At 33.9% G+C, this 57,671-nt stretch carries 53 protein-coding genes and 3 pseudogenes (2 of these 56 cut by a window edge); 24 read left to right on the top strand and 32 right to left on the bottom strand.

The genetic code is table 11. From position 1 onward, the window contains the following. The 4 genes from J2W48_RS07805 to gdhA form a co-directional block, all read right to left on the bottom strand. Positions 1 to 981 carry the 5' portion of an outer membrane protein assembly factor BamB family protein gene (locus tag J2W48_RS07805; protein ID WP_310280076.1) on the bottom strand. It extends 912 nt beyond the left edge of the window, so only the first 981 of its 1,893 coding nucleotides appear in the window; the start codon lies at positions 979 to 981; its stop codon lies beyond the left edge, outside the window. Between the two features lie 127 nt (positions 982 to 1,108). Continuing rightward, positions 1,109 to 1,822 carry a DNA repair protein RecO gene (gene recO, locus J2W48_RS07800; RefSeq protein WP_310280074.1) on the bottom strand — a complete coding sequence of 238 codons (714 nt, stop codon included), beginning with the start codon at positions 1,820 to 1,822 and terminating at the stop codon, positions 1,109 to 1,111. A gap of 78 nt (positions 1,823 to 1,900) precedes the next feature. After that, positions 1,901 to 4,180 carry a type IX secretion system anionic LPS delivery protein PorZ gene (gene porZ / locus J2W48_RS07795; RefSeq protein WP_310280072.1) on the bottom strand — a complete coding sequence of 760 codons (2,280 nt, stop codon included), beginning with the start codon at positions 4,178 to 4,180 and terminating at the stop codon, positions 1,901 to 1,903. Between the two features lie 128 nt (positions 4,181 to 4,308). Further along, positions 4,309 to 5,652, bottom strand: a complete 1,344-nt coding sequence (gene gdhA / locus J2W48_RS07790; RefSeq protein WP_310280069.1) for an NADP-specific glutamate dehydrogenase — start codon at positions 5,650 to 5,652, stop codon at positions 4,309 to 4,311. 324 nt (positions 5,653 to 5,976) lie between these two features. On the opposite strand from gdhA, the gene J2W48_RS07785 reads away from it, so the two are divergent. Further along, positions 5,977 to 6,771 carry a THC0290_0291 family protein gene (locus tag J2W48_RS07785; RefSeq protein WP_409025170.1) on the top strand — a complete coding sequence of 265 codons (795 nt, stop codon included), beginning with the start codon at positions 5,977 to 5,979 and terminating at the stop codon, positions 6,769 to 6,771. Positions 6,772 to 6,826: 55 nt separating this feature from the next. Here J2W48_RS07785 and J2W48_RS07780 read toward each other — a convergent pair whose 3' ends face one another. Next, the gene (locus tag J2W48_RS07780; protein WP_310280065.1) at positions 6,827 to 7,969 is read right to left on the bottom strand and encodes a cystathionine gamma-synthase; all 1,143 of its coding nucleotides are present in this window, start codon (positions 7,967 to 7,969) and stop codon (positions 6,827 to 6,829) included. A 191-nt stretch (positions 7,970 to 8,160) separates the two neighbouring features. Between J2W48_RS07780 and J2W48_RS07775 the strand changes: the two genes are divergently transcribed. Continuing rightward, the gene (locus J2W48_RS07775; RefSeq protein WP_310280063.1) at positions 8,161 to 8,904 is read left to right on the top strand and encodes a DUF3298 and DUF4163 domain-containing protein; all 744 of its coding nucleotides are present in this window, start codon (positions 8,161 to 8,163) and stop codon (positions 8,902 to 8,904) included. 58 nt (positions 8,905 to 8,962) lie between these two features. Here the strand turns inward: J2W48_RS07775 and J2W48_RS07770 are convergent, their stop codons facing one another. From J2W48_RS07770 to J2W48_RS07755, 4 genes are all read right to left on the bottom strand, one after another. After that, entirely contained in the window at positions 8,963 to 10,102 is a 1,140-nt protein-coding gene (locus J2W48_RS07770) for an ATP-binding protein (protein WP_310280061.1), read from the bottom strand. A 76-nt stretch (positions 10,103 to 10,178) separates the two neighbouring features. Further along, positions 10,179 to 10,568, bottom strand: a complete 390-nt coding sequence (locus tag J2W48_RS07765) for a four helix bundle protein (RefSeq protein WP_310280059.1) — start codon at positions 10,566 to 10,568, stop codon at positions 10,179 to 10,181. A 32-nt stretch (positions 10,569 to 10,600) separates the two neighbouring features. Continuing rightward, on the bottom strand, positions 10,601 to 11,353 hold the full coding sequence (locus J2W48_RS07760; RefSeq protein ID WP_310280057.1) for an SDR family NAD(P)-dependent oxidoreductase: 753 nt from the start codon (positions 11,351 to 11,353) through the stop codon (positions 10,601 to 10,603). Between the two features lie 43 nt (positions 11,354 to 11,396). Further along, the gene (locus J2W48_RS07755; protein ID WP_310280055.1) at positions 11,397 to 12,269 is read right to left on the bottom strand and encodes an aldo/keto reductase; all 873 of its coding nucleotides are present in this window, start codon (positions 12,267 to 12,269) and stop codon (positions 11,397 to 11,399) included. A gap of 212 nt (positions 12,270 to 12,481) precedes the next feature. Here J2W48_RS07755 and J2W48_RS07750 point away from each other — a divergent pair, with 212 nt between their 5' ends. The 9 genes and pseudogenes from J2W48_RS07750 (at position 12,482) to J2W48_RS07710 (ending at position 22,188) form a co-directional block, all read left to right on the top strand. Continuing rightward, complete coding sequence (locus J2W48_RS07750; protein ID WP_310280053.1) at positions 12,482 to 13,486, top strand: AAA family ATPase; 1,005 nt, start codon at positions 12,482 to 12,484, stop codon at positions 13,484 to 13,486. Positions 13,487 to 13,565: 79 nt separating this feature from the next. Then, a complete protein-coding gene (locus tag J2W48_RS07745) occupies positions 13,566 to 14,429 on the top strand; it encodes a DUF58 domain-containing protein (protein WP_310280051.1) in 864 nt (287 codons plus the stop codon). Between the two features lie 198 nt (positions 14,430 to 14,627). After that, positions 14,628 to 14,852 (top strand): annotated as a pseudogene (locus tag J2W48_RS07740) (four helix bundle protein); the annotation flags it as partial. Positions 14,853 to 14,967: 115 nt separating this feature from the next. Further along, a complete protein-coding gene (locus J2W48_RS07735; protein ID WP_310280048.1) occupies positions 14,968 to 16,602 on the top strand; it encodes a hypothetical protein in 1,635 nt (544 codons plus the stop codon). Further along, entirely contained in the window at positions 16,602 to 17,603 is a 1,002-nt protein-coding gene (locus J2W48_RS07730; protein ID WP_310280045.1) for a vWA domain-containing protein, read from the top strand. The genes J2W48_RS07735 and J2W48_RS07730 overlap by 1 nt, the downstream gene beginning before the upstream one ends. Before the next feature lie 73 nt (positions 17,604 to 17,676). Beyond that, positions 17,677 to 18,711, top strand: coding sequence for a vWA domain-containing protein (locus J2W48_RS07725; protein ID WP_310280043.1), 1,035 nt, complete (start codon positions 17,677 to 17,679; stop codon positions 18,709 to 18,711). A 38-nt stretch (positions 18,712 to 18,749) separates the two neighbouring features. After that, positions 18,750 to 19,532, top strand: a complete 783-nt coding sequence (locus J2W48_RS07720) for a tetratricopeptide repeat protein (RefSeq protein ID WP_310280042.1) — start codon at positions 18,750 to 18,752, stop codon at positions 19,530 to 19,532. 109 nt (positions 19,533 to 19,641) lie between these two features. Beyond that, positions 19,642 to 21,384, top strand: coding sequence for a BatD family protein (locus J2W48_RS07715; protein ID WP_310280040.1), 1,743 nt, complete (start codon positions 19,642 to 19,644; stop codon positions 21,382 to 21,384). A gap of 54 nt (positions 21,385 to 21,438) precedes the next feature. After that, on the top strand, positions 21,439 to 22,188 hold the full coding sequence (locus J2W48_RS07710; RefSeq protein WP_310280038.1) for a tetratricopeptide repeat protein: 750 nt from the start codon (positions 21,439 to 21,441) through the stop codon (positions 22,186 to 22,188). A 611-nt stretch (positions 22,189 to 22,799) separates the two neighbouring features. Here the strand turns inward: J2W48_RS07710 and J2W48_RS07705 are convergent. The 13 genes and pseudogenes from J2W48_RS07705 to J2W48_RS07645 all read right to left on the bottom strand — a co-directional run bounded on the left by J2W48_RS07705 (position 22,800) and on the right by J2W48_RS07645 (position 38,318). Further along, positions 22,800 to 23,207 (bottom strand): hypothetical protein, encoded by a 408-nt coding sequence (locus tag J2W48_RS07705; RefSeq protein ID WP_310280036.1) that lies wholly within the window; start codon positions 23,205 to 23,207, stop codon positions 22,800 to 22,802. Between the two features lie 4 nt (positions 23,208 to 23,211). Beyond that, positions 23,212 to 23,403 (bottom strand): hypothetical protein, encoded by a 192-nt coding sequence (locus J2W48_RS07700; RefSeq protein WP_310280034.1) that lies wholly within the window; start codon positions 23,401 to 23,403, stop codon positions 23,212 to 23,214. A 51-nt stretch (positions 23,404 to 23,454) separates the two neighbouring features. Further along, positions 23,455 to 24,189 (bottom strand): RHS repeat-associated core domain-containing protein, encoded by a 735-nt coding sequence (locus J2W48_RS07695; protein WP_310280033.1) that lies wholly within the window; start codon positions 24,187 to 24,189, stop codon positions 23,455 to 23,457. Between the two features lie 249 nt (positions 24,190 to 24,438). Then, entirely contained in the window at positions 24,439 to 24,858 is a 420-nt protein-coding gene (locus J2W48_RS07690; protein ID WP_310280031.1) for a hypothetical protein, read from the bottom strand. Next, positions 24,845 to 25,237 (bottom strand): hypothetical protein, encoded by a 393-nt coding sequence (locus J2W48_RS07685; protein WP_310280029.1) that lies wholly within the window; start codon positions 25,235 to 25,237, stop codon positions 24,845 to 24,847. Before J2W48_RS07685 ends, J2W48_RS07690 begins: the two co-directional genes overlap by 14 nt. Continuing rightward, the gene (locus tag J2W48_RS07680) at positions 25,218 to 25,871 is read right to left on the bottom strand and encodes a hypothetical protein (RefSeq protein ID WP_310280027.1); all 654 of its coding nucleotides are present in this window, start codon (positions 25,869 to 25,871) and stop codon (positions 25,218 to 25,220) included. The genes J2W48_RS07685 and J2W48_RS07680 overlap by 20 nt, the downstream gene beginning before the upstream one ends. A gap of 192 nt (positions 25,872 to 26,063) precedes the next feature. Next, positions 26,064 to 26,144: pseudogene (locus J2W48_RS07675) on the bottom strand (hypothetical protein); the annotation flags it as partial. A 404-nt stretch (positions 26,145 to 26,548) separates the two neighbouring features. Further along, the gene (locus J2W48_RS07670) at positions 26,549 to 27,538 is read right to left on the bottom strand and encodes a hypothetical protein (RefSeq protein WP_310280025.1); all 990 of its coding nucleotides are present in this window, start codon (positions 27,536 to 27,538) and stop codon (positions 26,549 to 26,551) included. Positions 27,539 to 27,545: 7 nt separating this feature from the next. After that, positions 27,546 to 33,839 (bottom strand): FG-GAP-like repeat-containing protein, encoded by a 6,294-nt coding sequence (locus tag J2W48_RS07665; RefSeq protein WP_310280023.1) that lies wholly within the window; start codon positions 33,837 to 33,839, stop codon positions 27,546 to 27,548. A 3-nt stretch (positions 33,840 to 33,842) separates the two neighbouring features. Next, positions 33,843 to 34,289, bottom strand: coding sequence for a T9SS type A sorting domain-containing protein (locus J2W48_RS07660; protein WP_310280022.1), 447 nt, complete (start codon positions 34,287 to 34,289; stop codon positions 33,843 to 33,845). 723 nt (positions 34,290 to 35,012) lie between these two features. Beyond that, entirely contained in the window at positions 35,013 to 36,008 is a 996-nt protein-coding gene (locus tag J2W48_RS07655; protein WP_310280021.1) for an NAD(P)H-dependent glycerol-3-phosphate dehydrogenase, read from the bottom strand. A 283-nt stretch (positions 36,009 to 36,291) separates the two neighbouring features. After that, positions 36,292 to 37,449 carry an iron-containing alcohol dehydrogenase gene (locus tag J2W48_RS07650; protein ID WP_310280020.1) on the bottom strand — a complete coding sequence of 386 codons (1,158 nt, stop codon included), beginning with the start codon at positions 37,447 to 37,449 and terminating at the stop codon, positions 36,292 to 36,294. Positions 37,450 to 37,553: 104 nt separating this feature from the next. Continuing rightward, complete coding sequence (locus J2W48_RS07645) at positions 37,554 to 38,318, bottom strand: type 1 glutamine amidotransferase domain-containing protein (protein ID WP_310280018.1); 765 nt, start codon at positions 38,316 to 38,318, stop codon at positions 37,554 to 37,556. A gap of 86 nt (positions 38,319 to 38,404) precedes the next feature. Here J2W48_RS07645 and J2W48_RS07640 point away from each other — a divergent pair, with 86 nt between their 5' ends. The 12 genes and pseudogenes from J2W48_RS07640 (at position 38,405) to J2W48_RS07585 (ending at position 48,112) form a co-directional block, all read left to right on the top strand. Further along, positions 38,405 to 39,304 carry a LysR family transcriptional regulator gene (locus J2W48_RS07640; protein ID WP_310280016.1) on the top strand — a complete coding sequence of 300 codons (900 nt, stop codon included), beginning with the start codon at positions 38,405 to 38,407 and terminating at the stop codon, positions 39,302 to 39,304. A 178-nt stretch (positions 39,305 to 39,482) separates the two neighbouring features. Next, positions 39,483 to 40,175 carry an NUDIX hydrolase gene (locus J2W48_RS07635; protein ID WP_310280014.1) on the top strand — a complete coding sequence of 231 codons (693 nt, stop codon included), beginning with the start codon at positions 39,483 to 39,485 and terminating at the stop codon, positions 40,173 to 40,175. A gap of 72 nt (positions 40,176 to 40,247) precedes the next feature. After that, on the top strand, positions 40,248 to 41,081 hold the full coding sequence (gene prs / locus J2W48_RS07630; RefSeq protein ID WP_310280011.1) for a ribose-phosphate diphosphokinase: 834 nt from the start codon (positions 40,248 to 40,250) through the stop codon (positions 41,079 to 41,081). 136 nt (positions 41,082 to 41,217) lie between these two features. Then, complete coding sequence (locus tag J2W48_RS07625) at positions 41,218 to 41,550, top strand: hypothetical protein (RefSeq protein ID WP_310280009.1); 333 nt, start codon at positions 41,218 to 41,220, stop codon at positions 41,548 to 41,550. 2 nt (positions 41,551 to 41,552) lie between these two features. Continuing rightward, positions 41,553 to 42,413: a hypothetical protein gene (locus tag J2W48_RS07620; RefSeq protein WP_310280007.1), complete on the top strand. Its 861-nt coding sequence runs from the start codon at positions 41,553 to 41,555 to the stop codon at positions 42,411 to 42,413. 5 nt (positions 42,414 to 42,418) lie between these two features. After that, positions 42,419 to 43,501 (top strand): adenylosuccinate synthetase, encoded by a 1,083-nt coding sequence (locus tag J2W48_RS07615; RefSeq protein WP_310280005.1) that lies wholly within the window; start codon positions 42,419 to 42,421, stop codon positions 43,499 to 43,501. Positions 43,502 to 43,508: 7 nt separating this feature from the next. Further along, positions 43,509 to 44,030, top strand: a pseudogene (locus tag J2W48_RS07610) (NADAR family protein); the annotation flags it as partial. Continuing rightward, positions 44,010 to 44,558, top strand: a complete 549-nt coding sequence (locus J2W48_RS07605; RefSeq protein WP_310280377.1) for an O-acetyl-ADP-ribose deacetylase — start codon at positions 44,010 to 44,012, stop codon at positions 44,556 to 44,558. The pseudogene J2W48_RS07610 and the gene J2W48_RS07605, both read left to right, overlap by 21 nt. A 3-nt stretch (positions 44,559 to 44,561) precedes the next feature. Then, on the top strand, positions 44,562 to 45,110 hold the full coding sequence (locus J2W48_RS07600) for an RNA 2'-phosphotransferase (RefSeq protein WP_310280003.1): 549 nt from the start codon (positions 44,562 to 44,564) through the stop codon (positions 45,108 to 45,110). Then, positions 45,107 to 45,838: a metallophosphoesterase family protein gene (locus J2W48_RS07595; protein WP_310280001.1), complete on the top strand. Its 732-nt coding sequence runs from the start codon at positions 45,107 to 45,109 to the stop codon at positions 45,836 to 45,838. The genes J2W48_RS07600 and J2W48_RS07595 overlap by 4 nt, the downstream gene beginning before the upstream one ends. Positions 45,839 to 45,999: 161 nt before the next feature. After that, a complete protein-coding gene (locus tag J2W48_RS07590) occupies positions 46,000 to 47,469 on the top strand; it encodes a nicotinate phosphoribosyltransferase (RefSeq protein ID WP_310279999.1) in 1,470 nt (489 codons plus the stop codon). A 49-nt stretch (positions 47,470 to 47,518) separates the two neighbouring features. Next, positions 47,519 to 48,112, top strand: coding sequence for a rhodanese-like domain-containing protein (locus J2W48_RS07585; protein WP_310279997.1), 594 nt, complete (start codon positions 47,519 to 47,521; stop codon positions 48,110 to 48,112). Positions 48,113 to 48,163: 51 nt separating this feature from the next. Here the strand turns inward: J2W48_RS07585 and nadD are convergent, their stop codons facing one another. The 6 genes from nadD to J2W48_RS07555 form a co-directional block, all read right to left on the bottom strand. After that, positions 48,164 to 48,745: a nicotinate (nicotinamide) nucleotide adenylyltransferase gene (gene nadD / locus J2W48_RS07580; protein ID WP_310279995.1), complete on the bottom strand. Its 582-nt coding sequence runs from the start codon at positions 48,743 to 48,745 to the stop codon at positions 48,164 to 48,166. A gap of 75 nt (positions 48,746 to 48,820) precedes the next feature. Further along, complete coding sequence (locus J2W48_RS07575; protein WP_310279993.1) at positions 48,821 to 49,186, bottom strand: four helix bundle protein; 366 nt, start codon at positions 49,184 to 49,186, stop codon at positions 48,821 to 48,823. Between the two features lie 45 nt (positions 49,187 to 49,231). Next, positions 49,232 to 49,804 (bottom strand): guanylate kinase, encoded by a 573-nt coding sequence (gene gmk / locus J2W48_RS07570; RefSeq protein ID WP_310279991.1) that lies wholly within the window; start codon positions 49,802 to 49,804, stop codon positions 49,232 to 49,234. A gap of 17 nt (positions 49,805 to 49,821) precedes the next feature. Then, entirely contained in the window at positions 49,822 to 50,433 is a 612-nt protein-coding gene (locus tag J2W48_RS07565) for a hypothetical protein (RefSeq protein ID WP_310279989.1), read from the bottom strand. Between the two features lie 5 nt (positions 50,434 to 50,438). Further along, on the bottom strand, positions 50,439 to 51,299 hold the full coding sequence (locus J2W48_RS07560) for a YicC/YloC family endoribonuclease (protein ID WP_310279987.1): 861 nt from the start codon (positions 51,297 to 51,299) through the stop codon (positions 50,439 to 50,441). Positions 51,300 to 51,380: 81 nt separating this feature from the next. Next, positions 51,381 to 51,731, bottom strand: coding sequence for an arsenate reductase family protein (locus tag J2W48_RS07555; protein WP_310279985.1), 351 nt, complete (start codon positions 51,729 to 51,731; stop codon positions 51,381 to 51,383). Between the two features lie 74 nt (positions 51,732 to 51,805). On the opposite strand from J2W48_RS07555, the gene J2W48_RS07550 reads away from it, so the two are divergent. Then, positions 51,806 to 52,261: a DinB family protein gene (locus tag J2W48_RS07550; RefSeq protein ID WP_310279983.1), complete on the top strand. Its 456-nt coding sequence runs from the start codon at positions 51,806 to 51,808 to the stop codon at positions 52,259 to 52,261. Positions 52,262 to 52,276: 15 nt separating this feature from the next. Here J2W48_RS07550 and J2W48_RS07545 read toward each other — a convergent pair whose 3' ends face one another. From J2W48_RS07545 to pgi, 4 genes are all read right to left on the bottom strand, one after another. Continuing rightward, on the bottom strand, positions 52,277 to 52,765 hold the full coding sequence (locus tag J2W48_RS07545; protein ID WP_310279981.1) for a septal ring lytic transglycosylase RlpA family protein: 489 nt from the start codon (positions 52,763 to 52,765) through the stop codon (positions 52,277 to 52,279). A gap of 83 nt (positions 52,766 to 52,848) precedes the next feature. Next, positions 52,849 to 53,274, bottom strand: coding sequence for a hypothetical protein (locus J2W48_RS07540; RefSeq protein ID WP_310279979.1), 426 nt, complete (start codon positions 53,272 to 53,274; stop codon positions 52,849 to 52,851). A gap of 121 nt (positions 53,275 to 53,395) precedes the next feature. Next, positions 53,396 to 56,704, bottom strand: a complete 3,309-nt coding sequence (locus tag J2W48_RS07535; protein ID WP_310279977.1) for a TonB-dependent receptor — start codon at positions 56,702 to 56,704, stop codon at positions 53,396 to 53,398. Between the two features lie 313 nt (positions 56,705 to 57,017). Continuing rightward, positions 57,018 to 57,671, bottom strand: partial view of a glucose-6-phosphate isomerase gene (gene pgi, locus J2W48_RS07530; protein WP_310279975.1) — the final stretch only. It continues 990 nt past the right edge of the window; 654 of the gene's 1,644 nt are visible here — the last part of the coding sequence; the start codon falls outside the window, past its right edge; its stop codon occupies positions 57,018 to 57,020.

Raw genomic sequence — 57,671 nt, 5'->3', positions numbered from 1 at the left:
ATACAAGAAATCCTGTTCGATCGGAATAACTCTTTTTAAACCATCTCCGCGGGCATCTTTTTTCCAGATTTTTTCACCTGAGTTTAAGTCATAAAAGTTAAAACCGCTAAAATGAGCTACTAACAATTTTGATCCCCAATCTTCAAGATAAACAACTCTTTTTGTTTTGATAGATTCCTTCCAGATACTTTTTCCGTTATCAGTGTTTAAAACATTCAGGTATTGTTTTGTCGAAAAAGTTCCTGTATTATTAACAACAACAATATTTTTATCATTTTGAGTTAAAAAGAATTTAGAATAATCTTCTTCTCCTTTCCAGTTTAATTTTCCTGAGCTTCTGTCAAAAGAATATAACTTTCCATACAATAAATAATAAATTACCAATCCATGCACTGTTGCAATGTTAGTGTTTGCAGATTCCTTAAAAGAGAAGCTGAATAATGATTTTGCTTTATCTACAACAGTATTCCATTTTAATTCTCCCGTTTGCATGTCTAACAATGCAATTGCCATATCTCCATCTTTTTTCAAAGTAAGCAAATACTCGTTTGTTTCCGGGATAAAATCTGACTGTGTTACCCAAAAAGATTCTTTAGAAGAGTTATAAACTATTTTACCCGTATCAGTATTAATGATTATGTACTTATTATTGATATAAGCTTCAACATACGGACTGCCAGAAACGCTTGTTAAAGCACTTTTATCTTTAAAAACTTTTCCAAAATCCGGATCGCTTAAAATATCTCCTGCTGATGTAGATCCAAAATCTTCCTTGGTTAAAGTCCAGACTACTTTTTTAGTTTCAGGATCTAAGCCTTTTACAGTTCCTCCTTCTTTAAAAACAACGATTCCTGTAATTTCGTTTTGTACTAAATCCTGTACATTGTTCTCTGTGGTAACTATTTCATCATATTTCCTTTGGGAAACAGCTGAAACACTCACTAATAAAAGTAAAATAATCGAAAATGTAATTTTCTTCATAGTTGTTTTTTAATAAATTAATAATTTAAATCTGGATCATTTTGCGAAATTAAATTAGAAAAAAGAGAAAAATATCTCAATTTTTAATAAAATCACTTCGCAAATATATAAAAATAGGTTTCAAAAATTAAGAAAATATTTCTTTCAAAATTTCAAGTGATTTTGGCTTTTTAAATCCATCCAAATGAAAACTGTAATAATCAATTAAAATTTTAAGTAAAATTTGCCTTTCTATAACATGAAACACTTTTTGATCATTATCAAATTTCAACTCAATTAATTTTTTAAAGAGCTTTGTTTCATGTTCTGTCAATGCGCTTATACCATGAAATAGTGTAAAAGTTCCCTCATTCATTTCAAAATAAGGCAAATCAATTTCTGAAATATCAGGATAAAACCCCAGATATTTTGTTGTTTCCAACATTAAGATTAAATGAAAATTAGAAATTTCATCATGATGGTCAAGCCATGTCAGCGCAGTTTCTAAAAACACAAAAAGAGATTCGTTTTTTTCTTCTTCCTGAATCGAATGATGCAAAATTTCAGAAAGAAACATTACCATCGTACTTTTTACAAGATCAGTATGAATACTTTGAAACGGTATTGCAATTTTTATTTCTTTAAAATTTTCTAAAGTGCCTTTGTTTTTATGAACTGCCTCAATCTCCAGAATTGACAAGGGCTGAAAATAAGCAATCTTTTGACTGGCTTTTTTACTCGAAAAAGCATCGCGTACAAAATAAGACTTCAGGCCGTTTGAAAGCGTAAAACATTTTACGATCAGACTTTTTTCCTGAAATTTTAATGATGAAATTACGATTGCTTTAGTTTTTACTAACAAAATCAGGTTATTAGATTATTAGACTCCTTAGAATTTAAAATTCTTCCACTTTTGAACTTTTAGGCTTTCAGACTTCTACTATCTAATAATCATTACTTTCTTGACTTTGGTTTCACCACCGTCCTGAGCTGAAATAAAAATCATATACACTCCTGATGCTACTTTATATTTTCCAAAAGCCGAGGTATCCCATTCAATTGTTCCGCCTTCAGAAATAGTTTCATAAACTAAATTCCCTTCGATATCAGTAATTTTAATAGTTGCTTTATCGAGTAATCCTGCAATTTTTACTGTTCCGGAATATGCCGGACGTACCGGATTAGGATACACATAAACATTGTTCAGGTTTTCATTTGCCTCGGTTGCAATTCCTTTAAACGAAATCATTCCTTTATTTGTCGCTATAAAAACCTCTCCCGTTACACTATTTATTTTAACATCATTAATTCCGTTACTTGGCAAAGGGGAATTATTTATGGTAAAATGATACTTGGTTTCCTGACCATTTGGAGACACCATAAAAACTCCTGAATCAATAGTCCCTATCCATTTATTATTAGCTCCATCAACTGCAATTGATGTAATGAATTGCTCATATAATAATTCTTGAGCCAAGTTGTCTTCTGTAATGATAATTGGATTTGCTTTTAATTGATTTTCGGATTGAAAATTCCCAACATTGGATAAAACACGGAGGCCTTTTGTTGTTCCTATCCATAACTGATTTTTTGTATCAACCACAACGGTTCTCACATCAACAATTGGTAAATTTCCTGCATCAGCGCCAAAAGTCATTTTTTTAAAAGTGTTTGAATTTTCGTTAAACCCTATGACGCCATTTCTATTAGTAGCTATCCATTTTGTGTTATTTTTATCAACAGCTATATTTCCATAACTTGTATTTTCAGCGTTATCAAGAATACTTTCCATCGAATAACTTTGCCATTGTCCATTAGTCCTTAAAACTTTCAGTCCGTTTTTAACTAAACTATTGGTTATCCAAAGATTTCCTGTTTTATCAAAAGCAGTTCCGTTTATACGAACATCAATATAATTAGGCCCAACAAAGGTTAAAGTTTCTAAACCGCTATTTTTTTCATTATATAACACAGACGGAACATCATTTTCAATTTTTAATAATCCAGAGAAAAAAGAACTTGCATAAACCTGATTTTCATTCTTTGGATTTATTATAATCCGAGTCATTGATTTAGCATCAAAAACTTCTGAGTACGGAATATTAAGCCAACCCGATGAGCTATATTTACTAATTCCATAACTGTCTAAAGGATACGGATTGTAAGATGAATTATAATCCCCATAAACTAACCAGGTTTGATTTGAAGCCGCATCTATTGAAAAAATACTATTTCTTAAAGGCCCGCTTGGCGTACTATTTTCGAACTCTGTTGTTGAAATTGAGGAACTAAACAAACCATTTTCTCTGGTTCCAATATAAATCACATCACCAACAGCAATTGTACAGGTAAAACTCAATTTATCGTTCAAAACCTGTGTATTGGAAATCTGACGATTGAGAACCATTTGATTATTATATACGTAAATAGAATTTGGTGTTGTAACAAATAAATTATGATTTACCGCTCGCATATCAGTAGATGTTTGTGGAAGCTGCAAAAATCCAACAAACATATTAGAATTATATCTATGAATGTATCCCGATGCGTTAATCGCAATTAGTTCTGAATCCAAAGTTTCTACGCTGCTCCAATTGCCAGAATTCACAATTGACCATTGGTTGTAATCAATTAGATTTGAGTTACTGGCATCAGCTTTTCTTATTCCATTTGAAGTTGCTGCAAAAATAAATCCATTAAAAAAAGCCGTTTGTCTTACGTTAATTTGTGCTCCAACATTGCCAATAAAATAAGTGTCTCCAAATTGCAACGTTTTTAGATTAAATTGTACAATTCCAAAATCACAAGAAACATATACCAATCCTTCATGCTCCATAAAATGATTTATCTTTTTGAGGTTCGTTGGTAATTGTTTATTAATGATATCCACTATTTTCAACAAACTTCCATCAGTTTCATTTATAACAATCAGCAAACCATTTTCATAACCTATTATTCTTTTTTTGAAAATGTCACTATAATAAGTTGCTGATATCGTCTGACCGGAAAGCCCATCAACAGTAGTTATCGTTTTAATAAGATTCGTAGCTGGGTTTTTAGAAAATAAAGCATTCTCAGAAGCAGCATAAACATCTGTTGAATTTGCTGAAAGATCTTTAATGTTATTATACGAAAAATAGCCTTGCCAGGATAATTTACTCTGCGCAAAGTTACTTTGAGCAATTATCAAAAGTAAAATATATAAAAAATTTCTTTTCATTATTGAATAATTCAGATTGGCAAATATAATACAAACGAAAGTATTAGAATTTTGTTCTCTTAAATAAAAATGCCTTCAATTTATCATATAAATGACAACTGAAGGCAATCTTCTAAATTATATTGAAATTATACTACACCCTGAGCAAGCATAGCATCTGCTACTTTTACAAACCCTGCAATGTTAGCTCCTTTTACATAATTTACATAACCGTCATCACCCATACCGTATTTTTTACATTGGTTATGAATACCAACCATAATATCTTTTAATCTCAAATCTACCTCTTCGCTTGTCCAGTTCAAACGAATTGAATTTTGCGTCATTTCAAGTCCAGATGCAGCAACGCCACCTGCATTTGCCGCTTTTCCAGGCGCAAATAAAACCTTATTATCTAAGAACAATTTAATTGCATCTAATGTTGAAGGCATATTTGCAGCTTCCGTAACACATAACACGCCATTATCAATTAGTTTCTGGGCATCTTCTCCGTTAAGTTCATTTTGAGTGGCACATGGTATGGCTATATCTACTTTTACTTCCCAAGGACTTTTTCCTTTATGAAAAACAGCATTTGGATATTTCTGAAGATAAACCTCTGCCCTGTTATCACCACTCGCTCTCATTTCGAGCATATGATCTATTTTGTCTCCTGAAATCCCTTCCTCATCATAAATATAACCATCAGGTCCGGAAATTGTTAGCACTTTCCCTCCTAACTCATTTATTTTTAAGGCAACCCCCCAGGCTACATTTCCAAATCCTGAAATTGCTACTCTCTTCCCTTTAATCTCATGTCCGATAGTGCGTAACATCTGATCCGTAAAATAAACAACTCCATATCCGGTAGCTTCAGGTCTGATTAATGACCCTCCATAAGCGATTCCTTTTCCGGTTAAAACTCCGGTAAATTCATTTCTGATTCTTTTATATTGCCCAAATAAATAACCTATTTCTCTGGCACCAACCCCAATATCTCCGGCAGGTACATCTAAATCAGGACCTATATGACGACATAATTCTGTCATAAAAGATTGGCAAAAGCGCATTATTTCACCATCAGACTTACCTTCGGGATCAAAGTCAGACCCCCCTTTTCCACCGCCCATCGGAAGTGTTGTCAAACTGTTTTTAAAAACCTGCTCAAAAGCCAAAAATTTTAAAACAGATAAATTTACGGTATGATGAAATCTGATTCCGCCTTTGTAAGGTCCAATTGCAGAGTTCATCTGAATTCTAAATCCTCTGTTTACAATTATTTCCCCTTTATCATCTACCCATGGAACCCTGAAAATTATAGAACGTTCCGGCTCTGCAATTCTTAAAAGTAAGTTTTTTCCATCGTATTTTTTTTGCTCTGCAATAAATGGAATTACCGTTTCTGCAAATTCTCTTACGGCTTGAAGAAATTCCGGCTCGTTTGGATTTTTTGACTCTACAAGAGCCATAAATTCATTTATTTTTTGTTTCATTTTGAAATAAATTATTCAAATAAATTATTTTATATTCACTCAATTTAAATAAGAAAATACGCTTAAGAAAACGTTTTCGTTAAAGGGCAAAGATACAGTAAAATGATAATCAAATTTTGTTTTTTCTTAATTAGAATTATCGAATTACCGATTTTTCAAACAAAATTAAGAATGCCTTTTTAGACTATTCTTTTGCAATAAAATTATCTCCTTTTCGTTAAGAATTTAAGTATTTTACTAGATATTTATTAATTGATCAATTAATTATTTTGAATGGAACATGTTTTTTATATATTTGCCAATGATTTGAAAGCCCCTAAACTCATGTTCAAGCAAATAGCCTTAGTTTTTTTTACAATATTTGGTATCACAACGGTATCACATGCTCAGTTAAACTTAGCCCACGAAATAGGAGTCATTTTTGGCCCCGTAATTTTTCAGTCAGATTATGGTGAAAGAAACAATTTCGACACCAATATTGGAAATAACGGTTTTGGAGTAGGAATTGTTCACTTTTTAAACTTCTCCTCAAATGCCAATCGGGATTATTATTTTAATGAGCATTTTAAACTTCGTTCCGAACTCTCATTCAATAAAATTAACTTGCAGCATTTTGGACAGTGGGTTGAACGTGACCCTGGAGCTATAGACACGCAACAACTTAGAGCTATGAGCGGAAAAACAACTTTGTTGAACGTTGGTACTCAGGTTGAGTTTTTTCCTTTCATTAAAATTCATGATTTCGAAAATACTATTGGCAGCTTTAATCCTTATATCAGTCTTGGAATAATGGCAAGTTTTTATAATACCGAAGCATCTTCTTCAATGGGACAATTGGGTGATCCGGCTATTACCTACCCAAAATATCTAATGCCTTCAGATGGCCGACAATATGGTTTTTCAAGTGAAAGCGGTGCTGCAATTTCAGGTATTATTGGAGCCGGTGTCCATTATAAATTGAATGAAATGAACGATTTAATGTTTGAAATTCGTTATCAGGGATTCACATCAGACTGGATTGACGGATTAAATCCAAACAAAAATATTTACAAAGAAAACAAGTCCAATGACTCTCAGGTATGGTTTAATTTTGGATATGTTTATTATTTAGAATTTTAAATTATACAATAAAAGACAAAACCCCAACTCGTAAAAGAATTGGGGTTTTGTCTTTTTATGATAAAGCCTGTTCCAGATCTGCTATTAAATCTTCTGCATCCTCAATACCAACGCTTAATCGAACCAAATCATCTGTAATACCAACTTCGGCTCTTTTATCTGCAGGAATTGAAGCATGTGTCATCAAAGCCGGATGATTGGCTAACGATTCCACTCCACCTAAAGATTCGGCGAGAGTAAAAACTTTTAATTTCTCTAAAAACGCAATCGAATCTTCCTTTTTACCTGAAGCAAAAGTAAACGAAACCATTCCGCCAAAAGCTTTCATTTGCTTTTTTGCAATCTCATGAAAAGGATGATTTTTCAATCCCGGATAATAAACTGTTTTAATTTTTGAGTGATTACTTAAAAACTCGACCACTTCTTCTCCATTTTCACAATGTCTCTGCACCCTCAGTGATAGTGTTTTGATTCCTCTTAAAACCAAAAAACTATCCATTGGCCCCAATGTTGCTCCGGTTGCAAATTGTTGAAAATGCAATTGCTCTCCCAAAGCTTCCTCTTTTACAATTAAGGCTCCGGCAATAACATCAGAATGCCCGCCTAAATATTTTGTAGCAGAATGCATTACAATATCCGCACCTAAATCAAGAGGTTTTTGCAAATAAGGTGTTGCAAACGTGTTATCGACTGCCAGCCATATTTTATGTTCTTTCGTGATTTTTGAAATTTCCTGAATATCGGCCAATTTCATTAATGGATTGGTTGGTGTTTCAACCCATACTAATTTCGTGTTTTCATTAATTAATGACTTCAATTTTGCAACATCTGTCATATCAACAAAATGGAATTTAATTCCTGAATCTTTATATATTCGGGTAAACATTCTGTATGTTCCTCCATATAAATCATCCATGGCAATTACTTCATCACCGGTTTTAAATGATCTCAAAATACAATCGGTAGCTGCCAAACCTGACGAAAAAGCCAATCCGCGTGTGCCATTTTCGATACTGGCTAATGCATTTTCTAATGCTGTTCTTGTTGGATTCGATGCCCTGCTGTACTCATAATCGCCTAAAGGCTGTCCAGGACTTGTCTGAATAAAAGTCGAAGTTTGATATACCGGAGGCATAACAGCTCCTGTACTTGGATCATGATGCTGACCGCCATGTATTACTTTAGTATTAAATTTCATATCTGTTTAATTTTATTTTTAAGGTTCATATGTAATTCGCAAAGAATCAATGCTGTAAAACCACATTTCAACATAACTTATTTCATATAGTTACAAATTTAAATGCTTAATTTAGTATACAAATTTACCGTTTAATTTATTTTAACACTGACACTACTTCTTACCTTTGTATATAATTAACACTTTTTGATATGAAACACTATACTATTCTAGTCTTTTTGTTTTTGATCCTGACGAGTTGTAACAAAGAGCTCTCATTTAAAAATGAGGTATTTAAAAAAAAATCTACTCTACCTTGCAAAAATAACTGTCCAAAAATTACTATTGACATTCCGATTGCAAAAAACATCCCTATTGTAGCAGACAGTATCAATAAAAAAATATTAACTACTTTAAAAGAGATTGTTTATTTTGGAGAAAACCCTTCAGAAGCAAAAGATTACAATAGTCTGGCTGCTTCTTTTATTGCTTCGTATGAAGAAATGCATAAAAAATTTCCAGGTGAAACTTTTGGCTGGGAAGCAAAAATCAAAGGAAATGTTGAATTTGAATCAGATCAGATTATAAATATTAAAATTGACCATTACACATTTACAGGTGGTGCTCATGGTTATCAAGGCCTTCGATCTTTACTATTTGATCCAAAAACAGGAAAAACAATTTTTACCGATCAGATTTTTAAAAACGAAAAAGAATTCAGGGCTTTCGCCGAAAAAGAATTCAGGGCAAAATATAAAATACCGGCAAAATCAAATATTAATGCAACAGGCTTGATGTTTGAAAATGATAAATTTCAATTGCCCCAAAATATTTTTTATACGAATGAAGGCTTGCTTCTGTATTACAACTCATATGAAGCAGCTTCTTACGCCGAAGGGCCAAAAGAAATATTTATTTCGTACGATACAATCAGTAAATATTTAGCTTTTCAATAATTTCAAAACTAAAAACCTCAAAGACTTTAATTCTTTGAACCTTTTAAAAAAAACCTTTTCACTGAACATCATATTTCATTTTTCGTAAAATACGCAATGCTTCTTTAAAAGATGAATACACTTGCCCAAACGGCTTCAAAAGTAATTTGGCATCAATCAGTTTTTGCCTGGCATCTTCAAAACCATTGAGATAACAAATCATAAAAGTTGAAGGAAGGTTTTCTAAATCAGTTAATTCACGATTTGATAATGCATATCCTTTTTGTAATTTAGCAAGTAATGCAACATTTGAATTATAAATATGATGCAGCATTTTTCTATTGAATTCCGGCGGCTGAAAAAGAATTTCACGGTCAATTTTATAATAACCATTGTCAAAAAACTGAATGGTTTGTTTCTCTAACGGATAGTAACTCGTTTTGTCATTCAATCCTAACGGGACATATTCAGTTATTGTAAAAGTATCTTCATCATAAACAATCGTAACAACATCCTGAGCTGAATAGAAAAGTTTAATTTGTTCGTTGATTAGTTCAATATCTACTCGGGACAAGAAGGTTTTATCATGGGATTTTTTTGGAACTCCAGCCCAGCAAATCACAAACAGTTCCTTAAAAACATGGTATTTTGGAGACATGTCCTTATGCCTGAAATTCATAAAATCAAATACACCATCGAGTGTGTATTGGATACTGTTTCGGGAACTATTTTCAATTCCGATAACAGTTTCTGTATTCTGGTAATTTTTTTCGATTTCGCCTTCAACCGGAACCGAGTTACTTCCTCGTCGTACAAAAACACTATTTGCGGGAGTGGTATGAATTCCTTTTTTAAAGTACGAAACTTTACTTTTAGGTTTAATAGTGACCAATCCAATTACTTTATCTTTTGGAAGATTCGGAAAAGGTACATTTTCATATTGAATTTTTGGCGGATTTTCTAAAAAAGCATTTACGAGATTCTGAATCCGGCTATCATCAAAAAAATCATCGCCAACAATTTCGTTGTCGTGATCTTCTACTCCTACCACGATATAAGAATTATTTGTCGGGTTTGAATTGGATAAGGCACAAATGTGTTTCAGGAACTTTCCTTTTCCTTCACGCGAATGCAAATTCAATTGCCTTTTTTTATCATAAAAACTGCTCTCGTCATTATGAGCGAGCAGGTTTTTTATTAAAAGGCGTTTATTGATCATATCAATAGTTGATTATTTTATATTTTTATTATTTATTCTTCTACTTCCTATATATTTAACACATTCATTTTTATTACTAATCATATTTTGAACCTTTTTTATCTGAGGTTTTCAAATAATTCATAAACTTAGAAATCTGATCAATTATAATTTGAGCTTTAGCATTTAATTCTAAAAAATTATTCTCATCAATATGTTTTCTATCAAAACATCTTTGCAATTGAGCTTTGGTTTCACAACACGATCCTCTTGAATAACTCAAAAAAGTTATAAATTCCTTATTTCCTCCACGACCAAAACCTTCTGCTATATTATCCATAACGGATCCCGAAGATCCATTTATCTGCTCTCTCAATTTATAATCTTGTCCTAAAGCTGTAGCCAAAATTAAACTCCAAACCTGATTACTTTGTTCCCTCGCTAATTGATAAATTACCATTTCTTCAAAAGAATTATAATTCGCCATATTTTATAATGAATAATAGAAATAAACAATAATTAATCCCTCTTAACAATCGTTGATGACGCCTGTGCTGTACACATGACAACCAAATCGGCAATATTTACATGATACGGCCTTGACACTACAAAATGAATAATATCGGCAATATCTTCAGCCTGTAAAGGATCAAAACCTTTATAAACATTTGAAGCTCTTTCAACATCCCCTTTAAAACGCACTTCACTAAACTCTGTAGCTACTAATCCGGGGTGAATACCCCCTACTTTAATTCCGTATGGATTTAAATCAATTCGCATTCCCTGAGTAATAGCATCTACAGCGTGTTTTGATCCACAATAGACATTCCCATTTGGATAAACCTCTTTGGCCGCTGTTGATCCAATGTTGATGATATGTCCTGATTTTCTTTCTGTCATTTGCGGAATAATCGCTTTCGAAACATACAAAAGCCCTTTCACATTAATATCGATCATAGCTTCCCAATCGTCAACATCACCATTCTGAATTGGATCTAAACCATGTGCGTTTCCTGCATTATTTATCAAAACGTCAATTTCAGAAAAATATTCCGGTAATGAATTTATACTTTCAAAAACGGCATTTTTATCACGAACATCAAATGCTAAAGAATGTACTTCTGTATATCCCGAAAGTTCATTTTCAAGTTCAGTTAATCGCTCTTTTCTTCTTCCGCAAATAATAATTTTATAGTCATTCCTGGCAAAAATCTGAGCGGTTGCTTTTCCAATTCCGCTTGTAGCCCCAGTAATTAAAACTGTTTTCTTCATTTTTTTTGAATCCTTCTATTATTAAATTAAATCCTCAATCATTTTAAGCAACATCATCACCCATGCTTTCTGTCCAGATGGCAAACCAGTCTTCTTTATCTAATTCCAATTCAACCGCTTTCATCAATGACTGAATTCTGGCTACGTTAACCGTACCCGCAATTGGAATAACTCCGGCCGGATGTTTCAAAATCCAGGCAAGTAAAAGTGTATCAGAACCCAAACTGTATTTTTCAACCAGAGTAGAAAGTAATTTTTTTAAACGTCGTGTTTTTTTGGTGTCTTCCCTAAAAACAGTTCCAAGCGGATTCCATGACAATGGCCTAATTTCATGAGCTTGCATATAATCTAAACTTCCGTCAATCATGGATTCAAAATGAGTAGCCGAAAATTGCACCTGATTATAACTCACTTCCGTTTTTTGCCGAATTAATTCAGTTTGAGAGCTGGTAAAATTTGAAAGTCCAAAATCAATAATTTTTCCTTCCGATTTTAATTTTTCAACTGCTTCAACAATTTCATCAGCCTGCATTAACGGACTTGGTCTGTGCAATAAAAAAACATCAACATAATCTGTTTTCAGTTTTTTTAAAGATTCCTCAACTGACCAAATGATATAATCTTTAGAATAATCATAATGCTTGATTTTGTTGTTACGGCTTTCCGTAACCATCTGAATACCGCATTTAGTAATTAATTGCAATTTTTCTCTCGGAATTTTACTATTGTGAAATGCTATTCCAAAGTCGGCTTCAGTTGTATAATTGCCATAGATATCGGCATGATCAAAGGTGGTAATTTTGTTTTCGATACAAATTTGTATCATGTTTTCCATTTCTTTCGAAGTGAGATTTTTATCCCAAAGTCCCCAATTCATAGTGCCTGAAATTATAGGCGACAAGACAGTTTTATTCATGGTATTATTGTGTTATTTACGGTATTGATTATGCTTTAGTAGAGCATAATCATCAAAGTTCTTAAAAATATAAAAATAGAATCACAATTCGTCCTTAAAATTAGGTGATTGATCGAAGTTTTAACCATTTTTTAACATCTTACTTCTTAAAAAATATTCAATTTGCACTCTCAAAAAAAAGGCTTAAAATACAAGGTTTTAAAAATATTTATATGGAAGAAAATACAACGACTTTAGACATTAGAGCGATTAATGAAAAAATTGAAAGAGAAAGTGCTTTTATAGACCTTCTTACAATGGAAATGAACAAAGTTATTGTGGGTCAGAAACATATGGTCGAGCGTTTATTGATCGGGCTTTTGGGACAAGGCCATATTTTACTGGAAGGTGTTCCGGGATTGGCCAAAACTTTAGCGATAAATACATTGTCTCAGGCTGTTCAAGGTTCTTTCAGCCGTATTCAGTTTACTCCTGACTTATTACCAGCCGATGTTGTTGGAACAATGATTTACAACATCAAGGCAAATGAATTCTCAATTAAAAAAGGGCCAATTTTTGCCAATTTCGTACTTGCAGATGAGATTAACCGTGCACCGGCTAAGGTTCAGTCGGCATTATTAGAAGCAATGCAGGAAAAACAAGTTACTATTGGCGATACGACTTTTAAACTAGATCGCCCGTTTTTAGTACTGGCAACTCAAAACCCTGTTGAGCAGGAAGGAACTTACCAGCTTCCTGAAGCACAAGTCGATCGTTTCATGCTGAAAACCGTAATTGATTACCCAAAAATTGATGAAGAGCGATTTGTAATTCGTCAAAACCTAAAAGGAAGTTACGAAAAAGTAAATCCTGTAGTTTCTGTAGAACAAATTTTGCGTGCACAAGAAGCTGTTCGTGAAGTTTACATGGACGAAAAAATTGAAAAATATATCTTAGATATCATCTTTGCTACCCGTTATCCGGAGAAATACAAACTTGCGGACTTAAAACCGCTTATTAGTTTTGGAGCATCGCCACGTGGAAGTATCAATTTAGCCGTTGCGGCAAAATGTTACGCTTTCATCAAACGTCGTGGATATGTAATTCCAGAAGATGTCCGCGCTGTTGTACATGATGTTTTACGTCACAGAGTTGGGATAACATATGAGGCTGAAGCCGAAAACATTACTTCTGTAGACATTATCAACAAAATCGTAAACGAGATTGAAGTACCTTAAAAAAGTTGATGGTTGATAGTTTTTTGTTGATGGTATACAACCATTAACCAACAACCAACAACCGTAAACCAAATTACAAATGGATACAAAAGAGCTTTTAAAAAAAGTACGAAAAATAGAAATCAAAACCAAGAGACTGAGCAATCATATCTTTTCGGGTGAGTACCATTCTTCATTTAAAGGGCGCGGGATGACGTTTAGCGAAGTGCGTCAATACCAATATGGCGATGATATTCGTAACATCGACTGGAATGTTACCGCACGTTACAACGAAGCTCACGTAAAAGTTTTTGAAGAAGAACGCGAACTGACCATGATGTTAATGGTGGATATTTCTGGTTCAGAAGGTTTTGGTTCAAAAAATCAGTTTAAAAAAGACATCGTAACCGAAATCGCGGCAACGATGGCTTTTTCGGCTACACAAAATAATGACAAGATTGGTTTAATATTGTTTTCTGATAATGTAGAACTCTATATTCCGCCCAAAAAAGGTCGTTCGCATGTCCTGAGAATTATTCGTGAACTAATAGAATTTGAACCCAAAAGCCAAAAAACTGATATTGCACAGGCCTTGAAGTTTCTTTCAGGAACACAAAAAAAGAAAGCCATCGTTTTTGTAATTTCGGATTTCATGTCTGAAAATTATGAGCAGACTTTGAAAATTGCTGCTAAAAAGCATGATATTACTGGCGTTCGTGTCTATGATATCCGCGAAGAAAAAATCCCAAATTTAGGAATGGTAACCATGCTTGATGCCGAAACCGGAAAAATTCAATTGGTTGACACCAGTTCAAAATCAGTGCGAATGAATTACGGAAAACACTATCAGGAAAGAGTCAATTATTTCAAGGATATCTTTAGTAAATCAGGTGCCGGAGTCGTAAATACAAGAGTTGATGAAAATTATGTAACCAAATTGTTGGGCTATTTCAAATCGAGATAAAAATTTTTGATTAGTGATTAACGATTTTTGATTTCAGATTTGAATACAATATAATAGATTACTATGACCAAACAAGAATTAGAAGACAGATTGATCGATTTTGCTGCAACTATAATAATTGTAGCAAGCAATTTTGAGAAAAATTATGCAGGAACTCATTTATCAGGTCAAATAATTCTTTAAGGCGCTTCACCAGCTTTAAATTATGGAGAAGCTCAAAGTGTTGAGAGCAAAAAAGATTTCATTAATAATAAAATGAGACTTTGCTTAAAAGAATTAAGAGAAACTTTTGTTTGCTTAAAAATAATTGGAAAAGCAAATTTAACAACGGATTTAAAAAATCTGTCAAAAGCAAAAATAGAAGTCAATGAATTAATTTCAATCTTTGTTTCAAGTATAAAAACATCAAAAAACAATTCATAAGAATGAAGGATTAAAATTGGAAAATAAACGTCTCTATATATTTTCAGATAAAAATCTGAAATCAAAAATCGTTAATCTTCTATCGTCAATCAATCATCTTCAATCGTTAATCATAATGAAATTAAAATTTTACATATTTTTATTTTTACTGACATCAACTGTTTTTGCACAACAAAAGCAGATTGAAACCAGTATTGATACCACAAAAAATAAAATTGGAGCCGAGTTTAAGTTAACGCTTAAAACAATAGTGGATTCCAAATCGAAAGTTGTTTTCCCAAAACTAAAAACCATTGGTGCGTTAGAGGTTATTGAATCGTACCCAGTTGATACCGTAAAGAAAAATGACACTTATGAATTGATCAAAAAATATGGTTTAACTCAATTTGATACAGGAAAATATACCATTCCAAGTATTAAAATTTTGATTGATAAAAAACCTTTTTTATCAGACTCGATCCGTGTTGAGGTTGCCAGCATAAAAGTAGACACGCTGCAGCAAAAAATGTATGACATCAAAGATATTACCACTGTCGAAAGTGGTATTGGAGACTGGTGGAAATATGTTTTGGCTTTAGTAATCATTTTGGGAATTGGTGCTTTTGTATATTGGTTTGTAAAAAAACGCCAACAGAAAAAAATTGAGGAAGAAGTTTATAAAACACCTATCGAAAAAGCAACAAGTTTATTAAATAACTTAGAGAAAAAAGAGCTTTGGCAAAAAGGTGAAGTAAAAGAATATTACAGTGAATTAACGGATATCGCTAGAAATTATATTGAAGAAGCCATTCAGATTCCGGCAATGGAAAGCACTACTTCTGAATTGATTCAGGGAATTAAAACAGCTTCTGCCAAAAAGAAAATGACTCTGACACCTGAAACAGTCGAAAATTTAGAACGTGTTTTACGTCAGGCGGATTTGGTAAAATTTGCAAAATCGAAACCATTAGAATTCGAAATTACAGAGGACAGGAATAAAATTCAGAAAGTAATTTTAACGCTTGACAATGCTATCCCTACTGAAGTTCCGGCTGAAGAAGAAGATCAGTTGCTGAATGAAGCCCAAAAGCAGAAACAAATTAAAATTCAATTACAGAAAAAACGCAACAAACGTATCGCAATTGCAGTAGGAACAGTTGTTTTTTTATTGGCTGCAACAACCTCTTTCTTTATTGTGACCAAAGGGTTCAAATATGTTAAAGACAATCTTATCGGGCATCCAACCAAAGAATTACTGGAAGGAGAATGGATAAAAAGTGAATATGGAAATCCTGGAATTTTGGTTGAAACACCAAAAGTTTTAAAACGACTTGACACACAAAAAGTATTGCCTAAAGAAGCAATGGCTTTAATTAAGGAAATGCAGCTTTTTGGCTATGGAAGCTTAGTTGATAAATTTTACATTACAGTTTCTACTGCTAAATTTAAAAATCCAACAGAAATTGATTTATCAAAAGCGCTAGAAGGCAATTTAAAAATAATCGAAGCTCAGGGGGCAAAAAATATGATTACCAAACAAGAAGATTTTGAAACTAAAGAAGGCATTACTGGTATAAAAGGCTATGGTACATTTACTTTTATCAATGAAAACCTAAAATCAAGCACGAAGCTTTATTATGAAGTACTGATGTTTAAACAAGAAGGCGGCTTACAGCAAATTGCTATATTTCATGAAGAAGGAGATACGTATGCTAATGATATTTCGGATAGAATTTTAAATTCTGTTGAACTTAAAAAGGCCAGTAACTAATGAGAAAATTAACTTTTTTAAATCCGGAATTTTTTTGGTTATTTTTACTAATTCCAATTGCAATTGCCTGGTTTTTCTGGAAACGCAATCAACAATCGGCTACTTTAAAAATAAGCTCAACACAGGGCTTTAAAAATTCAGAGTCCCTTTTAACAAAATTAAAACCTTGCTTGTATATTTTCAGGATTATTGCATTGTGTTCCTTAATTATTGCTCTGGCAAGACCACGAACAGTTGACATCAGTAACCAGACTAAAACCACAAAAGGAATTGATATTGTAATGGCAATAGACGTTTCCGGAAGTATGCTGGCAAAAGATTTAAAGCCCAACCGTATGGAAGCTTTAAAAAGAGTAGCGGGAGATTTTGTAAGCGAAAGACCTAATGACAGAATCGGATTGGTTTTATATGCCTCGGAAGCGTATACAAAGACCCCCGTAACAAGCGATAAAGCCATAATTTTAGAAGCCATAAAAGGAATAAAATATGACAATGTCCTGAAAGACGGTACCGGAATTGGAATGGGATTGGCGACAGCTGTAAACAGACTTAAAGACAGTAAAGCAAAAAGCAGGGTTATTATTTTACTTACCGATGGTGTAAATAATGCCGGATTTATTGAACCCGAAACAGCTGCCGATATCGCAAAACAGTATGGCATAAAAGTGTATACCGTAGGAATTGGAACAAATGGAATGGCCGAATTCCCATATGCTTATGCGCCAAATGGAGGTTTCCTTTACAAAATGCAAAAAGTAGAAATTGATGAACAGCTCATGAAAAGCATTGCCCGTAAAACGGATGGAACTTATTTCAGGGCAACCAGTAATGATAAATTAGCCGAAATTTATAATTCGATTAATAAATTAGAAACCACAGAAATACAGGAATTAAAATTCTATGATTACGACGAAAAATACAGGTTTTTTGTGTTACTGTCAGGACTTTTATTATTGTTGGAAACAGGACTACGAAATACAGTTTACAGAAGCTTTATATAATATTTTAGTCCAGTCTCAGTTTTCAGTTACCAACTGAAAACTGCCACTGAAAACTGAAAACTAGAATTTAAAAATGGAATTAGACGAAAAAAAATATTTATATCTATTACTGCTCATACCAATTTTGGTTTGTGTTTTTCTGTTCAACATGTATTGGAAGAGAAAAAAACAACGGGAATTTGGTGATTTGGAAATGGTAAAAAGACTGAGCCCGGAACGTTCTGTTTTTAAACCTGTATTAAAATTAGTGGTATTTCTTTTGGCTCTTGCCTGCTTGGTTATAGGATTAGTAAATCCTAAGATGGGAACCAAAATGGAAACCGTGAAACGCGAAGGGATTGATATTGTTTTTGCTGTTGACGTTTCAAAAAGTATGCTGGCAGAAGACATTGCTCCAAGTCGTCTGGAAAAAAGCAAACAATTGGTATCTCAAATCATTAACCAATTAGGAAGTGACAGAATTGGAATTGTAGCCTACGCAGGCAGTGCTTTTCCAGTTTTACCCATTACCACGGATTACAGCGTGGCCAAAATGTTTTTGCAAAGCATGAATCCTGATATGGTTTCATCACAGGGAACTTCGCTGGACGAAGCTATCAGACTATCATCAACTTATTTTGACGAAAAGAGCAAGACAAGCAAGTTATTGATTTTGATTTCTGATGGGGAAGATCATTCTGAAGGAGCTTCTGTTGCAGCTGAAGAAGCCAACAAAATTGGAATGAAAATCATCACAATTGGCATCGGAACGGAAAAAGGAGGAACCATTCCGCTTAAAGAAAATGGTGTGGTTAAAAGCTATCAAAAAGACAATAATGGTGAAACTGTCATCACAAAACTAAATCAGGAAGGTTTAAAAGCTATTGCAAAAGCTACAAAAGGCGGTTATGTGTATGGCGGAAATACAAAAGAAGTCCTGGAATACGTAAAAAATGCGCTGAACAATATTCAGAAAACAGAATTTGAAGCAACGCAAATGGCTGAATTTCAATCTCAATTTCAATGGTTCCTTGGCTTCGCCTTTTTTCTTTTGTTTCTGGATATATTCCTTTTGGAACGAAAAACAAACTGGATCAAAGAGTTGAATTTATTTAACGAAAAGAAATAATTGTTTCGATAATCTGAAACAATAAAATAAAAAACAGAATGAAAAATTTACTTCTTTATATTTTACTAACGGCTTCTTTGGCGATTTCGGCACAAGAAAAGGATAAAACATTACCTGATGCCAATGAGGAGTATAAACAGAATAAATTTGTTGATGCTGAAGCAAATTACAGAATTTCGCAATCAAAATTTCCGAAAAAAGCTACCGCTTCTTATAATTTGGGAAATACAATCTATAAGCAAAATCAGATTTCTGAGGCAAAATTATCTTATGCAAAAGCCATAAAAAATGCTAAAACCAAATCAGAAAAACATAAAGCTTTTCATAATTTGGGGAATGTTTTTATGAAAGAAAAAGAGTATACGCAGGCTGTTGAGGCTTATAAAAATGCTCTTCGAAATAATCCAGATGACGATGAAACCCGTTATAATTATGCTTTGGCCAAACAAAAATTAAAAGAAAATCCTCCTAAAAACGACGATAAAAACAAAGATAAGGATAAGGATAAGGATAAAAAGAACGACAAAAAAGACGATCAGAAAAAAGACGGCGACAATAAAGATAAAAAAGACGGTAAAGACGACCAGAAGAAAAACGATAAAGGTGACAAGGACAAGGATAAAAAAGAGGGTAAAAGCGACCCGAAGAAAGATGACAAATCAGATAATAACGGAGAGCCAAAACCTATGCCGGGTGGAATATCAAAAGACCGTGTCCAGAATTTATTAGACGCCGTAAATAACGAAGAAAAGAAAATTCAGGATAAGGTTAACGCTCAAAAAGTAAAAGGAACACCTAAAAAAACAGAAAAAGACTGGTAGAGTTTTTGAATTAATCGTGTAACCGCTTATTTACTCATTAAGTGACATTCATTAAGATAAAAATAGATTATACGATTTAACAGTTAAACAAACAACGATTAAACAAGTAATGAAAAAATATTTAATTCTATTACTATTAAGTTTTCAGGGGCTTATGGCTCAGGTTCAGTTTGAAGCCAGAGTAAGCAAAAATACACTTGGACTCAACGAAAGACTTCGTATTGACTTCATGATGAATGTTGATGGGGATAATTTTGTTCAGCCTTCTTTTGATGGATTTAGAATTGTAGGCGGTCCAAGCCAGCAAGTTAGCCAGTCCTGGGTTAACGGAAGAAGCTCTTTTCAAAAAATATATTCTTATATCTTACAACCAAGCCAAAAAGGAACAATCGTTATTAAACAGGCTGCTATTGAATATAATGGCCAGACTTATAAAACATCGCCAATAAAAATTGTCGTTACCAATGCAGTTGCAGAGGAAAGGGATCCAAATGACAGACAGCCAGGTAACGGTGATGAAACACTGACTCTTGTTGCCGAAATTTCAAAAACAGACCCTTACTTAAATCAGCCCATTACGGTAGTTTATAAACTATACTTCAATAATATTGGCGTAACTGGGTTTAAGGAACTGGAGAAACCCAAGTATAATGATTTTTGGAATCAAAATATTGATATCAAGCAATTAGCCATTGAAGAAGGAACTTTTAAAGGCGAAAGATGTTACTTTGTTGTGCTTAAGAAAACCATTTTATATCCTCAAAAAGCCGGAAAACTTACAATTGAACCCCTTTCATTAGATATCGGCGTACAATTACCAACAAATCGACGTGATATGTTTGGTCAAATGATTTTGAATGAAGGGAATAAGGTAGTCTCTGCAGGAGCCAAAACGATATATGTAAGAGCACTTCCTGAAGCAACAAAACCATTAGGATTTGGTGGTGCCGTGGGTAAATTTGACTTTAGTGTTACTCCTTCGAAGACAACTTTAAAAAATGGGGAAAGCCTTGATTTAATTGTGAGTGCTTCCGGAACTGGTAATATGAAATTATTTACATTACCAAAACCGGTTGTCCCTAATGCCTTAGAAATGTATGACCCTGTTCATGATGAAAAGGTAACTACTTCTCTTGCAGGAATGTCCGGGAAAATTTCAGATAAGTATACGATTATACCTCAATACAAAGGAAAATATGCCATAAAACCTATGCAGTTTTCTTATTTTGATCTTAATTCGGGTTCTTATAAAACAATAACTTCACCGGAAATTATGATAGACGTTTTAGACGGACCAAGTCCTGAAGCTGTGGCATCTAATACATCCAAAAATATTATTGAAAAAACAGAACAATTTAAATATATAAAATCAAAAACCACTTTAGTTCCTATAGCTAAAAATGATTTTTATGGTTCAGATTTGTACTATGGATTATTACTGCTGCCTTTCGTGATTTTACCGATTATTGTCATTGCTAAGAAGAAGAAAGAAGCCATTGACAGTGATGTAACCGGAAACCGAATTAAAATGAACAATAAGCTGGCTAAAAAATATTTATCTGAAGCCAAAAAACAGCTTAACAACAAAGAACCATTTTATATTGCACTGGAAAAAGCAATGCACAATTTCCTGAAAGCCAAACTGCATATTGAAACTTCAGAAATGAGCAAGGATAATATTCGTGAATTGTTATTATCCAGAAATGCTAATCCTGAATCGGTTCAGAATTTCATCAGTTTAACTGAAAACTGTGAATTCGCGCGTTATGCTCCGGCATCAAGTGCCTCAATTCAACAGGATTATGATAAGGCTGTTTTGATTATTTCAGAATTAGAAAAACAAATTGTTTAATATAAAATTTTGCCGCAGAGCATATCAGTTTTATTTTCAATACACACTAATAAAATGAAAAATATAGTAGTCTATCTCTTTCTATTAATCTCACAGGTTTTTCTTGCCCAAAACGGCTTCGAGAAAGGCAATGCATTGTATCAAAAGGGGCAATATCAGGAAGCCATCCTGAGTTATGAAAGTGTAATTAAAGACAATAAGCAACATTCGGCAGAATTATATTTCAATTTAGGAAACTGCTATTACAAACTCAATAAGGTAGCTCCGTCTATTTATAATTATGAAAAAGCGTTGGTTTTAAACCCAAATGATACGGAAACACTGAATAATTTAAAGTTTGCAAAGAAACTGACAATTGATGAAATCAAGGAAGTACCAAAAGTTGGTTTTGCAAAATTACTTCACAATTTTACTTCTGTCTTTCATTACAATACATGGGCTTTGATTTCAGTGGGAATTGCTTTTGCTTTTTTATTAAGTTTTATTGGATACTATTTCTCCCAACTCACACTTTCAAAAAGAATCTATTTCATTGTGATGTTTATACTTCTTTTTGCATTGCTAATAACTGTTTCAGCAGGAATTTCTGAAAAAAATCAATTTGATAATGACAGACCGGCTATCGTTTTTGCAGAAATAAGCGAAGTCCGCAGTGAACCTCAAAAAGCAGGATCTTCTATCCTACTCTTACATGAAGGTGCAAAAGTGTATGTTATTCAATCTTTAGGAAGCTGGAAAAAAATTGAATTGACTGATGGCACTGAAGGCTGGATTGATGCTTCGGCAATTAAAGAAGTTAAATAGTATTTCTTTAAAAAGAGTTGCTTTTAATTTCCACAAAAATAAGGAGTTATTTTGGGTAGAGAAGTTGAACAATTATTAATCCAAAAAACAATTTGTTCTTTGATTTGATTGAATCGTAGTTTAAAAATTATATTAGGACTAAACTCCTAAAAGCCATGGCTGCTTCATAATTACTTATTGCAGAGTCATATTTAATGTTAGGATTCCCTGATATCTGCTGGATTTATTCAGTACATACCCATACCTGTTATAGTTTTGATATTATACAGGTCCCGCACATAATTTATCCGTTCCAACCTTTATTCAATTATTTTTAAGACTCTTGTTTGTTGCACTCATAATGTTATTGGAATGGGTGCGAAGTCGGGGACATTCGCACAGCACGCCCCTAGTTTTAATAATATTTATCTTTTATTGAACTCTTCGTAGAGCGGCACTCGCAGAGCAATCCCGATTTTTAAAGAACACTTCGAAAGCTGGGTTACTGTTCCAGCACCGAGAGGCGGTTTGCAACCCTCGCTTGCACAACGATTGCGGTAGACCTACTACCATCTTTTATACAGCTCGCAGTCGTTATTCATTCACAGCACACTCCGAGTGGTCAGGTTTTTTTATTTCTTATTTAATAAGCTAAATCCAAACATTAAGATTACAGTCGAGAGAAAATAGATTAACAATAATTTCCCATTTCTAAATTTATACTTACTCAATATGTGTTCATACTTTTTCTTATAAAAGACAGTAAAATAAGTAATTATCATGCTGGGAATAAATAACGTTACAATTGCCCAAGAGAAATTAGTTAATAATTTGCTGTTAGGAAATGTCACTAATTGCTCAATCTTATCTGCAATATTATAGCCAGTAAAAAATAAAATTGCACTTAATAATGTCGCAATATTGAATGAAAGCAGTAATGACATATAACTAAAAGTAAAAGGTTTCCAGTGCCCAGCACCACCATTTCTTATTCTTTCATAATTAATGGCATCAGCCCAAAGAGCATAGTATATATTCATTTTATTAATCGTTTACTTCTTCATAAATATCATAAACTAGTCGACCAGCAAAATAAAGCGCAGTACCAGCACCAATGGCCCATCCTACAGGATTTGAAGCTAAGAATATTACTGCCCCAATAGAAGCTGTACCGACTCCAACATCCAAATAGTCGATTGTAGTTCCTTCTTCCTGAACAATATCATTCATTGCCATTCCTACACTAATTCCAGTTCCAACTACTCCGGCTACTTTAGCATACTTGACCTACTTAGCATTCTTACCTAATACTTTGGTAGTTCTCCAAGCTTGCTGCTTAGGTGTTAATTTGCTCCATGAAACAGGATTTCGTCCAGTTTTAAAGGAAGTTCTAATCAGATTATCAGCATACTCTGTTCCTGCAGAAATTGATGTACCTGCCGCACCAATGGGGATACCCCAGTTAAATCCATCCCCTTGTCCTGCGGCATTAGACGATTCAGAAGTGGAAGACCTTTTTTTTCCGTAAACTACTACTTCATCTAATACTATTTCCTGCATCGTAGGTTCAGTGGTAATACCTAAAGCCTTTCCAATAGCCCCAAACAGCCTGCCAAACCAACTAGGTGAACCTGGATTCTCTGCATACCAGTCGGTCATCGATCTACTTGTTTCTCCTTGCTGTTCTGCGGCCCTTTGTGCTCTTAGTTGTTCTTCCCGTTTTTGCTCTTCCGTAAGCCAACCACTAGTATCTGTATATTTCAATGGGTTGTTCAGCACATACCCATACCTGTTATAGTTTTGCGTATTACCCGGATCCTGCACATAATTATCCGTTTGCAGGAAACGATGCAATTTAGGGTCGTACAAACGTCCGTTCATATGTATGAGTCCTGCACTCTGTAAATGCTCGTGTCCTGTATAACCTCTATCCAATATTGTAAGACCGTTTAAGATAGTACGTGCTCCGTTTTGTACTTTTATAATCGCACTCCAGGCATCAAAAAGACGTTTTTCCAGCACTGCTTCCGTGGCATCCGTAATAGCCAGAATACTGCCTTGGTAATCTCACTTTACCTCTGCTTTATGTAGACTTTCTAAAATAAAAAATTTAGTTCTATTATCACGAGCCACACGAAAGGATTCGTGCGGCAGCTGGGTGAAAGGATTCGTGCGGCAGCGTGGGGTAGATGTGCCTACATATGGATTAGCATTATATCCTAAACTTATGTATATTCTGTCAGGAACCATTAATCTGGCCATCGACGGTTTTTACCTGTTTTCAAGAGGTATAACTTCTATATTTACTTCTTGACCATCTTTTAAATGTCCCGGATAATACATTTCTGGTCCAAATGCTTTAAATCCCAAAACAAATATTTTGTAAAGTTTAGTACTATCAATTTTAATTTTAACAGAACCCATAGAATCCATTATATATATTTTTTCTACAGGAAAAGTCTTCATTAAGTATCCAGATCTTTCTTTCCTAACTTCTACAGTATCAAACAAATTAACTCTGCGTTGTTTGCTCTTACTATCAATTGAATTTATTTTTATAGTAATTTGGTTTTCTAAATCATTCTTTTTATTACAACTTGAAATTAAAAGAAACATTATAAAAATACTAACTACTCTCTTTGTTTTAAGGATGTCTGATTGCATATTACCACAGTATTCATCTATTTTCAAGAGAAACAACTTCTATATTTACCTCTTGGCCGTCTTTTAAATGTCCTGGATAATACATATCTCCACCTAGTACATTTAACCCTGTCACTGAAATATCATATATTTTAGTGGAGTCAATTTTAATTTTAACCGAACCAGTAGAATCTGTTATATATTCTCCAACTTTATCAAAAGTCTTCATTAAGTACCCAATTCCCTCTTTCCTAACTACTACATGATCAAACATATTAATTCTAGGCTGTTTGGTTTTACTATCAATTGAATTTATTTTTATAGTAATTTGGTTTTCTAAATCATTCTTTTTATTACAACTTAAAATTAAAAGAAACATTATAGAGATACATATTACTATTTTTTCTTTAAGGATGTTTAATTGCATATCTTGTTATGTTTATGTGATTCATTAATACTCCAGGGCTATAATATTGTCCCGTTAAATTTACATTGTTAATTACTGGCCATTGAAAATTACCGCTTACGGGACTGCCTTGAAATGGATTGTCTGGTAATTCCCCGTATCTAGCAGAAGGCCCATAGTCTGTTGGATTTCTTTGGTAGTAATTATTTACTTTCATTACATTAGGATATTCAAATACAAAATCGCCACCTCCATAAAAACCAACTGGGTCATAAAGATTAATTTCAGCAATATTTATATGCATTGCACCAAGTGTATTAGCTATTCTTACAGCGGCTGCACCACCACGGCTATGACCATAAATTATAATTTCTTTCCCTGCATTATATCCTCCTTCTAAATATTGAAGGATATCATAATCACCACAACCAAGTGTGCTTGTAAACATTGTTCCTCCTAGTTTATTAACTAGTCTTTTTAAATCTGGATTGCCACTTGCTTCTTCGCCTCCTGCTCCATAAATACCTGCAACAATTGTTTTAGATTTCCTTAACTCCTGCATCACATTATCCAATCCAGCATTATACTCGCCTTGATTTTGATTAACATAACTATTATACATCTGAGAATTTACTCCCTCGCCTCCCAAATTCATCCATTGCTGGGTGGTTATCCCATCTGCACCAATGCCTAACTACTGTCCATACCATTGAGCATACGCTAGACCATATTCTCTTTTTAATCGCTCTTCTTCGTCCCTTAGTGCTTTATCAGATTCCGCAGTCCAGCCACTTGGGTCTGTGTACTTCAATGGGTTGTTCAGCACATAGCCATAACGATTATAGTTCTGGGTATTAGCTGGATCCTGTACATAATTATCCGTTTGTAAAAAACGATGCAGCTTAGGGTCATACAAACGACCGTTCATGTGTATGAGTCCTACACTCTGTAAATGCTCGTGACCGGTGTAACCTCTATCCAATATTGTAAGACCGTTAAGATAGTACGTGCTCCGTTTTGTACTTTTATAATCGCACTCCAGGCATCAAAAAGACGTTTTTCCAGCACTGCTTCCGTGGCATCCGTAATAGCCAGAATACTGCCTTGGTAATCTCACTTTACCTCTGCTTTATGTAGACTTTCTAAAATAAAAAATTTAGTTCTATTATCACGAGCCACACGAAAGGATTCGTGCGGCAGCGGGGGTCATTACCTCTAGTAATCCAATTTAAAGAAAAATCCGTAGATGTGCCCATATATGGATTAGCATTATAACCTATACTTATGTATATTCTGTCAGGAACCATTGATCTGGCCATCGGTTACTAACTATTATTTTCCATCAAAAATAATTGTCCAATTCATATTATTTAATTCTTTTAATTTTAAATCATAGCGTTTTAGAAATAATTTATTATCTTTTATATAATCCCAACCTTTTGTTTTTAGAATTTGCGCATCTAAAATATAAATTGTTATGAATCCTTTATCTAATGGTTTTATGAAATTTTCAAAACAACTTTCGTAAGCATAAACTCGTGTTGTATTATTTTTAGTTAGTGTGTTTTTTGAATCGGAAATACGAATTTCTGGCAGTATTTCAAAATCAACTTCAGGTTTGTTAAAATATGTCTCAACAGTAGTTATTATTTTGTTTGATTGATTTATAATTTTTATCTCATTATGACATGGTTTTGGCTTATGACTATGTTTAACATTGAGAATTGGCGGATTATTTTTTAGATATACTTCTATTTCTTTTTTGTCTGCATACAACATTTCATCGATAAATGAATAAAGACTAACTTGATTATCTTTTAAAAAGAACCAAAACTGTGGATAGTTTTCAATTTTAAAAACTAAATCATACGTATTTGGAAAAATAAATTGTTCAACTACTTTTTCCATTTTTTTAAACTTTTCTGGGTCATCATCGAACAAATAGAAATCTAAAATATCCGAATCGCAAAATGTAAACCCAACTAGATTACTAAAATTTCTACTGGGCTTATTTATAATTAGTATTTCGTCCAATAAGATGTTCTTATCAATTTTAAGGTTTAACATCAAACTATCTACATCATTAGTTAAATACTTTTTATCAATCTTAAAAGTAGGTATTGTTTTAAATGTATAAAAAGGATAATCTACACCAAATCGTTCATTATTGTTTTTTAAAACATCTTTAACAACCTGATTGGATTTTTTATTATAGTCTCTTTCATTTTTTATATAGGTATGAATATCTTTTGAAAACGTAGTTTGCCCAAAAGCTATGTATGGAAGGACACCTAAAAAAAGTATAATTATATTTCTCTTCATTTTATTATCAGTTAAATTTTATGGTTCTTATAGTTGTACTTGAGGCATTAAAATCAGACATAGATAATGGTTGATAAGTGCTATTTTGAGGATTCATTACTTGAATAGAAGTTTGGTATCTAACAATTTCACCCTGAGAATTTAGTCTTGCTGTAACGGTTATCGTATTTATGCCAACAGTGTGCATTGTGCCATTATCATCATAGGTTATTGCTGATGGATTTCCATCTCTCATTTCAGCTCCAATTCTGAAAGCATTATTACGAACTTCACTAACATCTAAATTAAAACTACTTAAAGCATCCGTTTTTGATAATTCCCTAAAATCGGCTCCACTACTTTTGTCTAAATTAAGTACTGTACCATATTTGTATTCTATTATGGACTCCATTACTTCTTGTGTACATCCAACCTCTCGGTTTAATTGTTGATGTATAGGTAAATTACCGTCTGGAGAACTTGTAGTAGCAGGTAAACTAAAAATCGTTACATTCCCTGGCGTAGTAATACCTAAAGCACTTCCAATAACCCTAAACAGCCTGCCAAAAAAACCTGGAGATGAACCATCAGCACCAGTGTCTGGATTCTGTGCATACCAGTCGGCCATTGATCTACTCATTTCTCCTAGCCGCTCTGCGGCCCTTTGTGCTTCTAGTTTTTCCTCCTCTTGCGTAAGCCAGCCGCTTGGGTCTGTATACTTCAAAGGGTTGTTCAGCACATAGCCATAACTATTATAGTTCTGGGTATTAGTTGGATCCTGCACATAATTATCCGTTTGTAAGAAACGATGCAACTTAGGGTCATACAAACGCCCGTTCATGTGTATAAGTCCTACGCTTTGCAAGTGTTCGTGTCCTGTATAGCCTCTATCCAATACTGTAAGACCGTTTAAGATAGTACCTGCTCCGTTTTGTACTTTTATAATCGCACCCCAGGCATCAAAAAGGCGTTTTTCTACAACTGCACCTGCTGCATCTGTAATAGCTAAAATACTGCCTTGGTAATCCCTGTGTAAATATAAGTAATTTTGAGTGCTTCCGTTGCTTTTTAAGACTATAGGAGCAGTGTAACCATTGCCGCCAATGTAAGTAACAAACTCGGCTACTCCGGTTTGGATATTTACTTTTATCTCCATGCTGCCATCGGCAGAGTAGTACTTGCGGTTAAGGCGCAAGGTTTTGTCGGTGTTGGTATTACCATAAAACATGGTGCTGCGGTTATTGTTGTCATTGTAAGTAAAGCTTATTCGGTCTGGACCGTTTTGCTCCGTTATTTCAACCGGGCTTTTAAAAGCGTTGTAGCTTATGGTTTGCAGGGGCTTGGCCTGATAATACGTTAACGCTTCCGGCGTTACTGTTACCGAGGTGTTTTGATACGCCTTGTTGGTATTGGTGTAATTGTAGGTTCCCAACTCATTTTGGGTAATCCTGCCACGATCATCATAAGCCTGGGCAGTTTGAGAGATTTTACTGACGGTAAGGGCGGTTGTAACAAAGACATTGTTTGCAGTGGTGTTTACTTTTACAATCCTAAGGATTATCGTTCCGTATTGCGTTACGGTATGTTCAAATGTGTTTGTCCCTGATGCGAGTTCTTTTTTGAAGTAAAGAGCCGAGCCTGCTCCAACTTCTTGGATGTATATCTTAAAGGTATCAGAGCCTCCTACTCTATAAGCCGTTAAGTTTATACTGATTTTATCACCAATTGCAGCTCCCGTCAACAGCGTCTTTTTTAGGGTAGCCCCTGCAGCTGTTGCTTGTGTCACGAGTGCTCCCCCTGAATATGATGTAGTTGCTCCTCCTTCGGTTTCATAACCCGTAATATTGTTATCCTTATCGGTTTCGTGAAGAAAAGGGCTTGCTGTAATGATAGTGGTTAATCGGTCCTGATTATCATATTCAAAATTTTCAGTATGATTAAACAAACTGTTGGTACGACTGCTCAAATTCCCTTTTTGTGGGTCAAACACAGTATTGAGTGTCATTACATTTGTAAAGTTACTACCCGTTTTGTCATGTTTGAATTGTGTAGCAAAACCAAAAGAATCGTAAGTATTATTTATAACAATGCCATTGCCCAATTCTGCTATGAGCAATTGACCCCTGGCATTGGTTAAATTGGTTTGCCATAATACTTGCTGGCTTGTATTATCTTTTAGCTGCCAATGGGAACCATTTTTATAGGTATACTGGATGGTTTTACTACTTGTTTTTCCAGCCGCACCGGCTGTAGAAGTTTCGGTATTCACCCTGCCAAAAGCATCATAGGTCAATTGTTTGGTAAAAGTGGCATAAGGTGTGGTTTCAACAGATGACACCAGTCTTTTAGTAGCGTCATACGTATAGGCTGTGGTTGTAGTTGCATTGTTATCTGAGGCATTTACAAAAGTACTTGATGTTGGTAATTTGGTGGTACTATTATAGGTATACGTCGTCGTACTATTGGTATTGGTGCCTGTTATGGTTTTTTGGGTTAATTTCCCTACCGCATCAAGCGTGTAGCTTGTAGTACCGTTTGGCGAGGTTTCCGTTAAAACTTCTCCAAAATCATTGTAGGTGTAGGTATAGGTTCCCGATGACGGATCTGTCAGTTTGGTTTTCCTGCCCCAGCCGTCCTGCTCAATGGTTGTGGCTGTTCCATCATAATTGGATGATTTGAGATTACCATTGGCAAAATAAGTATAAGTAATCGTTCCTCCGGGAGTATCGGTTATACTTACCACATTTCCTATGGCATTTCTGGTTGTAACTTTGGTTTTAGCACCCTCACTTACCGTAGTGGTCAATCCGGAATAACTGATAGTAGTGGTTTTACCGGTAAAGCTGATATTTTGGGTTGGCCTTCCGTAGGCATCGTATTTGATTTCGTTCCACTGTGTAGGACTACCGCCGGAATACGGTTCGCTTACTCTATAATTTCTGTCATAAATATCGTATAGATAAGATACACTGGAGATATTCCCGTTGAGATCTTTTGCACTAGCGGTTATTTTTCGTCCTACATCATCATAGAGTTCTTCGCTATAGCTGCCGTCATCTCCGGTTACTGTTATTTTTGATTTCTCGTTACTTCTGGTATAGCTGTACGTATTGCTTTTACCCAAATAATCGGTAATTTTTGTTTTCTTGAACCAGGGATCATACTCATAACTCGTTTTGATGGCATTGCTCCAGGAATTCAATTCGGTTTGCTTATTTTCGAATTTTAAAGTTCCATTTGTATTGTAGTTAAATTCTGTTTTTAATCCTTCAACATTGGTACTTTGGGTTAAAAATCGTCCTGAAGTATCATACACATAACTAGTCACTCTAGGAGTCAACCCTGTAGCTGTAATGGTTTTTTTGGTAATGTTACCAAAAGTGTCATATACATTATCTTCGGTAATAAAATTGGTATTATGTCCTTTCTTTTTTATCTGGGTCAATAAACCAGCTGTATTATAAGCGTATTGCTCTTCAGAAGTCATCGTATCTCCTGATACTGTTACACTTTGGGTTTTATTTACAGGCCTGCCTACAACATTAGGAAAATTCGTAGGAGCGGCATAAGTCACATTGTTTATTGTAGTTTGTTTGGTTGTTCCTCCTTCTTTAACCAATATTGTTGATTGGGTAGGATTATTATAATCATCATATACAATAGAAGAGGTCTCAGTACTGGTATTCTCTAAACCATTGTATTGCTGTGAGGAAGTCGTTTTGAGATTAAACACTTTAGCAGGACTTAAAGCACTGGCGTAACCGGATTTTGTTTTACTAATAAAATTGCCTGGAGCAGCAGCAGCACTTGCGGCGTAATATCCTAATACGGTAAAACTCTCGGTATTGGCACCGCGGAGATTGGGGTCAAATTTAGAGACCGTTGATATGATATCATTGTTATTATTAAACCAATTGGTTCTGGCGGTGGCTTTAAAACCTAAGAATCCCAGACCTTCTACATTTGAAACGCCATCATAATAAGAATACACTTGTTTTTTATAACCGGCGGCACTTTGATTTTCTAACATAGAAACGACCTGCATACTTGAAGCCGACTCCATATTTGAATTAGGATAACTCTCAGAAAGAGAGCTATTATATATCGGTCCATAAGTCCCAAAACTACTAGCATTCAATGGTCTGTAAGTGATGGACTTCATTACTCCATTTCCTGTTCTAATGGATTTTAATAATTGATCCTTAGTGTTATCCTTAGTAGAATTAAAATAGAAAATTTTACTATTACTTAAAAAAGCAATTTCCAATGTTGAATTATAGGGTTTGTCTTTTGGTGCAATTGCTTTATCAGCAAAAGTGTAAATAGGTAGTATACTGAGGTTTATGTCTGCTTGTTGTGTACTTGTTGAAGATACTGAATAACTACTGCTAAATATTCCACCAATATTTTTATAACAGCTAATAGTTAAAGTCCCCAAAGTATTAGCAGAGTTGCGGAAGATATTATTTAGTATTAGATCGGCTTTTCCGTCTTTGTTATAATCAGAAGCAAAATAACGGTATATATTTCCAGGTTGATTCGTTAAAAACGGAATTCCCGCATAAGTTTGTGTCGTTTTTATAAAACCAATTCCTGTTGAAGAATATTTATACCATGTGGTAGAATTAGTTGCACTGGGAATAATAAAATCCATTTTGCCATCACCATTATAATCTCCTAAGACAATGGTTTCCATAGAGTTTTTCAAAATATTTGTATCTGAATAATACCATAATAAAACCAATTGATTGGTATTATTTAGGGCATAGCAGCTTACTTTTCCTACTTCAAACACCATAATATCTGATTTTCCGTCTCCGTTTACATCTGCCACTTCAACTTTCGTACCGGTTATTATTGTAGCTGATAATTCACCCGAATAGGTTAAAAAATTAGAAGTATTGTCTCTTTTTAAATCAACAAAATAGACTTTTTTTGAGCTGCATCCATTATCAATAGCCATCACATCGGTAAGTCCATCCCCATTAAAATCACCAGGAAGGATCATTTTTGGAATAATTTTATTAGAGCAACTAATTGGAAAATTCACCACTCTGTTATATTGGGTAAGAATAGTCTGTGAACCACTAAAAGAATAAATTGTAAAGGTATAATTAGTATCCGTCTTTTTAGCAATCGTCCATCCCTGTTTGGGCATTAAGTGATTCCCCGAACTCAACCAGGTAGTAGGAAAAATAGTTTCAAAGGCTCCTACATTTTGTTCATTACTTATACTTGTGTAACCGCCAGAACTAACATTCGAAAATAACCAATATTTTGCTTTACTGCCTGTCCCTGTGGTAGGATAGACTATAAATTCCATTTTTTCATCATCACTGAAATCTCCAGAGACAGTCTGATAAGATGAACCATCGCTTCCAAGGTTTAAACTGGTGTTATTACCAGCATACGAAATAGAATCTGGGGTATCTTCATAACTAAAAACAGTAGGATTATAACTTTTGGTATTATCACCACTTTTTTCGGTTATACTTGTTAATCGTTGATAACCTACAGAATTTGTATTGTAAGCCAATTGATAACTTCTAAAACCAATATTATTACTGGTAACAGTTATATTATTTAAAATTTTATCTTGTAAAATCCTATAGCCTGCTTCGTAAGATTCTTGAGGCTGGTTAGCAGTATTATAATTAAATTGTATTTTGTTAATAGGGGTTGTGGTACCAAGTGATCCGTAATTAATGCTGGCAATACTCAAACTATTATTGGTATCGTTGTAGGTATAGCTTATGCGAACTCCCTGAGGGTCTTCCCAATAAGTGATCCCCCAGGTAGTACCTGAGCGGGTACTATACACTGCTTTCGAACCATCGGGGTATGTTACAAAGAAGGATCCCGCAGGATATCCTGAAAAATTAGGCATTATAGAAATTTTAACATTTGAAAAATTTTCGGTTACATATGTAGAACCATCTGCACCAGATGTTCCTGATGTCAAAATTAATCGTTGTCCGTCTAAAGCAAAGCGATCCAAATTATCAAGATCTACTGCATCAATCTCGCCATCATGAAACTTGGTTGATGGAATTCTTCTAATTGCTGAAAGACCTGCAATATTCCACCCATAACCTGCCAGTCCATTAGCTCCCTGGCTGCTGTAAACTAAACTGACCTGAGGAACAGTTCCATTAATTCCTGGAGGAACCATAATAGGAATATTATAAGAAGCTGCTCCTGAAAGAGAAACAGACAATTGTCCTTCGGTAATACCCACTTCTGCAGAATTACCAGTAGGGGTTTGAGCATTTATATAGAAACTGAATCCTAATAGAAAAAAAATATAGTAAAATTGCTTCATTTCTTATTTTTTAATGATTTTTATTGATTTTTGTTCGCCGTTTTTATACAACAATACCACAACATACACTCCTGTTGGGTATGATTGAAAAGCAATGCTTTGGTTGTTTTTGCTATCCAGATTAGAAAAAGAACTAAGTACACGACCATTCAAATCATAAAGCTGTATTGAAGAAACGGAGTTCCCCTCAATCAGTTCCCATTTAAGGTAAAGCTCTTCTTTTACAGGATTTGGATAATAAGAAATGAGATCTTCCGGGAAGAATTTTTGTAAATCTTCGTCTTCCAATGCAGCAATCTCTTTCGCATCAGTCATTTTTGATGTTAAACAATTGATACATAATAATCTTTGGATTTGATTGCCTGCATTATCATAAGAAAACGTAATGCGGTCTTGTGCCTGAGAGATACTACAGCACAAAAACAGTAGAAAAGTAAAAATTTTATTCATTTATGTAAATTTTAGCTATTTTTTAAAAATGTAAGTGACCATTAAATTTTAAATTGAGAATATTTTATGATAATTAGAACCTGTTGAAGGCTTCATTTTTAATTCCAAATAACCGCCTCAACAAGCTCAGTATAATTATAAGCAAATGTAGTAGGAAAAAACACCAACAGGGGGTCTTTTTGTATCAAAGGAAGGCTCCATTTGTAATGTTTTTTTGAGATTAACTTTTGTGAAATAGGTGGTAAAATAAGAATCATCAGACCAAAATACCAGAAGGTAAACAATGGCAATGGCAGACAGAGTAATAGGTTAAGATTTTTCTTTGGTGTAAAAGTTCATTTATTGATTACCAAAACGGTATACCGGTAAGCTTTTGTATCTGGAAGCAAACACGGTACTCAGGCTTTAAAAAAACACCATTTAAATTTAGCCTGCAGAAAGCGAAATGTTTACAGATTCTGCTTACACAAGTATGAGATTGAAGATTTATAACTTGAAAATGATCAGATTTCATTAAAAGTACATCGTAAGTCAAATTCAAAAAAGAAATGACAGCACAAGCACTGCCTCTGTTAAAGAATAATATGCGTAAAAAATAAGCGAATTAAAAACCTATTTCTAAGAAAGATTCATGCTGTAACTTTTGAAGGATGGCTTCTTAAAATAAAAAAAGTCCGTTTCTAAATTCAGGAACGGACTTTTTTATATATGATTTAAATTCTTCTAATCTAAAGATTCTGTTAACTTTTTAAAAACAGTTTTAGCATCTTTTCCTTCATATAAAACACTATATACAGCATCAATAATTGGTGTCTTTGCGCCATAGGCCTGATTTAGTTTATAAGCGCTTTTAACCGCATAATAACCCTCTGCAACCATGCTCATTTCCATCATGGCACTTTTTACCGTATAGCCTTTTCCTATCATATTACCAAACATCCTGTTTCTTGAAAATACAGAATATCCTGTAACCAGTAAATCTCCCAGATAAGCTGAGTCATTGATGTTCCGTTTCATTCTATGGACTTTCTTGATAAATTTTCGCATCTCACGGATTGCGTTGCTCATCATAACAGACTGAAAATTATCACCATAACCTAAGCCATGCGCAATTCCGGCAGCAATAGCGTAAATATTTTTAAGCATTGCCGCATATTCCGTACCTATAATGTCATCTGAAATTTTTGCCTTGATATAATTCCCTGATAAATTTTTAGCAACAATCGAAGCTTTATCCGGATCACCACAGGCAATGGTTAAATACGAAAGCCTTTCCAGTGCAACTTCCTCAGCATGGCAAGGACCAGTTATCACTCCAATATTATAATAAGGAATATCGTATTGAATATGAAAATGCTCCCCTACAATTAAACTCGTTTCAGGAACGATTCCTTTAATGGCAGAAAATATAATTTTATTTTCTAAGGAAACCGTTAGTTTTTGTAATTCATCATTCAGAAAAGCAGATGGAATGGCAAAAATTAAATAATCGGCATACTCAATTGCTTTGTTTATATCGCTCGTTAGTTTAAGTTTATTAGTGTCAAATTCAACCGAACTTAAATAATTTGGATTGTGTTTGTATTTTTGGATATGTTCTATTGCAGCTTCATTACGCATGTACCACGAAATTTCGGAAAGATTCACACATAACATTTTTGCAATAGCTGTTGCCCAGCTTCCTCCACCAATTACTGCAAATTTTAAATTTTCGCTCATTATTTTAATAATTTAAAACAAAAGTACTTAATAATGCAGTAATAACACAAAATCTGATTTAAGAAATTTGAAAAACAGATTTTATTTAATCGTTTACAATGGAATGAAATTAATTTTTAGTTCACACAATAAAATCACAATCACTACGTTGTAAACAATTATAAATTAGATTATAATGAGTTTAGTAAAACTTGAGTTAGTTAGTTTTGTTTTAGTATTCTAAAAAGGCGTTGCTAAATAAATTTAGAACGCCTTTTTTCTTTTATACTATCAGGACACAGTTTTAATAACTCATTTCTACAATTGATTTTACTTTATCTAAAGTCACCAGTTGATTTTCTCCCAAGCCCTTCCATCCTCTTTCATCAAAACGATTTACTATAAAATCTGCTGTTTTGTAATAATCATCGGTATATTGAGAAAGTTTGGTATCCATCCCCATGGTGTGGAAAAATTCAACAGTTTTGTTGATGGCTTCTTTAGCCACTTCATCATCAGGACCAGATAAGTTAAAAATTCTTCTTCCGTATTGCGCTAATTTTTCTTTTTTAGTTTCGAACATTACATTGTACAAACTTGGACCTATAATTGCCAAAGTTCTTGCATGATCAATTCCGTATAAAGCCGTTAATTCGTGACCTATCATGTGCGTTGCCCAATCTGAGGGGACACCTTTTTGAATTAGTCCGTTTAAGGCCATCGTACAACTCCACATAAAGTTGGAAGCCAAAGCATAATCTGTTGGATTTTCAACCACTTTTGGACCTACTTCAATTAAAGTCTGCAAAATTCCCTCTGCAATTCGATCTTGTAAATAACCTTCGTGCGGATAGGTTAAGTATTGCTCCATTACGTGTGTGAAGGCATCAACAACACCATTTTCCAATTGTCTTTTTGGTAAAGAAGCAATTACGGCTGGATCGCAAATAGAAAATTTCGGAAACAAGGCGATTCCGCCAAAAACCAGTTTCTCCTGCGTTGACTGAATGGTAACAACTGATCCTGAATTCATTTCGCTTCCCGTCGCAGGAAGTGTCAGAACAGTTCCAAAAGGCATTGCATTTTCTTTAATCAACAAACGCTTTTGCAAAATATCAATCGGATTTCCCTCAAAATTAACGGCTGCAGAAATGAATTTCACGCCATCAATAACAGATCCGCCACCAACAGCCAGAATAAAATCGATTTTTTCTGTTTTGATAATTTCAACCGCTTTCATTAAAGTTTCAAAATGTGGGTTTGGTTCAATTCCTCCAAATTCAATGATATCAAAACCTTTCAGATTATTGGTGACTTGTTCGTAAATTCCGTTTTTAAAAATACTCCCGCCGCCATAAGCTAAAAGTATTTTTGCCTCTTTTGGAACCAGAGTAGAAAGTTTTTCTATTTGTCCTTTTCCGAAGATTAAATTTGTCGGATTATATAATTCAAAGTTTAACATAGTTTTTTTTTTTAAAAGTTGCTGAGATATTAAGTCGCTAAGCCTCTAAGTTGCTAAGTTTTTTTTAAGTTACCCAAAACTTGGCAACTTAGCGCCTTAGAATCCTATTTATTTAATTGTTGTAATAATTTACCAGCGACTAATTTTGATGATGCCGGATTTTGACCTGTAATCAAAAGTCCGTCTTCTACAGCATAAGCCTGCCAATTTGCACCTTTGGAAAATTTAGCCCCATTTTGTGTTAAAGCATCTTCTAATAAAAACGGAACCACTTTAGTTAAACCTACAGCTTCTTCCTCTTCATTTGTAAATCCGGTTACTTTTTTATCTTTTACTAAATATTCGCCTTTTATTTTTACATTTTTTAAAACTGCCGGAGCGTGACAAACAAAAGCAACAGGTTTATTGTGCGTATAAAAAGACTCAATCAAAGCGATTGAGTTTTTATCTTCAACCAAATCCCATAATGGCCCATGTCCCCCTGGATAAAATACGGCATCATAATCCTTTTGGTTAATAATCGAAAGTTTATGTGTGTGCTTTAGTTTTTCCTGTAATGTTTTATCGGCATCAAACCGTTTAGTATCTTCAGTTGCAGATGCAGGATCTGCACTTTTTGGATCAATTGGTGGCTGGCCTCCAAGAGGAGATGCAATTGTAATTTCAATTCCCTGATCTAGTAATTCATAATAAGGTGCAGCAAATTCTTCTGACCAAAATCCTGTTTTTTCTCCTGTGCTTCCCAGTTTATCATTACTGGTAACAACGAATAATACTTTTTTCATCTCTTTTTTATTTGATTTTTGAGCGACAGCCGATGTGCTTGCTGCTGTAAATGCAATTATTGCGGTTAATGCTATTTTCTTCATAATATTAAATTTTTAGACAAATTTACGTCTTAAGTGATATCAGTAAAAATAAAATAAACTATGTTTGTTATAAATAAAACTATATCATGGTAAATTTAGAATGGTACAGAACATTTAAAGCGGTTTATAAAAATGGAAATTTTTCTATCGCTGCAAAGGAGTTATTTATGAGTCAGCCTGCTGTAAGTCAGCAGATCTCAATGCTGGAAGCTCATGTTGGGAATAAATTATTTATTCGGAAGTCGAAAGGCGTCGAACCCACAGAGTACGCTAAGTTACTGAATAACCTGATTATAGACGCACTTGACCGACTTGAGAATGTAGAAAATACATTTAGGGCTAAGGCGGAAGATGCAACCCGATTAATTTCTGTCGGAATTTCAAGACATCTTTTCAGCAGTGTTGGCAACAGCTTAATTTCAAAATTTGATTTAATCGATTTCACTTTTGCTGATGATGATACTCTTTTTTCATTAGTGGATTCTAAAAAACTGGATTTTGCCATTGTTTCCAAAAAATATGACACGTTTGATACCATTCAGGAAACGGTTGCCAAAATTAAATTAGTAATGGTTGGACCAATGAATTTAGATATAACCGAATTTCGTCAGAATCTAAAATCAGATAATTTTACTGAAGTGGAACAATGGCTGAACGAACAAAAATGGTATTCGCATGATGCGAGAATTCCGCATATAAAACTATTCTGGCTTCACGCTTTCAATAAAAAGAGGCCATCCATGGTTCCCAATTATATCATTCCGTCTGAATTTGAAATGCTCGAAATGCTTTCTAAAAATTCCGGTGTTGCCGTAACGTGGAATTGCAATGCGAGAAAATTTATTCAGCAAAACAAACTGCAACTAGTATGGAATAGTTTCCACGTTCCTGAAGTATATGTTTATCTATTAGCCGCTAAAAACAATAATTTGAAGACTTTTTTTGACACCATTTCAAACGAAGTAAGAATTGCCTTATCTACATAAAACGTAACAGCCTTACTTAAAATCATCAAAAATGATGAGTAATGATAAAATGTCACTCGTTAAATTTGTTTCAGACCGAAATTCGATTTTTGTGTACGTTTTTTGAGTTTAAGCTTTAAATTGCTCAGCGTAAGAAATATAAAACTTTATATTTGTGTAAATCTTACGCATTTAGAATATGACTGAAAAACAAAATATAAAAGTTGCCGTTGATGCCATCGTTTTTGGTTATCAAAACAATCAATTGTATGCACTTTTAATACAACAAAAATTCGGGACCCAGGAATCATACTGGGCTTTGCCAGGAGGTTTGGTCAAAAATAACGAATCATTGCAGGAAGCTGTAAAAAGAGAATTGAAAGAAGAAACCAATGTTATCGTTAATTATTTTGAACAGCTTTTTACATTTGGCGATGATGTGAACCGGGATCCCAGAAACCGTGTAATTTCTGTAGCCTATTTTGCTTTGGTTGATTCCTCAAGATTAAAAATCAAGGCCGATACTGATGCAGAAAACGCTCAATGGTTTAAGATAAATGAAATTCCAGCCTTAGCTTTTGACCATAACATTATTCTGGAAAAAGCAATTGGACGTCTAAAAGCAAAACTTACCTACGAGCCAATTGGATTTGATCTGTTGCCAAAAGAGTTCCTGTTTTCTGAACTGGAGAATTTATACTGCACCATTTTGGAGAAAGAAATTGACAGACGAAATTTTAGAAAAAAAATATTAAGTTTTGAAATCATTGAAGAAACAGATCGTTTTTCTCCTTCAAAAACCGGAAGACCTGCAAAATTATTTAAGTTCAACAAATTGAAATACAATGATCTGATCAAAAAAGGATTTCACTTCGAAATAAAGTTTGCGTAATTTTTACACAAAAAAATTGTTTATTTAAAATTTAATTCTACATTTGCGTATAATTAACGCAAACTAAAAACTATGATACTTAACCTAGACCCAAAATTCAACCCATTTCTTAATCAGGAAGAAATCAAATTTCAAAGTTTTACATTTTCTGGCGGGGAACCACACATTAAAATCAATCCTGATTTTGATACAACTCAAAAAGTAACCCTCACACACCGATTAAATTCTTTCAACGATTTAGGTTTATTGTGTATTACTGTAGACGCTTTACGCAGAATGGATGTTAAGGTAATCGATTTGTTTATTCCGTATTTCCCGGCGGCGAGACAAGACCGTGTTATGATAAAAGGAGAATCTTTATCTGTAAAAGTATATGCTGATATCATCAACACGCTTCAATTAAATAAAGTTTTTGTTTTTGATGCTCATTCTGAAGTTACACCGGCATTGGTGAATAATTGCGAAGTGATCCCAAATCACACTTTTATTCAGAAAGTGTTGAAAGTAATTGGTCAAAATGTAAAATTAATTTCCCCGGATGGCGGAGCTTTAAAGAAAATTTACAAAGTATCTGAATTTTTAGGCGGAGTAGATGTAGTAGAATGCAGCAAAAGCCGTGATGTAAAAACCGGAAAGTTGTCTGGTTTTAAAGTATATGAAGATGATTTAAACGGAATGGATTGTTTAATTGTAGATGATATTTGCGACGGTGGCGGAACTTTCGTTGGTTTGGCCGAAGAACTAAAAAAGAAAAATGCCGGAAAATTATATTTGGCCGTAAGCCACGGAATTTTTAATAAAGGATTTGAAGTATTAAATTGTTTCGATGGCATTTTCACTACCAATTCAGTAAAAGACTTCGAAGGCGAAAGCGTTCAAGTGATTAGTCTGAATAAATTAGTTTAAAAGTTTCAGGTTTCAGGTTACCTCAAAAGACGTGAAACAAACAAAAAGCTATTAACCGTTTCAAGTTTAAGATTCCAAGTTTCAAGTGCAACTTGAAACCTGAAACAAAGAAAACCTGAAACTAACAACAAAAATTATGAGCGATTTAAAACCAAGATTTATTGAATCTTTAAAAAGAAACAATGATCAGATTAGAGAAGACAGAGCCAAAACAATTGGCGAAGATTCTGAGTTAATTTACAGACGCAGGGTTGAAGACATTGAATTAAAAATAAAAAGACTTGAAAGAGAACAAGAAGGATTGATTGATATTAGTCCGTTGGATAAAAACAGTTTGACTTTTGCCGACTTTCAACCGGAAACATTTGTTCAGAGAGACATGGAGTTATCATTAACAATCAGAAATCTAAATATTCAGTTTGAAGTGACAAAAAAGAGATTCGAATATTTATTTGGTAAAACATTTTAGTTATGGGAGGCACAAGATATGATTTAGGAGCTCGGGACGACAGAGCAAAAAAAGCAGGATACGGATTTAAATCTGCAGGTGAGATTTTTACGCAAAATTCTTTACGAATGGCGCACGAATCTATGAATCCAAATGGAATTACCTTTAGAGAAGCCAGAGATTCTGAAGTTCATCCTAATTCAGTTCCGATTATTTTAGGATTGGATGTTACGGGAAGTATGGGGCACATTCCACATGAACTGATTAAAGAAGGACTTCCGAAATTAATGGGCGGAATTATTCAGGGAGGTGTTCCGGATCCGGCACTTTTGTTTTTAGGAATCGGTGACCATGAATGTGACAGATATCCACTTCAGGTTGGTCAATTTGAATCTGGTGATGAAGAATTGGATATGTGGCTGACCAGAACTTATATTGAAGGCGGAGGTGGAGGAAATGGTGGAGAAAGTTATCTTCTGGCGTGGTATTTTGCCGCTTTTCATACCAAAACCGATGCTTTTGAAAAAAGAGGACAAAAAGGATTGTTGTTTACTGTTGGTGATGAGCCAAATTTAGGAACACTTCCGGCATCTGCCATAAAGGAAATTATGGGTCAGGGACAGCAAACATATACAGCTCTCGAATTATTAAAAGAAGCACAAAAACATTACGAAGTGTATCATATCAGCGTTTTGCATTCTGATCAGGCCGTGAGAGCAAATGTAGCATGGAAAGAACTACTGGGAGAAAATTGTTTGTCTATCGAAGATCACAGGGAAATTCCAAATATCATCACCAAGCTAATTTGCGACAAACATAAAAGTAACGCGTCAGGATTGGGAACAATACCATCAGATGGTTTAGAAAATATTGAAATGCTTTAGAAAACATGAAAAAAGCCCAAATAGTTATAGGTTTAGGATTTGGTGATGAAGGAAAAGGAATTACAACAGATTTTCTGGCGAAACAAAATCCTGAATCTATAGTTATTCGGTTTTCGGGAGGGCAACAGGCGGCACATACAGTAATGATTGGTAATAAAAAACACGTTCATTCTAGTTTTGCGAGTGGGGCGCTTCGTGGTTTGCCTTCTTATTATAGTGAACATTGCACGATTCATCCGGTTTTTTTGTTTAATGAAAGAGAAGAATTAAAAGAAAAAGGCGGAAATATTGAGCTTTATATCCACCCTTTGGCAAAAATAACCACGCCCTTTGATGTCTGGCAAAACAGAAATAACGTTAAAAATCTCGATCACGGAACTTGCGGCAAAGGAGTTGGTGCCACAATGAAACGCAATGAAGGTCCGTATAAACTGTATGCGATTGATTTGATTGCGCCAAGACAAATGCTTTTAGAGAAACTGGAAAAGATTGCCTATTATTATGGCTATCTGAATGAAAGTGGAATTGATGAAGAAGTAAATCATTACTTAGAAATCATAGATAAAATAAAGTGGAATATCAGCGATTACAGCTTTTTAGAAAAGTTTTCAAATTTGATTTTTGAAGGAAGCCAGGGCATTTTACTCGACATGGATCACGGTGTTTTTCCGAATGTGACGTATGCCAATACAACATCAAAAAATGCATTTGAAATATGCCGAAAGTTGCAAATTGAAGATATTACCGTTTATTACATCACCAGAAGTTATTGTACAAGACATGGCAACGGCTGGATGCCTAATGAAATAGAATTAAAATTAAAAAACAACGAAGAAGAAACCTGTGTTTATAATGATTTTCAAAGGAAATTTAGAACAGGTGATTTAGATTATGAGCTATTAAATTACAGCTTAAAATTAGATACAGCTTACAGTCCGAAGGCAAAAAGAAACCTTGTGATAACCTGTATGGATCAGTTAGAACAAGAGTATAAATTTGAAAACCTGACAACAGAATTTAATGAAATTTACGGATCGTTTTCGCCAGACTCTAAAGATTTTACAGATATGACTTCTTTGTTTCAATAATAGAAAAATGAAATATAATATAAAAAATATAGCTCCGGAAAGTAAGTTTCTGTTTTTCTGGGGACATCAGCCATGCAAAGACGGAACAATAACTAAAACGTGTTTCAGTCAATGGTGGTTAAGCTCTTTTGAAGTAGATGGTGTGACCTATAAAACCGCTGAACACTGGATGATGGCTAAAAAAGCAGAATTGTTTAATGATGATGAAGTTTTAGCAAAAATTATTAAAGCCAAATCTCCTGCCGAAGCTAAAAAACTAGGTCGTGAAGTGAAGAATTATAATGAAACTCTTTGGTTAGCCGCCAGATTTGAAATTGTGAAACAAGGAAATTATCATAAATTCAGTCAGCATCCTGAGTTAAAGACTTTTTTACTAAATACAAAAGACAGGGTTATAGTAGAAGCAAGTCCTGTTGATGCAATTTGGGGAATTGGAATGGCGAGTGATCATAAAGATGTTCTCAATCCGGAAAAGTGGAAAGGTTTGAATCTTTTGGGTTTTGCTTTGATGGAAGTCAGGAATGAATTGAATAAATTTAGAATTATGAAAATTGAAGTTATAAAAGCAGACATAACAGAAATTAATATTGATGCAATTGTCAACGCAGCCAATACTTCTTTATTAGGCGGCGGCGGTGTAGATGGGGCAATTCACAGAAAAGGTGGAAAAGCAATTCTAGAAGAGTGTATTCAAATTCGGAATAGACAAGGCGGATGTAAAACAGGAGAAGCTGTAATAACAACAGCTGGTAATTTACCTGCAAAATATGTTATTCATACCGTTGGTCCGGTTTGGAATGGTGATAAGGAAGAAAAGTCAAAACTGTTAGCAGATTGCTATCAAAATAGTCTAGATCTTGCTGTACAAAATGGAATTAAAAACATTGCATTTCCAAATATTAGCACTGGAATTTATCACTTTCCAAAAGATAAAGCAGCTGAAATTGCTATTAAGACAGTGAAAGATTTCGATAAATTTTCAGAAATAGACAAAATAATATTTGTTTGTTTTGATGATGAGAATTATCAAATTTATAAAGAACTCCTAGAAAGCTAGAATATGAATGAAAAAGCAGCAAAAAACGTAAGCAAGTTCCTGAGTTTAGTACTGAGACATTCGCCGGAAACCATCGGATTAAAATTAGACGAAAATGGCTGGGCTGATGTAGAAGAATTAATCTCAAAATGTTCCGAAAACGGAAATGCATTAAATGCGGAACTTCTGGATTACGTAGTAGAAAATAATGATAAAAAGCGTTTTGCCTTTAATGAAGATAAAACGAAAATCAGGGCAAGTCAGGGACATTCACTTTCAGTAGAATTAAATTTGAATGAAACAGAACCTTTCGAGTTTTTATATCATGGAACTGTTGAGAAGTTTTTAGAAAGCATTAAAAAGGAAGGTCTTCAGAAAATGAGCCGCCAACATGTACACCTTAGTAAAGATAAAGAAACAGCTATTAAAGTTGGTGGAAGAAGAGGAGTTCCTCAGATTTTGACTGTTAGAAGTGGTGAAATGTACAAAGATGGATATACCTTTTATTTATCTGAAAATAATGTTTGGCTGACAGAGGAGGTTCCGGCAAAATATATAGAGTTTAAATCATGAAAAGAACTTTAGTTTTTGGAGATATTCACGGCGGATTAAAAGCATTAATTCAGTTGTTAGAAAAGATTGACTATTCAGAAGATGACAGACTTATTTTTCTGGGAGATTATGTTGATGGCTGGAGCGAATCGGCACAAGTTATTGCTTTTCTGATTGATTTATCACAAAAACAGGAATGTGTTTTTATAAGAGGCAATCATGATGTTTGGTGTCAGGAATGGCTAATGAATGATGTAATAAATGAGATTTGGTTTTTGCATGGAGGAAAATCAACTATAGAAAGTTATCATAATATTGATCACTTAGCAAAAGAAAAGCATTGTGAGTTTTTCAATAACATGAAAGATTATTTTGTGGATGAAAATAATAATTTGTTTATTCATGCCGGTTTTTCATCTATGCATGGCCCAGAGAAAGAACACTATAAAACCAATTACTCCTGGGACAGAACACTTTGGGAAATGGCTCTGACAATGGACAAGAGAATCAAAAAAGATTCGCTCTCCTATCCTAAAAGATTATTACTCTATAATGAGATTTACATTGGCCATACACCAACACTTTATTACAATATTGATATTCCAATGCAAGGCTGCAATGTCTGGAATATTGATACCGGAGCAGGTTTTTATGGCAAATTAAGCTGTATCGATATTGAAACAAAAACATTTTGGCAAAGTGATGCTGTACAATCATTTTATCCAGATGAAAAAGGAAGAAATAAGTAGCTGTAAAATATGATTGAGGTAAAAAGAATAATTATACAAAGACACACGAAGAAAAAACACAAAACTCCACAAAGAAAATTAAAACTTTGCGAGTCTCTGTGATAACTTTGTGAATCTCTGTGAAACCTAAAATTAACGAGAATTTAAATAACTAAAACAATATGAACCCACTATTACTAACAGACGGTTACAAAGTTGACCACAGAAGACAATACCCGGACAAAACTACATTAGTATATTCTAACTGGACACCCAGAAAATCAAGAATTGAAGGTCTTGATGAAGTTGTGTTTTTTGGATTGCAGTATTTCATCAAAAAATACATCATTCATGATTTTGATGCTTATTTCTTCAAACAGCCAAAAGAAGAAGTCGTTAAAAAATACACACGCAGAATCAATAATTATTTGGGCGAAAACCAGGTTGGAACCAAACATATTGAAGATTTACATGATTTAGGCTATATCCCGATGGTTTTCAAAGCTTTGCCGGAAGGTGCAAGTGTGCCTTTGAGAGTACCCATGTTTACCATGTACAATACAATTCCGGAGTTTTTCTGGCTGACGAATTATTTTGAGACATTACTTTCTGCCGTAATTTGGCTGCCTTGTAACTCAGCTACAATTGCAAGGGAATACAGAAAAGTATTGGATAAATATGCAGATGAAACATCATCTGTTCCTGATTTTGTCAACTGGCAGGGACATGATTTCTCAATGAGAGGAATGGGCGGAATCGAAGCTGCAATAACATCTGCAGCCGGGCATTTATTGAGTTTTACAGGTTCAGATACCATCCCGGCGATTGACTTTTTTGAAGAATATTACTACGCCAATTCTGATACCGAATTAATTGCCGGTTCAGTTGCTGCAACAGAGCATTCTGTAATGTGTATGGGAACGACAGAAGGCGAATGCGAAACCTTCAAAAGATTAATTACAGAGGTTTATCCAAAAGGAATTGTTTCTATCGTTTCTGATACCTGGGATTTATGGAAAGTACTAACGGATTATTTACCACGTTTAAAAGATGATATCGTTGCCAGAGAAGGTAAAGTTGTGATTCGTCCTGATAGTGGTGATCCGGTGGATATTATCTGTGGAAATCCAAACGGAAAGACGGCAGAAGAAAAACAAGGTGTTATTGAACTGCTTTGGAATGTCTTTGGAGGCTCAGTTAATGTAAAAGGATATAAAGAGCTTATTCCTCAAATTGGAGCCATTTACGGCGATAGTATTACGGTAGCAAGAGCAACACAAATTTGCGAAAGATTAAAAGAAAAAGGTTTTGCTTCTACAAACGTTGTTTTAGGAATTGGTTCTTTTACCTATCAATACAACACCAGAGATACTTTTGGTTTTGCCATGAAAGCCACTTATGGTGAAGTTGATGGAGAAGGAAGAGCTATTTTTAAAGACCCAATTACGGATGACGGAACTAAAAAATCAGCAAAAGGCCTGATGAAAATTGACCTAGTTGATGGTATATATCATTTAACGGATAATGTTTCATGGGAAGAAGAAAAACAGGGCGAATTAAAAGAAGTTTTCAGAGACGGAAAACTTCTGACTGATCAATCTCTAAGTGACATCAGGGCCCGTGTTAGTACAAGCATAAGTATTGAGGCATAAATATCATAAACAGGTTATAAAAGAGTATCAATAACTAAAAATATAAACTATGAAAATTCCATCCCTTATAATTTTAGCAGGCAGCTGTTTTATAACCTGCATGGTTCATTCGCAAACATTAAATAAAACAAAAAAGATGGCAGAAAATCATTATCCAAAAGCCCTGGTTGATTATGAAGATTTTAAAAATCTTGTAACCGAATTAGAAAAGCAAAGAGATGAGCGCTTAGTCTGTCTGGATGTTTTCCTGAAAATGGCGAAAGAAAAAAATACCGTAATCCTGGACACACGTTCTGATTTTAGATTTAACAGAAAACATTTGAAAGGAGCCATACATTTAGATTTCACCGACTTTACGCAGGAAAATCTTCTAAAACTAATTCCGGACACTAATACAAAAATATTGATTTACTGTAATAATAATTTTGATGGTGATCCTATAGATTTTGCTTCTAAAATGTCCAAGCCAAAAAACAATATGGAAACGCAGATATTATCTAACAGAAAGCCAATTATGCTGGCATTGAACATACCAACACATATTAACCTTTTTGGATACGGTTACAAAAACATTTACGAATTAGATGAGCTCATAAATATAAATGATTCGAGAATAAAATTTGAAGGAACAGAAGTGAAATAATAAACTCCTCTAAAACTAAAAAGCCTGAATTGATAACGATTCAGGCTTTTTTTATTTCTTATAAAAATTATTATGATCGATATATTGCCAAACTTTAGAAGGTAAAAGTGGCTGGATATTTTTTCCTTTTTTGATGTTGTTACGAATAAACGTAGATGATATTTCTACAACCGGCGCATCAATAATATGAACTTTGGGATGCGATTTCAATTCGATATTTTCCGGTTCTTCTGAAATGCGTGGGTAAACATAAATGTCATGATTGTTTAAAAGCACTTCGTAGTTTTTCCACTTATGAAGCGTTTTCAAATTATCCTCGCCCATGATCAGTGAAAATTCATGATTGGGATATTTATCATGCAGGTGCGCCAAAGTATTTACTGTGTAATTTGGCTGAAGCAATTTAAACTCAATATCCGAAGGTTTTATTTTAGGAAAATCTTCTGTAGCCAGATAAACCATCTGCAAACGATGATGGTCATCAAGTAATGTGGCTTTCTTTTTTAACGGATTATGTGGTGTAACCACCATCCAAACCTGATCTAAATCGGCAAATTCAGCCATGTGATTGGCTATAATCAAGTGACCAACATGAATGGGATTGTATGTTCCGAAGTAGAGACCTATTTTCATTGTAGTAGTCCTTAGTTTATTAGTGGTTAGTACTTAGTTTTTTTAGTACTTAGTCTCTAAGGTATAATTTTTTGATTATTCTTTTAAATTTTTTGAGAAAGCATTTATCATTTTGCTTTCTTCTTCAATTAGAAACATAATCTCATTAAATAAGAGATCATTAGAAATAAAATCTAATTCTTTTGCTATAATCAGTTGGGTTTCAATTTCATTTAATGAACCTCTGGAAATATTCAAAAAATGATTAAATGATTTATCAGTCTGTCGTCCAAACCCCTCCGCAATATTTGAAGGGATAGACACACTTGCTCTTTTTAACTGGCTCGTTAGGGCATATATTTCTTCTTTCGGAAAACTTCTTGTAAGCTTATAAACCAAAACAACAATTTTTATCCCTTTTTGCCAAATAAGTAACTCTTTGTAAGATTTAATTCCACTCATAAATTTTATGCGTTCATTCTACTTCTCAGACTAAGGACTAAATCACTACTTCGAAACAAAATTCTTCACCAATTGATGTGCTTCTTCAAGAGCCAAAGACAAATCATAATTTTTAATGATTACATCAAATTGCGGAGCAGTAGCCAATTCTACAGAAGCCTTAGCAATACGCATATTGATTTTGTCGTCACTTTCGGTAGAACGTTCTTTTAACCTGCGTTTTAGTTCGTCAACACTTGGTGGTTTTACGAAAACGGCTAAGGTCTGTTGCGGAAATTTGTGTTTGATACGCAATCCGCCGGCAACATCAATATCAAAAATGACGTTTTTGCCCAAAGCCCAGATTCTTTCGATTTCCGATTTTAAAGTTCCGTAGAAATTATCCCGGTATACTTCTTCCCATTCCAGGAAATCTTCTGCTTTGATGTGTTTTTTGAATTCTTCAATCGAAATAAAATAATAATCTTTTCCGTTAACTTCTTCTCCACGTGGTTCACGGGAAGCTGCTGAGATTGAAAATTCTAAATTCAAATCTTCCTGCGCCAGTAAATGTCTTACTATAGTTGTTTTCCCCGATCCCGAAGGTGCAGAGAAAACAATTAATTTTCCTTTGTTCATTCTTTATTTATATGTGATCAGTCATTCCAAAGATTAAACTCCTTTTTCATGATTGATAGTAATTCATTATATGAAATTAGTTCATCAACTTTTGGATAATGTTTTAAATAGGTTTCAGGATTATAAAAAGAAAAATTATTCTTAATCTTTCCATTTTTAATATAAACCTGATATCCTGCTCCATCTGTAACAACAATCTTTTTTCTGGTAAATATCTTTTCACTCTTTTCTAAATCTATAAACGGAGTACTTAATTTATATTCTATGCTTTCCATATTTGGAAGAAACTCCATATTGGTTAACAAAAAATTCAACCAAATCAGATATGCATCTTTAGGTTTTAATTTTCCAATGTTCTCTTTAGGAAAACGCAATTCATCAATTTTAGTTACTTGATTTAACGTTTTTGAATATGAATATTTAATAACAATCCAATTGTTATTTCCTTCATCATACATTCTGAAAATTTCCATTGTGTTGGTAATGGAATAATTTTTATAAATGCGAATTTCCTTTTCAAATTTTAACGTATCAGGTATTTCTAAAACCTTATTTATTTCCGAAACGTCTTGAGCTTTAACATGGTAGCTAAACAAAAAGAGTAGTACTGATAATAGAAAAAGTTTCATGCCTTTTACAAAACATTTAAAACCTGTTCTTTAATCTTTTCCAATTCATCTTTCATCATCACCACCAGTTTCTGCATTTGAGCGTGATTCGATTTTGAACCCATCGTATTGATTTCGCGACCCATTTCCTGAGTGATAAAGCCTAATTTTCTACCATTGGCTTCCGTTCCTTCAATCGTTTCAAGGAAATAATCTAAATGGTTCGTTAAACGAACTTTTTCTTCTGTAATATCCAGTTTTTCTAAATAATAAATCAATTCCTGTTCGAAACGATTTTCATCAACATTCACTTTCAATTCTGAAATAGCTGTTTGCAGACGGTCTTTTATCGTCTGAACTCTTTCCGGGTCCAAAGCCAAAGCATCCTCCATGTATTGGCGGATATTTCCAATTCGGAGATTGAATTCTTTTTCCAGCGATTCACCTTCGTCTCTTCTGAAACTTAAAATATTTTGTAATGCTTCTTCAATAATAACCTGAATTTGCTCCCAATCATTTTCATCAATTTCTTCACGTTCCGTTTTTAGGGTATCCGGCATACGGACAGCCATTTTCATCAGTTCGGTTTCATCAGCATCAGGATATACTTCCCGTAATTGGGCAATATAGTTTTTTACAACAGGAACATTTACTTTTGTAGAGGTCTGTTCAGAAGTACTTTCGATGTAAATCGCAAAGTCTACTTTTCCTCTTTCCAGTTTGGTCGAAATTAAAGTACGTAAACCCAATTCCATTTCACGATAAACAGATGGCATTCTAACGTTCAGATCTAAACCTTTACTATTTAAAGATTTCACTTCTACAGTAATCTTTTTTGTTGGTAATTGCAAAGAAGCTTTACCAAAACCCGTCATCGATTGTATCATATAATTGAGTATAAAGGCGCAAAGATAATTAAAAGTTCGCAGTGTTGGGATGAAAACAGTTTTCAGTCACGGTTTTCAGTTTTACTCCAAAGCTTTCATAACCTGTAAAATATTTTGCTGGCTGTTACCAATATAAATTTTGCTATTAATTATAAAAACTGGCCGGCTTAAAAAAGTATAATGTTCTAAAATATATTTTTTAAAATCAGCTTCTGTTAAAGCTTTATTTTTTAAATCCATGGACTTATACAATTGTGCTTTTTTGCTGAATAGTGCTTCATAACTACCTGACAAATTATACATTTCATCAAGTTCTCCTTCAGTTATTGGATTTTGCTTGATGTCATGAAAAACCAAATTGTTATCTTTTGGTAAGCTTTTGATAATTTTTCGGCAAGTGTCGCAGGAAGCTAAATAGTATATTTTGTTCATGATTTGTTGTTTTTAGATACAAAGAAAATTCATTGGAACTTAAAATTGGCTAATTTTATAAAAAAAATAAAATTATGAAATCAGCTTTTGAAGTTCAGAAAACAAGTAGAAATATTATTTTAAAAATTTTAGAGAATCATTCATTAGAGCAATTAAACAAAATCCCGGAAGGCTACAATAATAATATCATTTGGAATATTGGGCATATTATAGCCTCACAGCAGGCTCTGGTTTATAAGTTATCGGGATTATCAACAATGGTTTCAGATGAATTTATGAATAAATATAAAAAAGGCACCAAGCCCGAAGATATTGTTTCACAAACTGAAATAGATGAAATAAAAACTTTACTTGAAGTAACTTTTCTACAAACAGCAGAAGACTTTATTCATAACATTTTCACAAATTACACTAAATACACAACCAGTATGGGTATTACTCTTCGAAATGTAGAAGAAGCCATAAACTTCAATAACTATCATGAGGGAATTCATACCGGAATAATTATGAGTATTCGGAAATTTGTATGAGCATTTTAAATTTTATTATTGTATGGTTTCAAGCGTAACTGTCATGGCACCGGCTCCTTTACTTTTGGTAATATCCATGAAAGCTCTTTTGGACAAATCAATTTCCCTGGTTTTAACAAACGGCCCCCTATCAGTAATTTCAACAATTACAAATTTTCCATTGGCTTCGTTTGTAACTTTTACTCTTGTTCCAAAAGGTAGTTTTTTATGTGCGGCAGTATATTTATTATTGTTAAAACGTGTACCGCTTGCCGTTTTTCTTCCATTAAAACGGTCATGATAGTAGGACGCATGAGCCGATTTTTTATAAACTTTCAATTTTAAACCATCAAGACTAAAAACAGAGTCGTTTTCAGTGAAGCTTACTATTTTTAATTTATCTGTTTTTAAAGTATCCTGAATTATTTTATTTTCAATAGGTTTGCTTTGACTCATAAGAAACGTAAAACCGCTTAAAAGTAACATTGCAGGTATGGAGAGTATACTATATTTTTTATGCCTCATAGTTTATTTTTTTTCAGACTTGGGGAGTTTGTACAAATAATATGCCGAGATAAAAAAAGCCCGGAACAGGGCTTATTTTGGTTTTATTGAAACCATAGTTTCCAAGGAATCCTGCTTAGAATAAGCACTAAACCTAAAGTGTAAAAAATAGCAAAAGTTTTAAATTTTGCTTCACTGTTAATTATTTTTTTATGTTTTGACCAGCCTATTGTAATTAGAACAATTGCTATTAAATTAATTAATGGATGCTCTAATGAGGTTAAACGAAGTGCCGCATTTTTCATTTCTCCTAATTGTTGAAAACCTAATGGAGAAACAAAATAAACTATTAGACCAATTAATAATTGTGTATGAATTCCGATTAAAGCAAATAATGCAATTCTGCGATCCTTGCCTGTAAATTCTTTTTTTGAAATGAATCCGATCAGTGCATTTACAACAGCTATCAATAAAATCAGCAAAGCAAGGTAGGCCCAACCAGAGTGTAATTCTTTTATAAAATTGTACATAAATTTGTTTTTTTATTTTCAAATATAATAAAAAAAGGTATAAAAAAAACGGCATTGAACTATAAAGTCAATGCCGTTTTAATTATTTATTATGTTTCTTATTTACATTTTATAAACTAAATTATTTACCAAATATATATCTAATTGTAAATTGTGCTTGCCAAACATCAAATGTTGATGAGTTTTTTTGGAAAGTATCTTTAATTAAAGTTCTGTTTCCAGATGCATCTGCCTGAGTTGCTAACTGATAAAACGGAACGTTGTTACCATCTGTTGTTCTGTAGTTAAGGATTGTTGCGTTAGTTGCTCTTTGTGTAACACCCCAATCTTTATTTAGCATATTAGTAAAATTCAAGATATCCGCTCTAAATTGGAAACTATTTCTTTTTCCTGCAATATTAATAAATAAGTCTTGTGTAATTGATAAATCCAATCTGTGTAACATTGGTAGCATGGCTCCATTTCTTTCAGCATATTGACCTCTTCTGTCAGAAAGATACTTGTCTTGGTTAATATATGCATCCAAAGCTTCTTGTTGTTGAGCTTCAGTATAGTTAGTAACAACATTTACACCATCTACAACATTAGTAACAGTTAACGGTTGGAAACGTATTTCGCTGGCATTATTAGGCACATAGATCAGGTCATTTGCGTTAACTCTGTCTCCATTCATATCTCCTCCGTATGTATAGCTAAATGGCCCAGCCTGCTCACCAATGTAACCTAAGTTGATTGAGGTTGCCCCTCCATATTCTTTACCATATTCAAGCCTGTATCCAATAACCCCAACAATTCTATGTGGTGTGTTATTATTTGACACTGAAACAGCTAAGTCGTTGTTTCCGTTTACTGATCTTGCACCAGTCCAAGAACCAGCAGCAATAGAACCGGCAGACATTAAATCATAAGCTCCAGAATGAGTGTATGCCAGAGATCCCCATAAGCCATTTTGGTAAGGATACTCTAATTTGAATGTTGTAGAGTAGAAGTATCCGTCGTCAGTATTGGTTAAAACGATTCCGTTTGAAACATTGTCGTTTACACGAACACCGACATCGGTACGAGCATATCTTGGTCTGTTATCAGGACCACTAAAAGTTCCAATAGGAGCATCTAAATTAGCGTTGTAATAACTAATTGCATTGATATTTTTTTGAAAAATTCCTTCAACAGTTCCTGTAAAACCAAAAGGTAATTTTTGATCAACAGCTAAAGTAGTTTTCCATACTTGTGGGAATTTAAACTTTTTGTCTGTAAATGCTAAATCAAAAGTCGATGGAAGTGTAGGTGTGCCTGGAATGAAATAGTCATTAGGTCTTGGTGTAAAACCATATCCTCCTGTTCCAACAGCAGCACCGCTAGAATCAACAAATCCGGTCAAGATTCCATTGTTACCAATAGAATTAGATAAAAATACTCCAGGTGCCCTTCCGGTAAAAATTCCGCTACCTCCTCTAAGTATTGTTGAAGCATCTCCATTAAAGTCTAAATTAAATCCAATTCTAGGTTCAAATAAATATTGTGTATCTGGCATTTCACCAGTGTTAAATTGTTCGCCATTTGCAAATGTCATTGCAGTTACTGCAGGGTTTTCTAAAGCTGTGTCACCAAACCAAACAGCTGTAGCTCTTAATCCAAGACTAACTTTTAATCTATCGCTCAGTTTAATTTCATCTTGTGCATATAAGTCAAGTTTATTTGATTTATATATTTGTAATGGCTCTACAGCTCCAGGCAATGCCGAATATCTAAATTGAGTTCGAGAAGGAAGGTTTGCTGTTGATGGGGCTCCACCATTATTTGCTGATTCATTTGCGGCATCATAAAAATCTTGAAGAGAATCAAAAATATAAACTCCGTTAGACCCAGAAAAAAACAAATTACTTGATTTAAAGTACTCAAAGTTAGCTCCTAATACGATTGAATGTTTACCAATAGTTTTAGTTAAGTTATCAGTAAAATGTAAAGTAGAGTAAGTAAGTTTGTTTCCTTGAGTAAAAGGATCTAAACCAACAGAAATTAATGTGTTTGCTCCTTCTTTGATGTCAATGGTAGGAAATAATCCACCACCTTGTAAAGCTCTATCTTCTATTTGCTTGTCGTAGCCTGCAATAAAATTATTGTGCCATGAGTTACCTAATTTACTATTTAACTCAACAACAATAGATCTCGTATTATCTAGAATTACGTAACCACTATTTTTATAAGACATTGCTAGCGGGCTAGTTCTTCTGTTTCCAAATCCTAGTGAATTTGAGTTTGAAGTTAATTCATCTGAAGATGAATCATGGAATACATAACGTGCAGAAAGTTTATGATTATCATTAATGTTCCAATCCAATCTAGTTAAGAATTTTTTAGATGTTTTTTCTGCATCATAATTTTCCCAAGGACCTGTAGTATATCCAAATCTATCTTGCATAAAATTTGAAAGATCTTGCATTTGAGTGTAAGTAGGCAAAGATGCTTGTCCACTTGATTGTGGAGATCCGGTAGAAGTCCATGTTGTAGCAGGGCTTAGGTTTTCAATCGTTTCAAAGTTACCAAAGAAAAACAATTTGTCTTTAATGATTGGAGCACCTAAACGAGCACCTAATATTTTTTCGTCAAATTTTCCAGGAACAATGTCAACATCTCCAGCATGAGTACCAATAAAACTTTTCTTATTACTTCTGAATGAATGATATATAGATCCCTCAAATTCGTTTGTTCCACTTCTAGTTACGGCATTGATTCCTGAACCTAAAAATCCTGATTGACGAACATCATAAGGAGCAATATTTACTTGAAGTTGCTCAATAGCATCTAATGAAATTGCAGTAGATCCGGTTCTACCTCCGGCTTGTGAATCAGAACCAAGTCCAAATCCATTATTAAACACAGAACCATCAATTGTAAAGTTATTTAATCTTGAATCTTGTCCTCCAAAAGTACCGTTTGCACCAGCATTGGCATTATATTTTGTAACAGAATTGATAGAACGGGCTCCTAAAACAGGTACAGCAGCAATTTCTCTGTTTGAAAACTGTTGTGAAGCACCAGTTCTTCCTTTATTAAAATTTCCTTTTGATTTTGTCGTTACAACAACTTCTTGAAGAGCATTTGATTCTTCTTCAATAGTAACATTCACTGTTAAATTATTCCCTAATCCAGCGTTAATATCTGTAATTTCAGTCGTTTTATATCCAATATATGAAACTTTCACCGTGTATGGCCCACCTGGTCTAAGACCCTGAGCAGAATATCCACCGTCAAAATCACTAGTAGAAAAATACTTTGTACCAGTAGGTTTATGTATAATTTCTACAGTTGCCCCAGGAAGCGCCTCTCCCTTCGACGATCTAACAGTTCCTGACATTGCAGAACTTGTAACCTGCGCATGACCAAGGGCAGATAAAAAAATAATCAAAATAAAAATAATTTTTTTCATTTTTGTGTTTGTTAAGTTTATTGTTTTTGGCAAAATTATAACATTTTAATTAGATAATGTTATCGAAATGTTAAGAAAAACAAGTTTTACGCATTGTGTTGAACATTAAAACGATTTTATCTATATATGATAGATAAAATATAATTTTTTAAATTTTACTTTATTTTTTTTGTTAAAATCATAATAATAAATTCAATTCAGGTGTTCAAACACGTAATAATCATCATGTTTTGTAAGACTTATTTATAATTTATAAGAAAAAAACGCCTTAAATATAGTATTCAAGGCGTTTGATATTAAATAAAGTTTTAAGCTATTTATTACTTAAAAAGTGATTAAGTAAAAATGAAGTAGAGCTATCATGAGTTTTTATCGTCTTTGAATTTATTTCTTCCAAAATAGAATTGGCTAATTGTTTTCCTAATTCTACTCCCCATTGATCATAACTGAATATGTTCCAGATAATTCCCTGAACAAAAATCTTATGCTCGTATAAGGCAATCAAAGAACCTAAACTTTTAGGAGTTAATTTTTCAATCAGGATTGTATTAGTAGGTTTGTTCCCTGTAAAGACTTTAAATGGCAATAAATAAGATGCCTTTTCTGCAGAAAGCCCTTGTTTGTCAAATTCAGCCTGAACTTGTGTCGCCGTTTTTCCGTTCATCAAAGCTTCCGTCTGAGCAAAAAAGTTGGACATCAATTTATCGTGATGGCCTTCATTTCCGTATAATGGTTTAACGAATCCAATAAAATCGGTCGGAATTAATTTTGTTCCCTGGTGGATCAATTGAAAAAAGGCATGTTGCGAATTTGTTCCCGGCTCTCCCCAAATAATAGTTCCGGTTTGATAGTTAACCGGTTTTCCATCACGGCCAACACTTTTCCCGTTACTTTCCATTGTTGCCTGTTGCAGATATGGAGCCAATTTTTGCAAATATTGTGTATACGGAATCAAAGCTTCACTTTC

The sequence above is a fragment of the Flavobacterium piscis genome, from assembly GCF_031457575.1.
Lineage (GTDB): Bacteria > Bacteroidota > Bacteroidia > Flavobacteriales > Flavobacteriaceae > Flavobacterium > Flavobacterium piscis_A.
Note: the sequence above shows the minus strand (reverse complement) of the source record. Positions and strands in the feature narration are given on the sequence as shown.

Excerpts from the sequence above, each read along its gene's own strand:
- porZ (WP_310280072.1), bottom strand. The coding sequence starts at position 4,180 with ATGAAAAGAAATTTTTTATATATTTTACTTTTGATAATTGCTCAAAGT.
- gdhA (WP_310280069.1), bottom strand. The coding sequence starts at position 5,652 with ATGAAACAAAAAATAAATGAATTTATGGCTCTTGTAGAGTCAAAAAAT.
- J2W48_RS07785 (WP_409025170.1), top strand. The coding sequence starts at position 5,977 with ATGTTCAAGCAAATAGCCTTAGTTTTTTTTACAATATTTGGTATCACA.
- J2W48_RS07780 (WP_310280065.1), bottom strand. The coding sequence starts at position 7,969 with ATGAAATTTAATACTAAAGTAATACATGGCGGTCAGCATCATGATCCA.
- J2W48_RS07775 (WP_310280063.1), top strand. The coding sequence starts at position 8,161 with ATGAAACACTATACTATTCTAGTCTTTTTGTTTTTGATCCTGACGAGT.
- J2W48_RS07770 (WP_310280061.1), bottom strand. The coding sequence starts at position 10,102 with ATGATCAATAAACGCCTTTTAATAAAAAACCTGCTCGCTCATAATGAC.
- J2W48_RS07765 (WP_310280059.1), bottom strand. The coding sequence starts at position 10,568 with ATGGCGAATTATAATTCTTTTGAAGAAATGGTAATTTATCAATTAGCG.
- J2W48_RS07760 (WP_310280057.1), bottom strand. The coding sequence starts at position 11,353 with ATGAAGAAAACAGTTTTAATTACTGGGGCTACAAGCGGAATTGGAAAA.
- J2W48_RS07755 (WP_310280055.1), bottom strand. The coding sequence starts at position 12,269 with ATGAATAAAACTGTCTTGTCGCCTATAATTTCAGGCACTATGAATTGG.
- J2W48_RS07750 (WP_310280053.1), top strand. The coding sequence starts at position 12,482 with ATGGAAGAAAATACAACGACTTTAGACATTAGAGCGATTAATGAAAAA.
- J2W48_RS07745 (WP_310280051.1), top strand. The coding sequence starts at position 13,566 with ATGGATACAAAAGAGCTTTTAAAAAAAGTACGAAAAATAGAAATCAAA.
- J2W48_RS07735 (WP_310280048.1), top strand. The coding sequence starts at position 14,968 with ATGAAATTAAAATTTTACATATTTTTATTTTTACTGACATCAACTGTT.
- J2W48_RS07730 (WP_310280045.1), top strand. The coding sequence starts at position 16,602 with ATGAGAAAATTAACTTTTTTAAATCCGGAATTTTTTTGGTTATTTTTA.
- J2W48_RS07725 (WP_310280043.1), top strand. The coding sequence starts at position 17,677 with ATGGAATTAGACGAAAAAAAATATTTATATCTATTACTGCTCATACCA.
- J2W48_RS07720 (WP_310280042.1), top strand. The coding sequence starts at position 18,750 with ATGAAAAATTTACTTCTTTATATTTTACTAACGGCTTCTTTGGCGATT.
- J2W48_RS07715 (WP_310280040.1), top strand. The coding sequence starts at position 19,642 with ATGAAAAAATATTTAATTCTATTACTATTAAGTTTTCAGGGGCTTATG.
- J2W48_RS07710 (WP_310280038.1), top strand. The coding sequence starts at position 21,439 with ATGAAAAATATAGTAGTCTATCTCTTTCTATTAATCTCACAGGTTTTT.
- J2W48_RS07705 (WP_310280036.1), bottom strand. The coding sequence starts at position 23,207 with ATGAATATATACTATGCTCTTTGGGCTGATGCCATTAATTATGAAAGA.
- J2W48_RS07700 (WP_310280034.1), bottom strand. The coding sequence starts at position 23,403 with ATGGCAATGAATGATATTGTTCAGGAAGAAGGAACTACAATCGACTAT.
- J2W48_RS07685 (WP_310280029.1), bottom strand. The coding sequence starts at position 25,237 with ATGCAATTAAACATCCTTAAAGAAAAAATAGTAATATGTATCTCTATA.
- J2W48_RS07680 (WP_310280027.1), bottom strand. The coding sequence starts at position 25,871 with ATGAATTTGGGAGGCGAGGGAGTAAATTCTCAGATGTATAATAGTTAT.
- J2W48_RS07670 (WP_310280025.1), bottom strand. The coding sequence starts at position 27,538 with ATGAAGAGAAATATAATTATACTTTTTTTAGGTGTCCTTCCATACATA.
- J2W48_RS07665 (WP_310280023.1), bottom strand. The coding sequence starts at position 33,839 with ATGAAGCAATTTTACTATATTTTTTTTCTATTAGGATTCAGTTTCTAT.
- J2W48_RS07660 (WP_310280022.1), bottom strand. The coding sequence starts at position 34,289 with ATGAATAAAATTTTTACTTTTCTACTGTTTTTGTGCTGTAGTATCTCT.
- J2W48_RS07655 (WP_310280021.1), bottom strand. The coding sequence starts at position 36,008 with ATGAGCGAAAATTTAAAATTTGCAGTAATTGGTGGAGGAAGCTGGGCA.
- J2W48_RS07650 (WP_310280020.1), bottom strand. The coding sequence starts at position 37,449 with ATGTTAAACTTTGAATTATATAATCCGACAAATTTAATCTTCGGAAAA.
- J2W48_RS07645 (WP_310280018.1), bottom strand. The coding sequence starts at position 38,318 with ATGAAGAAAATAGCATTAACCGCAATAATTGCATTTACAGCAGCAAGC.
- J2W48_RS07640 (WP_310280016.1), top strand. The coding sequence starts at position 38,405 with ATGGTAAATTTAGAATGGTACAGAACATTTAAAGCGGTTTATAAAAAT.
- J2W48_RS07635 (WP_310280014.1), top strand. The coding sequence starts at position 39,483 with ATGACTGAAAAACAAAATATAAAAGTTGCCGTTGATGCCATCGTTTTT.
- prs (WP_310280011.1), top strand. The coding sequence starts at position 40,248 with ATGATACTTAACCTAGACCCAAAATTCAACCCATTTCTTAATCAGGAA.
- J2W48_RS07625 (WP_310280009.1), top strand. The coding sequence starts at position 41,218 with ATGAGCGATTTAAAACCAAGATTTATTGAATCTTTAAAAAGAAACAAT.
- J2W48_RS07620 (WP_310280007.1), top strand. The coding sequence starts at position 41,553 with ATGGGAGGCACAAGATATGATTTAGGAGCTCGGGACGACAGAGCAAAA.
- J2W48_RS07615 (WP_310280005.1), top strand. The coding sequence starts at position 42,419 with ATGAAAAAAGCCCAAATAGTTATAGGTTTAGGATTTGGTGATGAAGGA.
- J2W48_RS07605 (WP_310280377.1), top strand. The coding sequence starts at position 44,010 with ATGGAAGTCAGGAATGAATTGAATAAATTTAGAATTATGAAAATTGAA.
- J2W48_RS07600 (WP_310280003.1), top strand. The coding sequence starts at position 44,562 with ATGAATGAAAAAGCAGCAAAAAACGTAAGCAAGTTCCTGAGTTTAGTA.
- J2W48_RS07595 (WP_310280001.1), top strand. The coding sequence starts at position 45,107 with ATGAAAAGAACTTTAGTTTTTGGAGATATTCACGGCGGATTAAAAGCA.
- J2W48_RS07590 (WP_310279999.1), top strand. The coding sequence starts at position 46,000 with ATGAACCCACTATTACTAACAGACGGTTACAAAGTTGACCACAGAAGA.
- J2W48_RS07585 (WP_310279997.1), top strand. The coding sequence starts at position 47,519 with ATGAAAATTCCATCCCTTATAATTTTAGCAGGCAGCTGTTTTATAACC.
- nadD (WP_310279995.1), bottom strand. The coding sequence starts at position 48,745 with ATGAAAATAGGTCTCTACTTCGGAACATACAATCCCATTCATGTTGGT.
- J2W48_RS07575 (WP_310279993.1), bottom strand. The coding sequence starts at position 49,186 with ATGAGTGGAATTAAATCTTACAAAGAGTTACTTATTTGGCAAAAAGGG.
- gmk (WP_310279991.1), bottom strand. The coding sequence starts at position 49,804 with ATGAACAAAGGAAAATTAATTGTTTTCTCTGCACCTTCGGGATCGGGG.
- J2W48_RS07565 (WP_310279989.1), bottom strand. The coding sequence starts at position 50,433 with ATGAAACTTTTTCTATTATCAGTACTACTCTTTTTGTTTAGCTACCAT.
- J2W48_RS07560 (WP_310279987.1), bottom strand. The coding sequence starts at position 51,299 with ATGATACAATCGATGACGGGTTTTGGTAAAGCTTCTTTGCAATTACCA.
- J2W48_RS07555 (WP_310279985.1), bottom strand. The coding sequence starts at position 51,731 with ATGAACAAAATATACTATTTAGCTTCCTGCGACACTTGCCGAAAAATT.
- J2W48_RS07550 (WP_310279983.1), top strand. The coding sequence starts at position 51,806 with ATGAAATCAGCTTTTGAAGTTCAGAAAACAAGTAGAAATATTATTTTA.
- J2W48_RS07545 (WP_310279981.1), bottom strand. The coding sequence starts at position 52,765 with ATGAGGCATAAAAAATATAGTATACTCTCCATACCTGCAATGTTACTT.
- J2W48_RS07540 (WP_310279979.1), bottom strand. The coding sequence starts at position 53,274 with ATGTACAATTTTATAAAAGAATTACACTCTGGTTGGGCCTACCTTGCT.
- J2W48_RS07535 (WP_310279977.1), bottom strand. The coding sequence starts at position 56,704 with ATGAAAAAAATTATTTTTATTTTGATTATTTTTTTATCTGCCCTTGGT.